Origin of the sequence: Aeromonas sp. QDB23 (assembly GCF_027707745.1) — a bacterium.
GTDB lineage: Bacteria > Pseudomonadota > Gammaproteobacteria > Enterobacterales > Aeromonadaceae > Aeromonas > Aeromonas allosaccharophila.
Genome location: NZ_JAPCJA010000021.1, coordinates 1 through 56,320 on the forward strand (window position 1 = coordinate 1; position 56,320 = coordinate 56,320).

Genomic DNA, 56,320 nt, shown 5'->3' on the forward strand with positions numbered 1-56,320 from the left:
GGGGCATGCAGTCGTGGCAAGCCCTCCGATGCCATATCGGCTCTTGAAGCTGGCTGAGGGTCATGGGTAATCAGGTTCCTTTATGTAGCAAAATTCACACTTTCCCAGTGCAATTAACCAAACAGGGGAATGAGCAGCTGCCCATTCCCCTGTTTGCGCGTGTTATCTCACATTTAATAGCTGTTTTAAATCAGCAAATCGTTAACCTTAACTATTAATAAGTTTGCTAAAAAGTAAAGATTCAAAGCGGTCTCGGCGATTTTTACCTCATCCCCCCATGACAACTGGCAAAAGATTGTGCTAGCTTGGCTGCACAAACGTACACACAGGGATGTAAAGATGCTGAAAGTTAACGAGTATTTCGACGGAAATGTAAAATCCATCGGTTTCGAACAAAAAGGCGAGAAATCGACCATCGGGGTGATGAACAGCGGTGACTACCAGTTTAACACCGCCGCCCCCGAGCGGATGACGGTGATCAAGGGCGCCCTCACCATCCAGCTGGCCGATGAAGATGAGTGGCACACCTACAATCAGGGTGAATCCTTCCTGGTCGCAGGTCACTCCTCCTTCAAGCTGGCAGTGAAAACCCCCACCGCCTATCTGTGCGAATTTCTCGACTGATCCGGCCGGTTGAAGGGGGGCTGCCCCTTCAACCTTCTTTGGCAACCGCCTGCCATTTATCTGTGTCCATGTCACAGCACCGCACATCCCCGCTTTCCATCCACGGCAAAAATCCTAGAATAAACAGACATAAACCATCACCGGATTGATGTCATGATCAGCGTGTTTGACCTGTTTTCCATCGGGATTGGCCCCTCCTCTTCCCATACTGTCGGCCCTATGCGTGCCTCCTATGCCTTCGTCCAGCAGCTCAAGCTGCAAGGCCATCTGCCGCACGTCATGCGGGTCGAAGTGGAGTGTTACGGTTCGCTCGGCCAGACCGGCAAAGGGCACGGCACCGGCAAGGCGATCATGCTGGGACTGTCTGGCTTTGAACCCGAATCGGTCGATATCGATGCCATTCCGGATCTGCTGGCCCAGATAGATCAGGCGCAGAGCTTGCTGCTGGCGGGCGAGCAACCAAGTCACTTCCCCCGCAGCGGTGCCATCATTTTCAACCGCCGCAAGACCCTGCCAGCCCATACCAATGGCATGACCCTGCGCGCCTTTGCCGCCGACAACGCCCTGCTGTTTAGTCAGACCTACTACTCCATCGGCGGGGGCTTCATCATCGAAGAGAGCCACTTTGCCACCGCCAAGGAGGAAGCCGCCAAATCGGATGCCGAACATCCGGTCCCCTACCCGTTCGACAGCGGCGCCCAGCTGCTGGCCCACTGTCAGGAGAGCGGCCTCTCCATCTCGGGGCTGATCCTCGCCAACGAGCGGGTCTTTCGCAGCGATGAGCAGATAAAAGCGGGGCTGCGCAAGATCTGGCAGGCGATGCAGGGCTGCGTCGAGCGGGGCTGCAAGAGCGAAGGGGTGCTGCCGGGCGGCCTGAAGGTGCGGCGCCGCGCCCCGGGGTTGTTCCGCCAACTCAGCTGCGAGACCAACTTCAACAAGGATCCACTGATGGTGATGGAGTGGGTCGACTTGTTTGCGCTGGCGGTCAACGAAGAGAACGCCGCCGGTGGCCGGGTGGTGACCGCCCCCACCAATGGCGCCGCGGGCATTATTCCGGCAGTGCTGCACTACTACGATCGCTTCGTTCACAAGGTGGATGATGAGACGCTGGTGCGCTACTTCCTCACCGCCGCCGCCATCGGCATCTTATATAAGAAGAACGCCTCCCTCTCCGGGGCCGAAGTGGGCTGTCAGGGAGAAGTGGGTGTCGCCTGCTCCATGGCCGCCGGGGCGCTGACCGAACTCTTGGGCGGTAGCCCGGCCATGGTGGAGAACGCCGCCGAAATAGGCATGGAGCACAACCTCGGGCTCACCTGCGATCCCATCGGCGGACTGGTGCAGGTACCCTGCATCGAGCGCAACGCCATGGGGGCGGTCAAGGCGATCAATGCCGCTCGCCTCGCCCTGCGGGGTACTGGCGAGCACAAGGTGTCGCTGGACAAGGTGATCAAGACCATGTGGGAGACCGGCAACGACATGAAGACCAAATACAAGGAGACGGCCCGTGGCGGCCTCGCCGTTAACATTACCGAATGTTAAAAAACGGCAAATGACTCCATTTGGTTCCGAAATGCCCGGCATCGCCGGGTATTTTTATGGGCAAACGCTTAACAAAATGGATAAGCACAAAAATAAATTTTATACTCGCGCCTCAGATTCAACAAAAATAGATCTATTTCAACTTTTTTTAGGTCTGGAGCCGTTACACTACGGTTATCTGGTTCTGTGACCTGCGCTGACAAGCGCGTCCCATGGATCTCCCCAATTTCTGTGAGTGGGCATGCCGCCCCCTTCTACCCTGAGGTAATAGTGACATGATCAGCGTTTTTGATATCTTCAAAATCGGTGTAGGCCCCTCTTCTTCCCACACTGTTGGCCCGATGAAAGCGGCCAAACAGTTTGTTGACGAGCTGCGCGCGGGCGGCAAGATCCGCGATGTAACCCGGATCAATGTCGATGTCTACGGCTCCCTCTCCTGGACTGGCAAAGGCCACCATACCGACACCGCCATCATCATGGGCCTGGCCGGCAACCTGCCGGAAAATGTCGATATCGATGCGATCCCCGAGTTTATCTCCCGTGTTGAACAGACCGAGCGCCTGCCGATCGGCCTGCACTGCCACACCGTCAGTTTCCCGCGCGATGCCATGGTATTCCATGACGAAGCCCTGCCGCTGCACGAAAACGGCATGAAGCTGAGCGCCCTGATCGAAGACGAAGTGGTTTACAGCAAGACCTACTACTCCATCGGTGGTGGCTTCATCGTTGACGAAGAGAACTTTGGCAAGGCTGACAGCGGCGACATGTCCGTGCGCTATCCGTTCAAGAGCGCGGCTGAACTGGTTGCTCACTGCAGCCAGACCGGTCTCTCCATCTCTGCCCTGATGCTGGAGAACGAGAAGTGCTTCAACACTCCGGAAGAGATCTACAAAAAGTTCGGCAAGATCTGGAACACCATGCGCGAAGGTATCGAGCGTGGCTGCCGCACCGAAGGCGTCTTGGCCGGCCCGCTGCGCGTACCCCGTCGTGCCGCCCCGCTCTACCGCCAGCTCAACACCAACGAGAACCTCTCCAACGACCCGATGAACATCGTTGACTGGGTCAACATGTTCGCCCTGGCGGTCAGTGAAGAGAACGCAGCCGGTGGCCGTGTGGTCACTGCACCGACCAACGGCGCTGCCGGTATCATCCCGGCCGTACTGGCCTACTACGACAAGTTCATCCAGCCGGTTGGCCGCGACGAGTACACCCGTTTCTATCTGGCCGCCGGTGCCGTCGGCATCCTCTACAAGATGAACGCCTCCATCTCCGGCGCCGAAGTGGGCTGTCAGGGTGAAGTGGGTGTCTCCTGCTCCATGGCCGCTGCCGGTCTGACCGAGCTGATGGGCGGTAGCCCGGAGCACGTCTGTGAAGCCGCCGAAATCGGCATGGAACACAACCTGGGTCTGACCTGTGATCCGGTTGCCGGTCAGGTACAGGTGCCTTGCATCGAGCGTAACGCTATCGCAGCCATGAAGGCGGTCAACGCCTCCCGTATGGCCCTGCGTCGTACCTCCCAGCCGCGCGTCTCCCTGGACAAGGTGATCGAGACCATGTACATCACCGGCAAGGACATGGACTCCAAGTACCGTGAAACCTCCCGTGGTGGCCTGGCCATCAAGGTGATGCAGGTTGCTTGCGAATAAATAAGAGTTGCGACCCTCATCTGAACAAAGGCGGGATATCCCGCCTTTTTTATTGCCCGAAATAGATGCCCGGGCACCTGATACCGGCCATTTCACGGCACGGCATCGCAGACACGACCCAGCTACGCCACCGCAATGCGGATTGCCTTGCCTGAATGCCTCTCTGATGGCATGCCTTGATTACCTCATTCCACTGCATTGAAAGCGGCGTTCTGCCCCTGCCAAAAACATTTACCCGCTATTTTCCCCCGGCCACCGTTTGCCAACTGACCCATATCGGGATGACCCCGCAACCCTATATCCGCCCCTTTGGCATCCCTTTGTTTGGCAAGATGTGGTTACCGCTCACGCTCGCGGATTATCCTCCGGCGCCCACTGCGCTGATTGCCAGTTGTGTAACGGATGCGGATTGGCCTTCTTAATAAGGGCAAACAATCAAGAGCACAAACAGGGGGTTAGCTCATCATTTTGGCCACAGCGCATCGCGAAAACCGAGTTCGGCGCAGTTATCTCCAACCTCTTTCCCTCCCATTTCATGGACAACTCATCGCGCAATAGAGGCCAAAAAGAGATCCCAAGGAAGGAGCTGAAAATAATCGATGAATGAGCCAATAGCCGTTGAAATTGCGGATATGAGTGCGCGCCACTCGCTATTTTTGTGAGCGCCAGCAAAGGTTGACGATATGGTGTTGAGGGTAGATTGACTTTCTATTTAAACAGCGAAAAGTGAATATCACCAAAGGGAGGGTTTAATTTCGCCAGATCCGGTCACGGGATTATCGCAAGCCACCTCCCCAGGGCAGGAATGCGTCATGCAGAGTCACAAAGAATTAGCCCCGCTAGGCAGTACGCACTACGGGGCTGGATATTCAGGATGGTTTTTTCAGGCTGGCCTTGTGCTGCTCCAGCAAATTCTCGGGGGGCGGCGGCACCTGCAGGTAGAAACCCTGGCTGGTCAGCGCGGCCATCACCTTGCCGACATCAGCCAGCCCCAAGGGCTTGGCCGGATCCAGCTTGGTCATCAGCACCAGCTCGGGACGCCCGAATGCGCTCAGCAATGGCTCGGGAACGCGGGAGAAATCCCCTCTTTTTTCAACAAAAAGGTAGGTCTCGGCTTTTTTGCGACTTTTATAGACTGCACACAACATGGAAATTGATATAATCCGACGAGTTTATTGCCTCTGATGGGGGCAAACTATAACATCAGGAATTGAATAACAATAACGGATTAGCATCTCTGCCTCGGGGAAGATTCATGGTTGAGCGCGATAACGAATTGAAAGGGACCACCTTCACTATTTCTGTGTTGCATATCAGCGATGGCGAGCCTGAGCGGATCCGTCAGTTGTTGGCCGAAAAAGTGGCCCAGGCACCCTACTTTTTTAATTGTGCGCCGCTGGTGATCAATGTTTCCCGACTGGAACATATTCCCGATTTCGAACAGCTCAAGGAGCTGGTGGAGTCCGAAGAGTTTGTGCTGGTCGGCATCACGGGTGCGCGCAGTGAAGAGATGAAGACAGCCGCCAAGGCGGTGGGACTGGCTGTGATGGCCTCGGGCAAGAGTCGCAAGAGCGAACCGGAACCCGAGCCAGCCCCCGCGCCAGCAGCCCCAGTGGTGGCACCCGAGCCAGAACCCGCCCCCTTGATCCCGAGCAAGGTACATGTGGGACCGGTTCGTTCCGGCCAGCAGATTTACGCCGCCGGCACCTCGCTGGTGGTGCTGGGGTCCGTCAGTCCGGGAGCCGAAGTGCTCGCCGACGACAGCATTCATATTTATGGCACCCTGCGTGGCAGAGCCATTGCCGGCGCCCGGGGCAACACCCAGGCCCGGATCTATTGCCAGCAATTACAGGCCGAGCTGCTCTCCATCGCGGGCACATTCCAGCTGAGCGATGCATTGCCGGCAGGCCTGATCCAGCAACCGGTACACGTCCGGCTGGACAACGAACAACTCCGAATAGACCGTATCAAATAGAGTTACAAGGAAGCGAGAATGGCGCGAATCATAGTCGTTACATCGGGTAAAGGTGGCGTTGGCAAGACCACAACCAGTGCGGCCCTGAGCACCGGCTTAGCCCAGCGTGGTCACAAGACAGTGGTCATTGACTTTGACATCGGTCTGAGAAATCTGGATCTCATCATGGGCTGCGAGCGGCGCGTGGTGTATGACTTCGTCAACGTCATCAACGGGGAAGCAAACCTCAATCAGGCGCTGATCAAGGACAAACGCTCGGAAAATCTGTTTATCCTGCCCGCCTCCCAGACCCGGGACAAAGATGCCCTCACCCGTGAGGGGGTCGAGAAGATCCTGGATCAGCTGGCGGAGATGAAGTTCGATTACATCGTCTGCGACTCCCCGGCGGGGATCGAGGCGGGCGCGCTGATGGCGCTCTATTTTGCCGACGAAGCGATCGTCACCACCAACCCGGAAGTCTCTTCCGTGCGTGACTCCGACCGCATCCTTGGCATCCTGGCCTCCAAGTCCCGCCGCGCCGAGCGTGGCGAAGACCCCATCAAGGAGCACCTGCTGCTGACCCGCTACTGCCCGACCCGCGTCAACCGTGGCGACATGCTGAGCGTGCAGGATGTGCAGGAGATCCTGGCCATCCCGCTACTCGGGGTGATCCCGGAGTCCCAGGCGGTGCTGCGCGCCTCCAACTCCGGCGAACCGGTTATTCTGGACAAGGAGTCCGATGCCGGTCAGGCCTACGAAGATGCAGTGTCCCGCCTGCTGGGCGATGCCAAGGAATTTCGTTTTCTGGAAGAAGAGAAGAAGGGCTTCTTTAGCCGACTGTTCGGGAGTTAAACATGTCATTATTGGATTATTTTCGTTCCAACAAGAAACAGAACACCGCACAACTGGCCAAAGAGCGGTTGCAGATCATTGTTGCTCACGAGCGTTCATCCAGAGGGGGGCCGGATTACCTGCCCCAGCTCAAGCAGGATATCCTCGATGTGATCCGCAAATACGTCAACATTGATCCGGAGAAGATAACCGTCCAACTGGATCAGAAGAGTGATGAGCTGTCGGTACTGGAGCTCAACATCACCTTCGCCGATGACAAGAAGGGATGAGCTGACGCCCTATGCGTGACCCCTTCCCCCAATGAAGACCGGATCCTGTCACTGGATCCGGTTTTTTATTGGCACAAAAACAGGTCACAGCGGCTCGCCTCATCTCGCCAAGGGGTCTGCCGCCCGCTAGAATAGCGCCGCCCCGCAGGCAGTGATCTGCGCGGCACCTTTTTCTCTTTTCTGGAACAGATCGCTTATGTCTATGAATGACGAAATGCACAGCGTCGAGGAACTGCTCGATACCGCCCTCGAACTCTTTATGGAGCTGGCCTCTGACAACCTGCCGGAGCAGGAGATCGCTCGCTTCAATCAGGAGTTCAACGACCGAGGCCTGCTGGCCGAAACCGACCCGGCCGATGACTGGGAAGCGGACGTGGGTTTTGCGGTGAGCGACACCGACTATGCCGAGATCTGGGTTGGCCTTGGCAACGAAGAACAAGAGTATGAGCACCTGTTTGCCCGCATGCTGCTCTCCCGCCGTGTTGACGAGAAGTTCTGCCACATCGAATGGCTGCCCCAATAATTCCGGATCCCGATGATCCCAGCCACTATCAGTGGGCGTCAGACCCTGACGCCGTGGCCCTCGAGCGCCCATCTGCATCGCTCGGACGCCGGTTGCTGAGGTGGGCAGGCAAGATCGCGCTGGCCGGGCTGCTCTGCTCGGTCGGCTCGGTCGCCTTGCTGCGTTTTATCGATCCGCCGATGTGGAGCTGGCGTATCGAGCGGGCCCTGTTTCCGCCCGCCAAGATCACCGAGGTGCGCCATGAGTGGGTGGATCTGGAGTCCATCTCCAAAGAGCTGCAACTGGCGGTGATCGCCGCAGAGGATCAGCGCTTTGCCGAGCACAACGGCTTTGACATGGATGCCATCAACGCCGCACTCAAGCACAACCAGCACAGCGAACGGGTGCGCGGCGCCAGCACCCTCAGCCAGCAGACCGCCAAGAACCTCTTTATGTGGAGTGATCGCAGCTTCCTGCGCAAGGGGCTGGAGGCCTGGTTTACCCTGCTGATGGAGCTGGGTTGGGACAAGGCCCGCATTCTCGAGGTCTATCTCAATATCGTGGAGTTCGGCCCCGGCATCTATGGCGCCGAAGCCGCCGCCCGCACCTATTTTGGCAAACCGGCCAGCCGCTTGACCCGCTACGAGTCATCCCTGCTGGCCGCCGCCCTGCCCAATCCGTGGCGCTATCGGGTCAAGCCCCCTTCACCCTATGTGCAGAAGCGCTCGGTCTGGATCCGCCGCCAGATGGGGCAACTGGGCCAGATCACCCTCAATCGTGTGCATCAGGCCGACTGATCCTCAGGGCTCATCGGGTTTCTCCGGTGGGCCCAGATGACCGCCCACCGTCTCGCGGTGGAGCGGCAGATAGTGCCACCACCAGGCCTCGCGCCGTCGCTTGATCTGTTGCCGCCGTCCCCGCTGTTTCATCCCCTCACTCCCTGCCAGATGATCCGCGCCTTAACCATACTCCCCCAATGGCAACTTGGACAGGTCAGGCACGCCCGGCGCACTGGTCTGGCCGCCACTGCCAATAATTGTTACAGTAGCGGACCTCGATGTATCTGGAGTGATTTCATGGAACAGCGTACCCCGGATCAGCTGGTCGAATGGGCCTATGATCAGTTTCTTGAGCAGGCCGCCGATATGCTGGCCCCCGAACAAATAGTCGACATCACCCTGGAGTTTGAGCAGCGTGGCGCCGTGGAGGCAACCCTGCCCAATGCCGACTGGTCGACCGAGCTGGGTGAGCCGGTCGATATGGAGCGCTGGGTCGAAGTGTGGGTCGGTTTGCTGGATCATCAGGATGAGTTTGAGGTGATCTTCGCCACCTTCCTGCTGCCCCGTCTGTTGACTGAAGATCAGGTGCATGTGCGCTGGCATCGCCAGCAGCAGGCATAAAAAAGGCGCCATCGGCGCCTTTCTTGTGTCTGTTCTTTCTTATTTCTGTTCTCTGCTAATCCTGCGCCGCGATGGCCTTGGCCAGACAGCGGCGGCACCAGCAGGCGCTGGCCTCCTGCATCGGCAATACTGGCAACTGGCTGCACCAGCACTGCGCAATGGTCTGACCGGCAGAGACGGCGCAATAGGCCGGTTCGCCACACCCCGGGCAGCGGTGGGTGCTTTTCGAGCCATCCAGCTCGGCCATCACCGCCAGCTGGGCCTTGCTCTCCATCACCGACCAGTGACCGATCTCGGTCAGGGTGCGGCCACAGCCAAGGCAAAGCCCATCCTTCGCCTGACAGAGGCCAACACAGGGGCTCGGCATCTTATTCGCTATCCTGCGCCTGTTCGCCTGCTTGTGCCTGCGCGGCACCGGCGTCGGTCAGGGTAATGGCGTTATCTTCGATGACGATCTTGCCCTGCTTGTAGAGGCCGCCGATCGCCTTCTTGAAGGTGCCCTTGCTCATACTGAACAACTTGTAGATGAGCTCGGGTTCGCTCTTGTCACCCACCGCCAGGCTGCCGCCCTGCTTTCTCATCCGGCTCAGAATGCGCTCACCGGCGTCATCGACCCGCGCCAGACCCGGCTTTTGCAGGGTCAGATCCAGCTTGCCATCTTCGCGCACCTGCTTGACCCAGGCGGTTTGCGGCCGACCGGTCATCACCCGGCCAAACACTTCATTCTTGAACAGCATGCCGGGATACTGGCCGTTGACGATCACCTTGATGCCAAGGGGCGAGTGTTCACCCGGCAGCGCGGTCACTTCGTCACCGACCTTGAAGTTGCTGCCGGCCGGAGTCAGGAAACGCTCGATGCGGCTGGTGCCGACCATGCGCCCTTCGTTATCCAGTTGCAGACGCACCAGATAGACGTGGCCCACCTGCATCGGCTTGTTCTGCTCGCGGCTGGGCACGAACAAGTCTTTTTTCATGCCCCAATCGAGGAAGGCACCAATCTTGTTGGCATTGACCACCTTCAGACCGGCAAATTCGTCCACCATGGCAAATGGCTTGTCGGTGGTGATCACCGGCTCGCAATCGGCATCCAGATAGAGGAAGACCTGCACGCTATCCCCCTCTTTCACCCCTTCCGGCAGTTGACGCTTGGGCAGCAGCAGTTCACCGTATTCATCGGCCGCAAGCCAGGCGCCACGGTCTTCGAGTTCAACGACGGTGAGGGTGTTCATCTTGCCAATCTGTATCATGGTGCTCTCTTTTTTCATTACCCGGATGGGCCAACTGATCCATGGCCCCTATGGGCGTGCATGTTACCTCAAGAGCGGTGATCTGGCCTAGTCCCCAAGCCACCAAGGGCCGCCCTTTCGCCGCTATCTTACCCGCCAATGGTGATTAAATCGCCAAACAGGCGGCCATTTACTGCAAATAACCCCACTTTTAGGTAGACTTCGCGGCTGTTCAAATCCAGAGGAACTGTCGATGAACCCATCCACTCGTACCCGCCTGCTCAATCAATGGATCCAGAGCCACAGCCAGCAAGACATGACCTACCCGGCCCTGCACGGTTTTCTCTGTGCCCGTCTGGTGGGGCCAGAGACTCCTGACTGGCAACGCCCGCTGGCTGGTTTGCTGGAACAGGATGCCGAACTGGATGAGAAGAGTGCAGAGGCCCTCAACCACCTGATCGCCGAGCTGGAAGCCCAGGCCGACGACGCCCAGTTGGCCCTGCCCAGCCAATGCCGCCTGCCCAGCGATAACCCGGAGCAGGTGTTCGAGCAGAGCCATCCCCTTGGTCAGTGGTGCTACGGTTTCAGCCAGGGCTTTGCCACCTGGCCCAAGCCGAAGGATTTGAACGACCCGACTACCCAGTACCGCTTCAGCCTGGCCGCCGAGCTGAGCCTGTTTCGCGACAAACAGATGGCCCAGATGCTCTATAGCGCCGCCGCCAGCGAACTCCCCTTTGTCGAGTTCTGCAAACGCCAGCGCCAGAACATGAAGACCGCCCTCAACCAGCTGCTCAACCTCGACCAGTATCAGGCCGCCCCCAGCGCCGATGTGGCCATCAATGGCGAGCAGGCCCAGCAGTGGCAGAGCTGGTTCGAGCTGGCCGACAGCTGCCGCGATCATCAGGCCCGCCTCGGCTGGTTCGAGAAGATCATCGCCGATGCCACTCCGCTGTTTGACGACGCCTTCTGGCAGCAAATCGCTGGCCACGGCTGGAGTGCTCCCGAGCTGCGCCCCCTGCTGGCCGCCAGAGCCGGTCGCGCCGACTGCCTGCTGCGCCTTGGCAAGCTGGGTGAGGCCAAAGCGGAGTATCTGGATCTGCTGACCATCTGCGTGGCCGACGAACCGGGTTGCCGCTACAACCTCTCTACCCTCTATGCACTGCAAGGGGATTGGCAGGCGCTGTCCGCCCTGCTGGTGCGCTTCGATGAAGCCTCCAGCTGGTTGCTCTACAACAAGGCGCTGATGATCTTTGCCACCGAGGGTGCCGAGGCAGCCAAGCCCCACCTGCTGGTCGCCATCGAGGCCAACCCGCACATTCCGGCCTGCCTGCTGGGTCAGCGCAAGCTGCCCAAGCAGGAGCCACAGAGCTGGCAAGCAGGCAGCCGCGACGAAGCCGCGCTCTACGCCCTGCACACCCGCGAGGCCTGGCTCAAGCAGAATGCCCTCATCTGGTTGCGTAAAGGCTGAACAGCGATGGCTTAAAATCCCGTCGGTCAGACCCGGTTTTTCCTTGAGGGCGTGCGCCACCGCACATTTCATCGCAACCGGGTCAGACAAATCAGCTTGAGTTTCGTATCATCAATGTCAAAGTATCAAAAGAAACTGCATCTGATGCAGCCGTCACAGCAGGGTGTAATATGTCAAAAATCATAGCGTTACTCGCTCACTACCCGCCCTATCAGTTGGTACATGCCGCCGAGATGCTACGGGATACCTTCGAACAGTTTTATGAACAGCGTTACCAGCTGACCGTGCCGCAGTGGCGCCTGATGATGGTGCTCGGCCCCAACTACCCCATCAGCCAGAAAGAGCTGGTCGAGGCGAGCGGCATGGACAAGGTGCGCATCTCCCGCGAGATCCGCCGTCTGGTCGAAAAAGGGATCATCTTCACCGAGAGCAGCGAGCAGGACAAACGCATCAGCCTGGTCTCCCTCACCAACGCCGGTCTCGCCCTCTTCCTGCAGCTCAAGAGCGAAGCTGGCAGCTGGCAACATACCCTGACCGACTATCTGCCGAGCGAATCCCGCGAGGCGATCCGCCAGCATCTGCACAGCGTCAGCGCCGCCATCGAGCAGTTGCAATCGCTGGATCGGGAGAAGTAATCATGGATATGAAAAAGTTCGCCACCATGGACGTCAACATGCTGCTGAGCTTGGTCAATATGCAGTTGCGTGATCGCTATGACGATCTGGATGATCTCTGCAAGGCGCAGGAGATCGATCAGGAAGCACTGAAGGCGCGGCTCGCCAGCGGCGATTTCCACTACCAGCCAGCACAGAAACAGTTCAGATAAAGACAGGTAGCGGGATCGGGATCACAGCGCCAGTGATGGCGCTGGCTCTGCGGTAAAAACCTGATATGGTCTGAACAGCCCCAACAGGGAGATGCACGGATACATCACCCTGTCACAAGAGGGCATTAACATCGTTTCAGGTGAGCAAACCAAGGATGACCCCATGATATTGATGACCCGACAGAGCCTGCTGATCACGCTCTGCACCCTGTTGATGATCAGCCTCTTCACGCCCCAATTGCCGCAAAGCACCGAACAGTGGCTGACCACCCTGCTGCTGGGTCTGCTGGTCGCTGTGGCGCTGCTGCTGGTGCGCGGTTGTCGCCGTTTTATGATGGAGTAGTGACTCCGCCAATCTCTTTTAGACGGTCTCGCTTGCCGCGATACTCTTTGTAGCAATACATCGAACCAAAAAACAAACGCAGCCTGATGGCTGCGTTGTGGTATCTGGCGGGAAACCTCTTGAAGAGAAAGCCCTTGCCTTGGTAGAGAGCCCTTAGATAGCCAGGGTTTCCAGCTGCGCCTTGGCCGCTTCCATCCCCTTGCTCTGGGCATCCGGGCCCATCCCCATCCCTTCGGCGTAGATGAAATCCACCTCTTTGATACCGATGAAACCGAGCAGGGTGCGCATGTAGGGGGTCACCAGATCGGTAGCGCTGCCGACGTGCATGCCGCCGCGGGGGCTGATCACCAGCGCACGAGTATTCTCAACCATGCCGACCGGGCCGGTCTCGGTGTAGCGGAAAGTGACACCGGCGCGCGCCACCAGATCGATCCAGTTTTTCAGCTGGGTCGGGATGTTGAAGTTGTACATGGGGGCCGCAATCACCACCAGATCGCTCGCTTTGAGTTCGGCGATCAGCTCGTCGGACTGGGCGATCACCTCCAGCTGACGTTTGCTCAGGTTATCACCACCGCGCAGGCCGGAAGCCAGCTCGCCATCCAGCACCGGCAGGTTGAGGGCGGCCAGATCACGCACGGTTACGGCATCATCCTGATGGTCAGCCAGGAAGCCGTCGATCAGGGCGTTGGATTGGGAATATTGACCCAGGATGCTGGATTTGAGTACGAGGATATTGGCCATGGTGAAACTCCATTTGGTTGTCGGTTGAACAGCGTTGCTGTCGATGGAGGTCACTCTAAACATTGTGCTTATTTGCTGATAGCGAAAATAGATGCTCAACTTGTTCAAAAAATTTGATGTAAGACCACTTCCTCGCCAGCCAGCCTTGCGGCCGCGCTTCAACCCTTGGCAGAACAAACGATTGCCGTTATGATCCGCCGCACTTTTTTCCAGCGACCCGGATCCCATGATACCCTCGCGCAGGCACTCTCCTCTGGCCGGTGCAGTCTGGATGATGGTGGCAGGACTCTGCTTCGCCGCCGTCAACAGCCTGAGCCAGTATGTCAGCTTCAAACTCGGCCTTGCCTCTACCCAGGTCGCCTTCCATCAATACCTGATCGCCCTGATCTGCCTGCTGCCCTGGCTGATTCGTCACGGCCTGCGCCAATCCCTGATGACCAATCAGTTCCGGCTGCACCTGTTGCGGGTGCTGCTGGCGGTGGTCGGCATCCAGCTCTGGCTGTGGGCACTGGCGTTCCCCGTCCCCATCTGGCAGGGGATCGCCCTGCTGATGACCTCGCCGCTGTTTGCCACCCTGGGCTCCGCCCTGCTGCTCAAGGAGCAGGTGAGCCGCGCCCGACTTCTGGCCACCCTGGCGGGTTTTGCTGGCGCCATGGTGATCCTCGCCCCCTGGACTGACGAATTCAACTGGGCCTCCCTGCTGCCGGTGGCCGCGGCGCTGTTCTGGGCCGGTTACTCCCTGATGGTGCGCTATCAGGCGGCCAACGAATCATCCCACACCATAGTGGTCTACCTGCTTATTTTCAGTACCCCGTTCAACGTCATGCTGGCGCTGCCGGAGTGGCAGTGGCCGAGCGAGAGCCAATGGCTGCTGGTAGCCGCCTCCGGCGTGCTGACGGCGTTGGCCCAGATGTCCATCGCTCGCGCTTACAGTGTGGCGGAGGCCTCCTTCGTGCAGCCTTTCGATTTTGCCAAGCTGCCGATGAACGTGCTGGCGGGCTGGCTGGTATTTGGCTGGGCCCCCCCCGGTCGTCTGTGGCTTGGCGCCGCCATCATCATTGGCGCCATTACCTTGCTGACCCATCTGGAGCAGCGCACTCACAAACCCGTTTCCTGAGGTACGCCATGCGTGCCTCTTTTTTTGCCCGCTATTCCCGCAATCACGTGTGCAATAGCGACCATCAACAGTGACCATCGACATCAGGAGAGATCGTATGTTTGGAACCGCAACCCGCCCCGGCGCCACCCGTGCCCTGCTGCTGGGCTCCGGCGAACTTGGCAAGGAGGTCGCCATCGAGTTGCAACGGTTCGGGATCGAAGTGATCGCCGCCGACCGCTACCCCAATGCCCCCGCCATGCAGGTGGCCCACGCTGCCCACGTGCTGGATATGCTCGATGGCAACGCACTACGTGCCCTGGTTGCCGAGGTCAAACCCGACCTCATCATCCCCGAGATTGAAGCGATCGCCACCGATACCCTAGCTGCCCTTGAGCTAGAAGGGGTCAAGGTAGTGCCCAACGCCCGCGCCACCCAGCTCACCATGAACCGGGAAGGGATCCGCCGCCTCGCCGCCGAGACCCTGGCTCTGCCCACCTCCCTCTACCGCTTTGCCCAGAGCAAGGAGGAGTTTGTCGCCGCCGTCGAGGCCATCGGCCTGCCCTGCGTGGTGAAACCTGTGATGAGCTCGTCCGGCAAGGGGCAGAGCGTGCTGCGCGATCTCGCCAAGATCGATGACAGCTGGACCTACGCCCAGGAGGGTGGTCGCGCCGGTCGAGGCAAGGTGATCGTCGAGGGCTTCGTTCCCTTCGAGTACGAGATCACCCTGCTCACGGTACGCGCCGTCGATGGCATTCACTTCTGCGAGCCGATCGGGCACCGGCAGGAAGATGGCGACTACCGCGAATCCTGGCAGCCGCAAGCCATGAGCGAACTGGCGCTGGCCCGCGCCAAAGAAGTCGCCGCCAAGGTGGTCGAGGCCCTTGGCGGTTACGGCCTGTTCGGGGTCGAGCTCTTTATCAGGGGCGATGAGGTGTGGTTCAGCGAAGTCTCGCCGCGCCCGCACGATACCGGCATGGTGACCCTGATCTCGCAAGATCTCTCCGAATTCGCCCTGCATGTGCGCGCAATTCTGGGGCTGCCGGTCGGCACCATCACCCAGTACGGGCCGAGCGCCTCCGCCGTGGTACTGCGCGAAGGGCACAGCCAAGATATCCGCTATCAGGGGATTGGTGAGGCATTGGCGCTGGTGCCAGGCGCCCAGCTGCGGCTGTTTGGCAAACCGGAGATCGCCGGTCGCCGCCGTCTTGGCGTGGCGCTGGCACGCGCAGCGGATTGCCAGGATGCGGTGGAAAACGCCAAAGCCGTGGCCGCCAAGGTCGAGGTGATGTTCTAAGGGCTTTTTTTGCCACAGCAAAACAAACGTTTGCCGATGTGATCGGGCGCAAGGGGCATGGTAATGCCCCTTTTGCATTTCCCCGTCAGGCTTATAATCCCCTCTTCAAATTTGTCAGGAGTACAAGATGTTAGCTGCCGTGATCTTCGATATGGATGGTGTTCTGATCGACTCGGAACCCTTTTGGCAACGGGCCCAGATCGCCGTTTTCTCCGAACTGGGTCACCCCCACACCGTCGAGGATTGTGAATCGACCATCGGCGTGCGCATCGATCAGCTGGTCGCCCACTGGTATCGCCTGCGCCCGTGGAGCGGCCCGACTCAGGAAGAGGTTGTGCAGCGCATTCTGGATCAGGTCAACGCCCTGATCCTCTCCGAAGGCCAAGCCAAAGCCGGTGTGCTGGAAGCGCTCGACCTTATCGAAGCGCGCGGGCTGAAAGTGGGTCTGGCCACCTCCTCCCCGTTTGCCATGGCAGAAGCTGTGCTCGGCAAACTCGGCATCCGTGATCGCTTTATGGCGGTTCACTCTGCTGAAATCGAGCGTTTCGGCAAACCGCACCCGGATGTCTATATCCACGCCGCCGAGAAGCTGGGGGTGGAACCGGTTCATTGTCTGGCCATCGAGGACAGCTTCACCGGCCTGCTGGCAGCCAAGGCGGCCTCCATGACCGCGCTGATCGTGCCGGATCCTGCTTTAGTCGGCGACCCACGCCTTGCCATCGCCAACTACCAGCTCCGCTCACTGGCCGAGCTGAATGCTGACACCCTGGCCAGCTGGGTCAAATAAGCCAGCGAGAGGCGCTGATCGTTCCATGTGCCCGGCGTTGGTCGGAGATCCGCGTCTTGCCATCGCCAACTATCAGCTCGGCTCACTGGCCGAACTCAATAGCGAGATGCTGGCCAGCTGGATCAAGTAACGCCTCCCGGCGCCTCGTGGCACACACATTCTCATGCTCGCAGGGGGCATCCAGCCCCCTGTTATTGCCAAACAACCGTTGGCAATCCCCTCTTTTCACCGGTCATTCGCCACCAGATTCCCCCTCTCGCACACGACCCGCCCAATCAGTCGCCACCGGTCATCTCTCTGGCTTGATCTCTGTCATAAACGTGCGTTTGCTCGCGGTTAACCCCCTTCAGCCCGACTAGAATCAGGGTAGATAGGCGGCCCCAGGGCCCGAGGAGGTTATCATGATCGAGTACACCAGCAAGCGCATCGTCTGCCCCCACTGCGGCCACCACACCATGGTCGAGCTGGATGCCAGCCAGGGTGATCAGGAGTTCTACGAAGATTGCATGGCCTGTTGCAATCCGATCCATCTGCGGCTCCATCGCGACGAAGCCCGCGACTGTTTGCAGTTGTTTGTGGATGCGGACGACGAACAGATGTTTTGAATCTATGTCCTGAACAATGGTCCTGAACAGTCGATGTCTGGGGCACAGGCAACCCAATGGGTAAAATGCCAGTCAGTCAAGTCTGGCTGGCATTGTTTTTATTAGCTTTTTAGCGCTGTGCTACCAGCGCTGCAGGTTGGTCCGAAGCGCCTCCCACCGCTCTTGCCGTATTCCTCCTGCCTTCTTGCTGCGCAGGTCAAGCCCCTGTCGGTTGCCAGCTGCGTTTCTCATCCTCACTGGTTGCTCGGGAGAACTGTCCATACAACTTGCCCAAAAACGGAGAGTGCCGAAGGGTATCGTCAGACCCATCAACGCAGCCTGCCAGCAAGCTGACCATGGCAAACATGATGAAGAGTATTTTGGAAACATATTCTTATTACAGATAACAACTTGCAGACAACAACCAAAACCAAATCTCAAATTGGTCACTCGTTGTCAATCTGACTATGGCGCGTTAACATTCCAAATCCCCTGTATGGCAGTCAGAGAGAAAGATGATGATTGAAGAAAACAGCACTCCTGCGCTGAATCGAGGCCCTGTTGATCACGATGTACGGGATCAGATTGTGGTTGCAGCCACCGAGCATTTCCGCCTCTACGGCTATGGCAAGACCACGGTATCTGACTTGGCAAAATCAATAGGATTTTCAAAGGCATATATTTACAAGTTCTTCGCGTCAAAACAGGCGATTGGCGAGAGTATTTGTGCAAACTGCCTCGATGAAATCCAGGAGGATGTTCGAAGAGCGATTGAACAGGTTGATCAGCCGCCCGAGAAGCTGCGCCGGATGTTTCAAGAGATCATCAAGGCAAGTTGTCGGTTGTTCTCCGCTGATCGAAATCTCTATGAAATAGCGGCTTCAGCCGCAGCAGAACGCTGGCAAGCCACCCTCGTCTATGAGCAGAACATCCAGACATTACTGCAAGATATCCTGCAGGAGGGGCGTAAAACCGGTGACTTTGAGCGAAAAACCCCGTTGGATGAAATAACCGCGGCAATTTATCTTGTTATGAGGCCCTATTTAAACCCCCTCATGCTGCAACACAACTTCGACTGCATTGACAAGGCACCGACCCAGTTGTCTAACCTGGTGCTGCGCAGCCTCGCACCATAACAATAGTGACCATTGACCAAATTGGTCACTTGAATTACATTGCCTCCTGAACCGTTTTCATGGAGGCTTGTGTATGTCTCGTCACCGCATACTTGCAATTATCACTGCGTTACCGCTGGCCCTGACGGCTTGTGGTGAGCAACAACCATCTGATCCACGTACGCAAGTACCGCTGGTGCGCACCGTCACGGTCCATGATGCTGAGGTTGAATCACGCTCTTTTACCGGGGTCGTCGCAGCTCGCGTTGAGAGTGACTTGGGATTTCGTGTCTCTGGCAAGGTGCAGCAACGCCTCGTAGACACAGGGCAAACCGTTAAACAGGGTCAACTGCTGATGCGTATTGACCCTGTCGATTTGAAACTCGCCGCACACGCACAACAGGCGTTCGTTGCGGCGGCCAGAGCAAGAGCGAAACAAACCGCGGAAGATGAAATCCGTTACCGAAATTTACGCGGTACGGGTGCGATCTCCGTTGCCACTTACGATCAGGCCAAGGCGGCGATGGAGACAGCCCAAGCCGAACTGCGAGCCGCTGAAGCACAAGCAGCAGTGGCCCGTAATTCCACCGGTTATACGGATCTGATCGCCGATGTTGATGGCACCGTAATCGCAACGCTGGTGGAGCCTGGGCAAGTCGTTAATGCCGGGCAAGCCGTTGTGCGCATTGCTCACGCAGGGGCGCGTGAAGCCGTCATTCAATTGCCAGAAACATTGCGCCCGCCATTGGGCTCCCGGGGTCAGGCAACACTCTTCGGAAGACGCGATGGCACAGCGGCGGCAACGTTAAGGCAGCTGTCGGACGCAGCAGACCCGGGCACTCGCACCTTTGAAGCACGATATGTGCTGACGGGTTCACTGCAAAATGCACCTTTGGGTTCCACCGTTACCCTCCATCTGACCGAGGATCCGGTTGCGGCAACAGCGGGCGTTCAGATCCCGGTCAGCGCCTTGTTCGATACCGGTAAAGGCCCTGGCGTGTGGCGTGTTCACGGCCAACCGACAAGGGTCTCATGGAGCCCTATTACGGTGTTGAACCTTGGCAGTGACGCTGCCCGCGTTGCAGGCCATATCAAGCAAGGCGATCTGGTGGTCGCCATGGGCGCGCACTTGCTTCATGAAGGGGAGTTGGTACGCACGCTCGCCCCCTCTGCCGATATGACAACAGAGGATGCACGCCCATGAGCGAACGCCGCTTCAATCTGTCGGCGCTTGCGGTACGCGAACGCGCCATCACGCTGTTTCTGATCCTGCTGATCTCGCTGGGCGGGGTCACGGCCTTCTTCAAACTGGGGCGGGCCGAGGATCCCTCATTCACCATCAAGGTCATGACCATCATCACCGCCTGGCCCGGAGCCACTGCGCAGGAGATGCAAGATCAAGTCGCCGAGAAGATCGAAAAGCGACTGCAGGAGCTGCGCTGGTATGACCGCAGCGAAACCTACACCCGTCCGGGGCTGGCCTTCACCACGCTGACCTTGCTGGATAGCACCCCGCCGTCGGCAGTGCAGGATGAGTTCTATCAAGCCCGTAAAAAGGTCGGCGACGAAGTGCGCAATCTGCCACCCGGCGTGATGGGGCCATTTCTCAACGATGAATATGCCGATGTGACCTTTGCCCTGTTCGCACTCAAGGCAAGGGGCGTACCACAGCGTGAGCTGGTCCGGGATGCGGAAATGCTACGCCAGCGCTTGCTGCATGTGCCCGGGGTGAAGAAGGTCAACATCGTTGGCGAGCAGTCCGAGCGTATCTATGTCGAGTTTTCCCATGAGCGCCTGGCTACGTTAGGCATCAGCCCGCAAGACGTCTTCGCGGCCCTGAACGGCCAGAATGCCTTGACGCCAGCCGGCGCCATCGAAACCAGGGGACCAGAGGTGTTCATTCGCCTGGACGGTGCCTTTGACGAGCTGCAAAAAATACGCGACACCCCCGTCGTGGCGCAGGGACGCACGCTGACGCTATCTGATATCGCGACGGTGAAACGGGGTTATGAAGATCCGGCGACCTTGATCATCCGCAATGGCGGCGAACCTGCGCTGCTGCTGGGGGTCGTGATGCACGACGGCTGGAACGGGCTCGATCTGGGCGAAGCCCTGGATAACGAAATCACCGCCATCAATGCCGAGCAACCGCTGGGCATGAGCTTGAGCAAGGTGACCGACCAGGCCATCAACATCAGTTCGGCGGTCGATGAGTTCATGATCAAGTTTTTCGCGGCGGTACTCGTGGTCATGCTGGTGAGTTTTGTCAGCATGGGCTGGCGTGTCGGTGTCGTGGTCGCCGCAGCCGTGCCATTGACGCTGGCTGTGGTCTTTGCCGTGATGCTCGCGACCGGCAAGAACTTCGACCGCATCACCCTGGGGTCGTTGATCCTGGCCCTGGGGTTGCTGGTGGATGACGCCATCATCGCCATCGAAATGATGGTGGTGAAAATGGAAGAGGGCTATGACCGTATCGCGGCGTCAGCTTACGCCTGGAGTCACACCGCAGCGCCCATGCTCTCGGGCACCTTGGTCACGGCCGTCGGATTCATGCCCAATGGCTTCGCGCGATCCTCGGCGGGTGAGTACACCAGCAACATGTTCTGGATCGTCGGCATCGCGCTGATTGCCTCCTGGGTAGTGGCCGTGGTGTTCACGCCATACCTCGGGGTCAAGCTGTTACCCGCTGTCAAGAAAGTCGCAGGCAGCCACCATGCTCTCTACAACACGCCGCGCTATCAGCGCTTTCGCAAACTGCTGGGCAACGTCATCGCCCGCAAGTGGCTCGTGGCAGGCTCGGTGAGCGCGCTGTTCGTGGCATCTGTGCTGGGTATGAGCATGGTGAAGAAGCAGTTCTTCCCGATCTCGGACCGCCCTGAAGTCCTGATAGAAGTACAGATGCCCTATGGCACCTCGATTACCCAGACCAGCTTGGCGGCAGGTAAGGTGGAAGCCTGGCTGGCCAGACAGGAGGAGGCCAGGATCGTCACCGCCTACGTCGGCCAGGGGGCTCCCCGTTTCTTTTTCTCGATGGGACCTGAACTGCCCGATCCGTCGTTTGCCAAGATAGTGGTACGGACGGACAACCAGAACGAACGCGAAGCGTTAAAACTAAGACTACGCCAAGCCATTGCCGAAGGACTGGCCCCCGAGGCACGGGTGCGCGTCACCCAACTGGTGTTCGGCCCCTACTCCCCCTTCCCCGTGGCCTACCGGGTGGCAGGACCGGATCCGGCTGTGCTGCGCAACATTGCGGCTGATGTGCAACAGATCATGCACGCCAGTCCACTGATGCGCACGGTCAACACCGACTGGGGAGCCCGCGTGCCGACGCTGCACTTCACTTTGCAGCAGGATCGACTGCAAGCGCTGGGGCTGAACTCAAGCTCGGTGGCACAGCAACTGCAATTCCTGCTCAGCGGCATACCGGTCACTGCCGTGCGGGAAGACATTCGTACGGTACAGGTCGTTGCGCGATCGGCGGGCAACAACCGGCTCGATCCGGCCAGGATTGGCGATTTCACACTGGTTGGAGCCAATGGACAGCGGATCCCGTTGTCGCAAGTGGGCAAGGTCGATGTCCGCATGGAAGAGCCGGTCATGCGCCGACGCGATCGGGTACCGACCATCACGGTACGGGGTGATATCGCCGAAAACTTGCAGCCGCCAGACGTATCGACGGCGATCACCCGGCAATTACAACCCCTCATCGCTGCGCTGCCAGCTGGTTACAGCATCGTAGAGGCCGGATCCATCGAAGAGTCAGGCAAGGCAATGGCGGCCATGTTGCCGATCTTCCCCATCATGCTGGCCATCACCTTGCTCATCATCATCCTGCAGGTGCGCTCGATTGCGGGCATGGTCATGGTCTTTCTGACCAGTCCGCTGGGTCTGATCGGCGTGGTGCCGACACTGTTGCTGTTCCAGCAGCCCTTCGGCATCAATGCGCTGGTTGGCCTGATTGCACTGTCGGGCATCCTGATGCGCAACACGCTGATATTGATCGGGCAGATCCGTGAAAACGAGCAGGCCGGGCTAGACCCTTTCCATGCGCTCGTTGAAGCGACCGTGCAGCGTGCTCGTCCGGTCATTCTGACTGCGTTGGCGGCGATCCTCGCCTTTATTCCGCTAACCCATTCGGTGTTTTGGGGAACGCTGGCTTACACGCTGATCGGCGGCACATTTGCGGGTACGATCCTGACGCTCGTGTTCCTGCCCGCCATGTATTCCATCTGGTCCAGGATCCAGCCTGGTTGAAACAGGGATCAGAAAAACCGTTGGAATGAGATAAGCCCCAACCTGGTGCTGAAGGTTATCGATGCCTCTTCGAGCAGGCAGAGACAAATAAGATGCGCGATCACCGCCCTGACACGGCACTGTGCCAGGGCGGTGATACCACTACTGGCGCGCCGCCAGCACCCGCTCCACGGTATCGACGATTGCCTGGGTCTGGGGATCGATCTCGATATTGGTCTGCCAGCCCGCCTTGACCCACCCCAGGTTGGTGCGGGCCAGTGTCTCGGGGATCAGGTGAACGCAAAACTCCCGCTCGCGCACCTCACCTATGGTCAGACTGATGCCATCAATGCCGATGTAGCCCTTGGTCAGCACATATTTCATCAGCTCGGGGGCGAGGCGATACCACACCTGACGGTTGTTGGGGGTGTCGATCACCGAGGTAACCTCTGCCATGCCGATGATATGGCCGGACATGGCATGACCGCCGATCTCGTCACCAAAGCGGGCCGCCCGCTCCACATTGACCTTGTCTCCCACCTGCAACAGACCGAGGTTGGTGAGACGCAGGGTCTCCTGCATCAGATCGAAGCTGACCAGCTCCCCCTCGACCCGGGTAACGGTCAAGCAGCAGCCGTTGTGGGCGACCGAGGCACCGAGGGCCAGCCCTTCCCCCCACGCCGGGCTTGGCATGCGGATCACATGGGTACGGAAGTTGGGTTGCTGCTCGATGGCCACCAGTTCGGCGGTCCCCTGCACTATGCCAGTGAACATCTCTCGTCTCCTGCGACGGCAAAAAGGGCAGGTTAACCTCGGGCAGAGAGTGAGACAAGGGTACAGGCTGACAAGCTTGCGCCCGATCGCTATAGTGACGCCGTTCACATCCGGGTAAACAAGGAAAAAAGAAATGCAGGTATATCAATGTTGTGAAGCTATTCGCATCGCCTATAACCAGATCGGCTCCGGCGAGCAGGGCTATGTGCCAAACGCCATTGCCGCCACCATCCGCGCCCTCAACGCGGTCGCCGCCGATGAGCGGGTACCCGCCGAACTGCGCGAGCAGGCAGCCTATGCCGCGGCCAACCTGCTGATCAGCGATCACGAAGACGCCTGATCCTGCCCCCCTGGGGCGGCAACTATTTCGTCCTGGATGAATTTCAGGCTAGAATGCCTCCCCCACCCTTTGCACTTTCGTCCGAAAGTGCAAAGGCTCTTCCCGATTTCCGCTCTTTTTTACTCTTATCTGATCCACTCGGAGGTGTCAGTGCAACGTTATTGGTCCGAGGCGAAGCAGCTCGTCCGTCTAGCCAGCCCCATTCTGGTCGCCCAGGTGGCCCAGGTCGCCATGAACTTCGTCGATACCGTGATGGCGGGACAGGTGAGCGCGGTCGATCTGGCGGCCGTGTCGGTGGCGTCCAGCTTCTGGCTACCGGTGATCCTGCTGGTGCAGGGGATCATCATGGCGCTCACCCCCATCGTCTCCCAGCTTAACGGTGCTCGCAAACGGGAAGAGGTGCGCCCGGCCGTTCATCAGGGCTTCTGGCTGACACTGATCGTCACCCCGCTGGCCATGATCGCGCTCTATTACAGCCCGCTGGCGTTGCAATTTATGGATGTGGAGCCGGTGATGGCCGCCAAGACCAGCGGCTATCTGCATGCCATTCTGTGGGGCCTGCCCGCTTTTGCGATGTTCCAGGTGCTGCGCAACTTCAGCGAGGGACTCTCCCACACCATGCCCACCATGGTGATCGGCTTTGTCGGGCTGGCGGTCAATATTCCCGCCAACTACATCTTCATTCACGGCCACTTCGGCATGCCGAAACTGGGCGGGGTGGGTTGTGGTGTCGCCACCGCCATCGTGCTGTGGGCCATGCTGCTGGCGATGATCCTCTATGTGAAGCTCTCCCGTCACTTCACCGAGATCCGTCTCTTCTCCCAGCTGGCTCGCCCCAACGGCAGCCAGATCTGGCGCCTGTTTCGCTTGGGGTTCCCCATCGCCATGGCGATCTTCTGCGAGGTGACCCTGTTTGCCGTGGTGGCGCTGATGCTGGCCCCCTTTGGCGCCGAAACGGTGGCGAGCCACCAGATTGCGCTCAACTTCTCCAGTCTGGTCTTTATGCTGCCACTCTCCATCGGGGTGGGTGTCACCATCCGGGTGGGCCACAGCATCGGTGAAGGCCAGCCCCATCACGCCCGAGTGGCCGCCCGCACCGGTCTTATGCTGGGCGTGAGTGTCGCTGCACTCACCGCTACGGTGACCGTGCTGCTACGGGAGCACATCGCCAGCATCTATACCGATGACCTGCAGGTGATCGCCCTGGCGGCCACCTTGCTGTTCTTCGCAGCCATCTACCAGCTCTCCGACTCGGTGCAGGTGGTCGCGGCCGCTGCGCTGCGCGGTTACAAGGATACCCAGGCGATCTTCTACGTCACCATCGTCGCCTACTGGGGACTGGGGCTGCCCACCGGCATGATCCTGGGTCTGACCGACTGGCTGGTACCGCGGATGGGGCCGCAGGGCTTCTGGATTGGCTTTATCGTCGGCCTCACCAGCGCTGCCCTGATGCTGGGGGCAAGATTGCGCTACATCTACGGCCGTTTTGCCACTCCAGAGGCCTGCACCACCCTGTCTCGGGCCCAGTAACAGGGCTTGGCAAGCGACAACTCGCCTGCAAAATCAACAGGCTGCGCAAGAACTGGGCAAACAGTCTCCTTTGTGCATATGGCCTGTTGACAGCCTTGGGGGGCATGGGTAGTATGCCGACCACGCCAGCACTGCTGGTGCAGTGAAGTGGGTTTGTTGCTCGGTTGGTCAGAGCATGACCTTGGCATGGTGAAGATTGTGTCGTTGGTTCGAATTCATTTCATCGAGTGGGTTTATAGCTCAGTTGGTTAGAGCACTACCTTGACATGGTAGGGGTCGTTGGTTCGAATCCAATTAAACCCACCACTTTTTCTGTGATGCGTCCTTAGCTCAGCTGGTTAGAGCACCACCTTGACATGGTGGGGGTCGGTGGTTCGAATCCACTAGGACGCACCATTACAGAACACTGATTATGCGTCCTTAGCTCAGCTGGTTAGAGCATCACCTTGACATGGTGGGGGTCGGTGGTTCGAATCCACTAGGACGCACCATTCAGTTTAAATGAAATGCAGATGTGGGTTTATAGCTCAGTTGGTTAGAGCACTACCTTGACATGGTAGGGGTCGTTGGTTCGAATCCAATTAAACCCACCACTTTCCTGCATAAAGAAGTCAAAAGTCGCATTGCGCACCCTGCGTCCTTAGCTCAGCTGGTTAGAGCATCACCTTGACATGGTGGGGGTCGGTGGTTCGAATCCACTAGGACGCACCAGATTAAAAAAGCCCGCTCATCGAGCGGGCTTTTTGCATTCTGTCCAGCCACGCCCCTTCCCGCCAATCCGTTCAGCACCGACCGGGCAATGGCGCAGAGCCTTGTTCCAATAAAAAGCCCGTGTCATCCGATAAACGACACGGGCCGGATAGACGCCGCCAGATCTTCAGCTCTGCACGGCAATCTCGTACTTCTTTATCTTGCGATAGAGGGTGGCAATCCCAATCCCCAGCGCCTGTGCGGCCAATTTCTTGTTGCCAAGCCGCAGCAGGGTCTCTTCAATCATCTGTTTTTCCATGCTCTCAAGGCCGCTCTCACCCGGGACAGAGTCAGGCAGCTTCTCCTGCATGGCAGCGAGCGGTGCGGCGGCAGGGACATTGAATGCCGCATCCAGGTTGGTCACCGGGATCGACTGGGCCGTCACGCGATGGGGCTCCTGATTGCGGATGATGTTGGGGGGCAGCAGGCTGGCGTCGATCACTTCGCCCGCCTGGCTGACGTTGACCAGATATTCGATGAGGTTGCTGAGCTCACGGACGTTGCCCGGCCAGCGATACCCCTTGAGCAGCGCCATCACCTCGGGTGCCAGACCGGGATAGACGATGCCAATACGGCTGGTGTGCAGGTTGAGGAAGTAGTGGGTCAGCAGCTCCACATCCCCTTCCCGCTCCCGCAGTGGCGGCAGGTTGAGGGGGATGACGTTGATGCGGTAGTAGAGATCCTCACGAAACTTCCCCTCGGCGATGTATTGATCGAGATGCTGGTGAGTGGCGGCGATGATGCGAATATCCACCGGCACCGGTCGGCTGGCCCCGATAGGGGTCACCTCCCGCAGCTCCAGCACCCGCAGCAGCTTGGCCTGCATGGTGAGCGGCATGTCGCCAATCTCGTCAAGGAACAGGGTGCCCTGATGGGCCGCCTGAATCAGGCCCTGCTTGCCGCCGCTGGAGGCGCCGGTAAAGGATCCCTTCACATAGCCAAACAGCTCGCTCTCCAGCAGTTGTTCGGGAATGGCGGCACAGTTGATGGCAATAAAAGGCTTGTCCTGACGGGGACTCAGGCGATGGACGGCGCGGGCCACCACCTCTTTACCGGTGCCGCTCTCGCCGCAGATCAGCACGCTGGAGGGACTCTGGGCGATGCGGTGCAGCAGCCGCTTGAGAGTGCGCATCGGCTTGCTCTCGCCGATGAGCTGATCGATCCGCACATCCGGATCCGGCTCCTGAACCTGACCGGAGTGGGACTGATGAAACGCCATCAGAAACAGCTGTTGGCCCTGCACATGGTGCAACTGGCCGATGATCAGCTCCTGACGTCCTTCGAAGGTGATGATGTGCTGGATATGGCCACTCAGCCCCTGCCGGGAGAAGGTGAGCGGACGGATCCCCACTTCGCGCCCCTGCAGTTGTTCCTGCTGGCAACCCAGATGATGGAGCGCCGCTTCGTTGGCGTAGAGCAGTTGACTCTTGTCATCGAGCAGCAGGCAGCCCTGATCCATGTTGGTCATCAGATTGAGGAACACCTTGTTGACCCCGTCCGACAGCCCGCGCGAATCGAGCAATTTGGCCACAAAGATGGTGGAGATGTGGCGCACATAATCACACACATCCTGCAGATTGTTGTTGAGGCGCGCCTGCTGCTCGTCGCTGAAGGCCACCAGACTGATCACCCCGATACAGCGCTCATCCACCATGATGGGCACCCCAAGGAAGGCGCGCTCACGGCAGCTCTCCTTGCAGGTACAACCGTCACACACCGGATCATCGCTGGTGTGGGTAACGATCTTCTCCCGCTGGTTATCAATCACATAGCGCAGCAGGCGGGAATCCCCCTCCAGCTGACGTCCGAAGAACTTGCCATAGGGCCCGGTGCCAGCCACCCGAACCATATCGGCATCCACAATCTCGACCTCAAGCTGCAGCACACTCGCCAGCATCTTGGCAAAGCGCAAGATGGTAGGCTGGATCTGCATCAACAGACATTGGTTGCTCACGGATCTCATCCATCATTCCTTTTTGTTCTTGTTATCCTCCCCCTAAAGGGAGTCATGCTGGCCAGATACTAAGGGATATCAGGAGCAACTACTTCGGGGGGGATCACGAAAAGGGAAAATGGGCGGTATTCTCAGAACCTTCTGATGTGCGGATAAAAACCAATAAAAACAGAAATATAGAAGATGGCTTCCGGCTTAGCCCGGCAGATGGAGCGCGAGCCAGACCGCCAGCGGGATCACCAGCACAGAGAGGGCATTGCCGCCGAGCACGATGCTGGCCACCTTGTCCGGCTGACAGTGATACTGCTCGCAAAGCATGTAATTCAACACCGCTGGCGGCAGCGAAACTGACAACATCAACAGCGGGATCCACTCCGTCTTGAGGGGCAACAACCAGATCGCCAGCAGCAGCGATAATCCCCCCGCCAGCAGATAGAGCAGGTTGCACTTGAGCGCGAGCCCCAGGTGATCGAGCTCCCCTTCCATCAGGCGAATGCCCAATGCAAAGAGCATCAGAGGTACCGAGATCTGACCGAGCAGCGAGGCCGTAGTGACCACATATTCCGGCAGCGTGATATGCAGGTTGGCCACCAGCAAACCGGCCAGCGCGGCCCACAACACAGGGCTGCGCAGCCACAGCCAGCGGGAGGTATTGGCCGAGAGGATAAACATGCCGACCGAGAAGTGCAGCAGGTTGGAGAGCACAAAGAGGATCACGATGGCCCCCAGTTGCTGCTCGCCAAACGCCAGCACCATCAAGGGGATACCGAGATTACCGGTATTGCGGAACATGGCGGGCAAGATCAGCGCCGCCCGCTCAATCCCTTTGAGTTTGAGCAGGGCGAGCAGCAGACCGGGTAGCAGAATAACCAATGCCCCCGCCGCAATCAGCGGCAGATGCTCCGCCAGCGCCAGCGGATACTTGACCAGCGCGGAGAAGACCAGCGCCGGGGTAAACAGCTCGATATTGGCCCGATTGACGTAACCGAGGGCAGCCCCCGGTCGCAATCGCCCATAGAGTGCGCCGAGCCCGACGACCCCGAACACCGGAATGACGATATTGAGCAGGGCGCTGAGCATGGGCGGCGTCCGTTACAGTTCGCGGGCCGGTTTGCCCATCAGCACCACCGGATCCAGCGTCACTTCCAGTGCGCCGTTGCTGACCCAGAGCTGACCATCGGAAATGGTGCAGGTAAGGTGCATGGTGCGCTCGACCATGGCGGTAAGCGGCAGGGTCTGGCTGTCGGAGAGCTCGATGATGCTGAGGTTGTCGTGCTGGCTCAGCTTGCCCTGGTTCTGCTTCCACCAGACGCTGGTGCCACGGCCACCGTAGAGATAGAGCACTACCTGACGGGCGCGGTTGCAGGCTTTTTTCAGCCGTTTTTCATCGGGCTGGCCCAGCTCGATCCAGAGCTCTATTTCGTCCGAGTAGTTTTTGCACCAGAGTTCGGGCTCGTCATCGGCGCTCAATCCCTTGGTGAACTCCAGTCGCTCGGCGGCGTGCCAGGCAAAAGCCGCCAGCCGGATCATCATCCGCTCATCGGTTTCGGAGGGGTGGCGGGCCAGCGTGAGGGAGAAGTCCTGATACAGATTGCGATCCATATCAGACAAACTGATCTGGGCCTTGAATACGGTTGCCTTGAGAGCCATAGAAAACCTTGAACACCTGGATAAGAGAAAGATGATTGAAAAATACGGGCGCCAGTGTAATCAAAATCGGCGGCGGGTTCGACCATCCTGACCAAACATTTCCCCTTCCCTGCCGGGATAAGTGCTTTAAAAGACACAAAAAACAAATGCCAGTCCGAAGACTGGCATTTGGCGGCATGAGAAGCGACTCACTTCTCGGCGGACTGTACTCCGAACGCGTTCAGCAGCATGCAACAGGTCACTGCCACCGCCACGAATCCGCTCAGAAAGATAAAGGGCATGGCCCCGTATCCCAGTACTGTCCAGATGGTGTGTTCAAGAAGACTCATTGTTGTGTCCTTCATCCGGTGAAAGGTGTGTTCCTTCTGGCGGATATTGGCTCCGCTCTTGATGCCTCCATTTGACCTCAATCAGCGGTTGGGTCCTATGCCACCAAAGTGATAAATGCAGGGTTCATTTGCGCTGGATCAAACTTTTTGGCCAAATATCCATGCAGTTCAAGCAATTACCACCGCCAATCAAGCATAGACACAAAACCGGAAGGATAAAAAAACGCGCCGGATGGCGCGTTTCTTGGACAGCACAGGCAAGGGATCAGTTGTCGCACAGATCGCTTGGCATGTCCTGACGCAGACGGGTCCACAGCTTGCCGGACTCGATACCGTACTGACGCACCGTCATGAACACGGCTTCGTGGTTCTTGGTCTCGGCCAGATTGAGCAGGGTCTTGTAATAGGCATCAGCCGTCTCGCGAGCCTGCTTGTCGGAGAAGTAGTAGCTGCCGACCCGGCTATACAACCCTTTGAAACCGTTCAGGATCAGGGCGTAGATCGGATTGCCGGAAGCAAACGCCAGCTGGTGGTGCAGGCGATAATCGAACTCGGCATAAGCCTGTGCGTTGTTCTCGACTCCATCGGCGCCACGCAGGATCTCGGCAGCCTGCTCCGGATTGTGACGGATCGCCCCGCGAATAAAGATGGTGCAGATGTGGGTACGGGCGGAGAGCAGCTGGGCCACCAGATCCGGCACCTTGTCCTGATCCAGACGGGCCAGTGTCTCCAGAATATTGAGGCCGGAGGTTTCCCAGAAATTGTTCACCTTGGTCGGCTTGCCATGCTGGATGGTCAACCAGCCATCACGGGCCAGTCGCTGCAGCACTTCGCGCAAGGTGGTCCGCGTCACCCCGATCAACTCGGATAATTCACGCTCGGCGGGCAGAATAGATCCGGGAGGAAAGCGATTGTTCCAGATGGACTCGATGATGTATTCCTCGGCAAACCCTGCTGGGCTCTGCGCTTTTATAACCATGAATTGACTCTGTTGTAATGCGTAAAAAGGCTGACGAATGATATCAAAGCGCTGATGGCTGGCAAGCATAAGGTCAGTCCTCTGCTCACATATGGCAAATATAGTGTTAGTAATATGTATTTAATCACCACAGGGGAGCCAGCCAACCCCGACAAGGTGGTTATAAAACAGGCACATGGGCAGAGATCCATCGGCTATCATTTATAATCGTCACGCTTTTTGATTAAAATCACGAGGAATCAGACAGATAAAGGCCAACATCCGGAGGCACAGGTCGAATCATCCTTGACTGCATAGAAGCAGATCCTAACAACAAAGTTGAGACCCATTATCATGCCAATAAGCCTAGGGCAGGCATTCGCCAAGAACTTCTTGGGCAATGCACCACAGTGGTACAAAAGCGCCATTTTGCTATTTCTGGTGATCAACCCGATCGCCTTCCACCTCGATCCTTTCATTGCGGGCTGGTTACTGGTCGTTGAGTTTATCTTCACCCTGGCCATGGCCCTCAAGTGCTACCCCCTGCAACCGGGCGGTCTGCTCGCTATCGAAGCCGTGTTGATCGGCATGACCTCCGCCGATCAGGTCAAGCACGAGCTGGTCGCCAATATCGAAGTGCTGCTGCTGCTGGTATTCATGGTGGCAGGCATCTATTTCATGAAGCAGCTGCTGCTCTATGTCTTCACCAAGCTGCTGATCGGGGTGCGATCCAAGATCCTGCTCTCCCTCTCCTTCTGTCTGGTGTCCGCCTTCCTGTCGGCCTTTCTCGACGCCCTGACCGTGATTGCGGTGGTGATCAGCGTCGCCACCGGCTTTTATGCCATTTATCACAAGGTCTCCTCCGGCAAGGAGTTCGGCCATCCCCACGACCATAGCCATGACGAGGAAGTCGCCGAGCGCAATCGCCAGGATCTCGACGATTTTCGCGCCTTCCTGCGCAGCCTGATGATGCATGCCGCCATCGGTACCGCGTTGGGCGGTGTCTGCACCTTGGTGGGCGAGCCGCAAAACCTCATCATCGGCGAGCAGGCTGGCTGGAACTTCGGCGAATTTGCCATTCGCATGTCCCCCGTGACCATCCCGGTCTTTATCTGCGGTCTGCTGACCTGCGTGTTGGTGGAACAGTTCCGCTGGTTTGGCTATGGTGCCCGCCTGCCGGACACGGTGCGATCCATCATGGAGGAGTACAACCGCTACGAAGAGGCAAAACGCAGCCAGCAAGACAAGGCCAAGCTGATCGTTCAGGCATTGATTGCGGTCTGGCTGATCGTCGGTCTGGCCATGCACCTGGCAGCCGTTGGCCTGATCGGCCTCTCGGTCATCGTGCTGGCCACCTCCCTGACCGGGATCACCGAGGAGCACTCACTGGGCAAGGCCTTCCAGGAGGCGCTCCCCTTCACCGCCCTGCTGGCCGTCTTCTTCAGCGTGGTCGCCGTCATCATCGATCAGCAGCTGTTCAAACCGGTGATCCAGCTGGTACTGGCAGCCAAACCGGAGAATCAGCTGGCCCTCTTCTATCTGGCCAACGGGGTGCTCTCCATGGTCAGTGACAACGTCTTCGTTGGCACCGTCTATATCAACGAGGTGAAGACTGCGCTGATCAATGGCGCCATCGACCGCGCCCAGTTCGATCTGCTGGCGGTGGCCATCAACACCGGTACCAACCTGCCATCGGTCGCCACCCCCAATGGTCAGGCCGCCTTCCTGTTCATGCTCACCTCGGCATTGGCGCCGCTGCTGCGCCTCTCTTATGGCCGCATGGTCTGGATGGCGCTGCCCTATACCATAGTGCTGGGACTGGTCGGCTTCTTCGCCGTGGAGTTGCTGCTCGCCCCGACCACCGAGTGGTTCTATCAGCACGGATGGCTGGTGATGGAGAGTGCGCTGCCGGCAGTGCAGCCAGCGCTTCATTAATCCGTGACTACGGATCCCGGGGGCCCTTCAGGGCCCTTTTCTTTTCTGCCCCGCTCTGCTCTAATTCAGCCACTGTTTTTTCTGAGAGATCAATGAGATGATCGAGTTTCTCCGCCGTATCGCCGCCCATCGGCTGGCCTGGGGTCTGCTGGCAGCATCAGCCCTGTTCCTCGAGTTGTGCGCCCTCTTCTTCCAGCATGTGCTGGGCCTCTCCCCGTGCGTAATGTGCGTTTACGAACGGTTGGCGACCCTGGGTGTGCTGGCCGCCGGTCTGCTCGGCATGGTGGCGCCGGATAAGTGGTATGTTCGCTGGAGCGCCATGTTGCTGTGGGGCTACAGTGCCTTCCGCGGCTTCCAGCTGGCCCTCCAGCATGTGGACTATCAGGTTAACCCCTCCCCGTTCAACGTCTGCAGCCCGTTTGCCGACTTCCCGAGTTGGGCCCCGCTCGATCAGTGGCTCCCCTGGCTCTTTATGCCGGAAGGGGATTGTGCCCAGATCACCTGGCAGTTCTTCGGTTACTCCATGCCCCAGTGGCTGGTCGTCATCTTCGCCGCCTATCTGCTGGTCTTCACCGTGGTGGCCATCGGCAATCTGGTGAAAGGACGCTGCTGCAACTGATCTGCATCTCTGCGTGGAACTAAAAAGGGGGAGCCATTGTGGCTCCCCCTTCTCGTTCTGTCTGACCGTGTTTTGTCTGACCGTTGATTACGCCTTGGCAGCACCCATCTTGGCCTTGACCGCGCCAATCACCATGGGCAACAGCGAGATGCCGATGATGCCGAAGATCAGCAGGGTAAAGTTCTGACGCACCACTGGCAGATTGCCGAAGAAGTGGCCAGCATAGACGAAGGAGAGTACCCACAGCAGACCGCCGACCAGATTGAACGCCAGGAAACGGGGATAGGTCATGGCCCCCATCCCTGCCACGAACGGCGCAAAGGTCCGCACGATGGGCAAGAAGCGGGTGATGATGATGGTCTTGCCGCCATGCTTGGCATAGAAGGCGTGAGTCTTGTCCAGATAGTCGCGACGGAAGATTTTGGAATCGGGATTGCGGAACAGTTGCTCACCGAAGAAGTGGCCGATGGTGTAGTTGACTACATTGCCCAGCACGGCCGCGATGATCAGTACCCCGGCCAGGGTGTGGACGTCCAGCACGCTGCCCACGGTGAGGGCACCGGCGGCAAACAGCAGGGAGTCACCCGGCAGGAACGGCGTCACTACCAGCCCGGTTTCACAGAAGATGATCAGAAACAGGATGGCGTAAACCCAGACGCCATAGTTCTCGAACAGCTCTTTCAAATGCACATCAACGTGCAGGATAAAGTCGATAGCAAAGAGGATCAGATCCATTTTTTCCATATCCATAAAGTGAACGGCGTGGAGTCTACGCCAATGCGATCCGGGTCACAATCTTCGGAACTGCCTCTTTTTTATCCCGCTGCGGCAGAGGTCAAATAAAACCGTTTTACCGCAGCTTGCCACGCGATGCATCAGGAGCAACCCGAAGAAGCGGACCTCCCTATGTATGAGGCGCCGACTCCAGATCGCTGCGCACGGCGGGGGGCAGGCAACGCTCCCAGCCCCACAACAACACCAGCAGCAGGGTCACATCATCGAACCAACCCAGCAAGGGCACCACGTCGGGAACAAGATCCACCGGACTGATGCCATAGAGCAGGATAAGGATCACCAGTCCCTTCGCCCACCAGGGGGTGGCAGGGTGGCGAAAACCCTGATAGAGACGACGCAATCGCTGCCAGATAAGCCAGCGTTTGCGGCTCATGACTCGATCAACTCGCTGCGCAGCCGCTGGATCTGATCCCGCAGTGCCGCCGCCTGTTCGAACTCCAGATCCCGGGCATGCTGGAACATCTGTTCCTCCATCCGTTTGATCTCTTTGGCAATCTCGCTGGCTGAGCGGGCGTGGTACTCCCCTTGCGGCTCGGCGGCCTTGCGACTCCCCTTGCCTGCTTTGCCTGCACTGCGGCTGCCCCCCATGTCCATCACGTCCCCCACCGACTTGTTGAGCCCCTTGGGGGTGATGCCGTGCTTGAGGTTGTGGGCATGTTGCAGGGCGCGGCGCCGCTCGGTCTCCTCGATCGCCACCTTCATCGAGTTGGTGATGGTATCGCCGTAGAGAATGACCTTGCCGTTGAGGTTGCGCGCCGCGCGGCCGATGGTCTGGATCAGCGAGCGGGTCGAGCGCAGGAAGCCCTCTTTATCCGCATCAAGAATCGCCACCAGCGACACCTCCGGCATGTCGAGACCTTCCCGCAACAGGTTGATGCCCACCAGCACATCTAACTTGCCAAGGCGCAGGTCGCGGATGATCTCCACCCGCTCGACCGTATCGATATCGGAGTGCAGGTAGCGCACCTTGACGTCGTGCTCCGCCAGATACTCGGTCAAGTCTTCCGCCATCCGTTTGGTCAGGGTGGTCACCAGCACCCGCTCCTCCACCGCGACCCGCTTGCGGATCTCGGAGAGCAGATCGTCCACCTGGGTGGTCACCGGACGCACCTCGATCTCCGGATCGAGCAGACCGGTGGGGCGCACCACCTGCTGCACCACATCGCCGCCCGACTTCTCCAGCTCGTAAGGGCCGGGGGTCGCCGAGACAAACACCGTCTGCGGCATCAGCGCTTCAAATTCGTCAAACTTGAGCGGCCGGTTGTCCAGCGCCGAGGGGAGCCGGAAGCCGTACTCCACCAGGGTCTCCTTGCGGGAGCGGTCCCCTTTGAACATGGCGCCGATCTGCGGCACCGTGACGTGGGATTCATCGATGATGAGCAGACCATCCCCCGGCAGGTAGTCAAACAGGGTGGGCGGTGGCTCCCCCGGTGCCCGGCCGGAGAGGTAGCGGCTGTAGTTCTCGATGCCGGAGCAGTAGCCCAGCTCCTGCATCATCTCCATGTCGAACTGGGTGCGCTGGCTGATGCGCTGCTCTTCCACGAGCTTGTTGAGGGACAACAGCTGCTCGCGGCGGCTGCGCAGCTCCTCCTTGATATGCTCGATGGCCCCCAGAATAGTCTCGCGCGGGGTGGCGTAGTGGGTCTTGGGGTAGATGGTGTAGCGCACTACCGTCTGCTCGATGGCGCCAGTCAAGGGATCGAACTGGGAGAGCCGCTCCACCTCCTCATCAAACAGCTCCACCCGCAGCGCCAGCTTGTCCGATTCCGCAGGGTAGATGTCGATCACTTCGCCGCGCACCCGAAAGGTGCCGCGCTGGAAGGCCATGTCGTTGCGGGTGTACTGCAGCTCGGCGAGGCGGCGCAGGATATCCCGCTGGTTGATCACATCCCCCAGTTTCAGGTGCAGCATCATGCTGAGATAGGCTTGGGGATCCCCCAGACCATAGATGGCCGACACCGAGGCGACGATCACCACATCACGCCGCTCCAGCAGCGCCTTGGTGGCCGACAATCGCATCTGCTCGATGTGATCGTTGATGGAGGCATCCTTCTCTATATAGGTGTCGGTGGTCGGCACATAGGCTTCGGGCTGGTAGTAGTCGTAGTAGGAGACGAAATACTCCACCGCATTGTCGGGGAAGAACTCCTTCATCTCGCCATAGAGCTGGGCGGCCAGGGTCTTGTTGGGCGCCAGGATCATGGTCGGGCGGTTCAGGGTGGCGATGACATTGGCCATGGTGAAGGTCTTGCCCGAACCGGTCACCCCGAGCAGGGTCTGGTGGGCCAGCCCCGACTCGATGCCATCCAGCAGTTGGGCAATCGCCGTGGGCTGATCCCCGGCGGGTTGAAACTGGCTGGCTAACTTGAACAATTTGCTCATGAACACTCCCGACACAAAACAGCAGAGGAGCAGTGTAACCGAGGGTTTAGCAGTGGTACACCCGCGCCATCACCCACGCGAATGGCTTGACCACCTTTGGCACCTTCTGTATAGTGCTCCTCCTTGCTCGATGTTCCCCCGTAGTTCAGTCGGTAGAACGGCGGACTGTTAATCCGTATGTCACTGGTTCAAGTCCAGTCGGGGGAGCCAATTCCTCACCATCTCGGTGCAAGTTATCCACTTTAGTGCCCTCTCCTGCCAATTTTAATGCACAAGATCCCTCTTGCTGCTGACGCTCCCTTTTGTTACCCGTTCCGGCCCGACAGAGTTTTCTCCTGTCGTTTCTAACTATTTGATTTTTATACAAACATTTTTCTTACGGTATTTTTTGAACAGCACTTGCACCCCAGTAGTGGCGCGGCTTTGCGGGCGATGAACAGGATTCATAAACAGGGTTATCCACAGATTCTGTGGGTAAGTGCAGCAAGCCCTGTCAGGACGCGGGATTGCCCGTGATGGCGCCCGGCGAGGAGCCATTTTGCTGGCAAACCTGATTTTATGCTGTTTTGCCGCGGCCGCTGTAACAGGCCGGCAACAGGCTCTATTGGCACTTTCCTGAGACATCTTTTTGCCAGCCCTTTCCCCGTGAGCAAGCGGATAAAATCAAGCGATATTTGCATGGTTAGCACGGCGGCTCACCTGTGGTTGAATATGCCGAAACTGCGCTCCGACGATCGGCTGGACAGCAGAATCTATAATATTGCCCACGACCGGGCCGCGTCGGTAGCGGGCAGCATTTTTCACTAATTGACATCCGCTGTGGCAGCAAAAACCTCCTGATTTCATCCGCTTGTCTCCCTATCCCGCCACCTGCTCCGCAAATAGCGTCCGATAACGTCCGATTAATCGTCCCGTTGCGCTTCTTTATTGGGGATAGATCCGGCACAATATCGACCCCACATTTTTCCTCGGTTTTTCCGGGCATGACCATAGATTTCGTGACACTGCTACATCAAAGCGACTCCCTGCTGCTGTTCGTGGTATTGGCCTTCGGCCTGCTGCTGGGCAAAGTTCGTCTTGGCAACTTCCAGATTGGCAACACCATCGGCGTGTTGTTCACCGCCCTGCTGTTCGGCCAGATGGGCTTCGAATTTGCAGCCACCACTGAAAATGTCGGCTTTATGCTGTTCATCTTCTGTGTGGGGATCGAAGCGGGCCCGCACTTCTTCAGCGTCTTCCTGCGCGACGGCATCCACTACATCACCCTGACCCTGGTGATCTTGCTGACAGCCCTGCTGCTGACGGTGGGGCTCGCCAAGTTCTTCAATCTGGGGCCGGGCATGGCGGCGGGGATCCTGGCAGGATCCCTCACCTCGACACCGGCGCTGGTGGGTGCCCAGGATGCCCTGCGCAGCGGTCTGCTCAACCTGCCCCATCAAACCGATATGCAGGCGGTGCTCGACAACATGGGTATCGGCTACGCCCTGACCTATCTGGTGGGCCTGGTGGGGCTGATGCTGGTGGTGCGCTACCTCCCCTCGCTGGCTCGCCTCGACCTCAATACCGAGGCGCAAAAAATCGCCCGCGAGCGGGGTCTCTCCGACAGCGAGAGTCGCAAGACCTATCTGCCCATCATCCGCGCCTACCGGGTCGGCCCCGAGCTGGCGGCCTGGATCGGTGGCCGTACCCTGCGCGAAACCGGCATCTATCCCCATACCGGCTGCTATGTGGAGCGGATCCGCCGCAACGGCATTCTGGCAAGCCCGGATGGTGACGCCGTCATTCAGGAAGGGGACGAGATCGCTCTGGTGGGCTATCCCGAGAGCCACGAGAAGCTGGACGTCAACTACCGCAACGGTAAAGAGGTGTTTGACCGCAACCTGCTCGACCTGCAGATCGTCACGGAAGAGATCGTGGTAAAGAACGACTCCGTGGTGGGCCGCCATCTGGTAGAGCTCAACCTCACCGAGAAAGGGTGCTTCCTCAACCGGGTGGTGCGCTCCCAGATCGAGATGCCGTTCGATCGCAACATCATGTTGCAAAAAGGCGACGTGTTGCAGATCAGTGGCGAGAAGCAGCGGGTCAAACTGCTGGCCAACAAGATCGGCTTTATCAGCATCCACAGCCAGACCACGGATCTGGTGGCCTTCACCACCTTCTTCGTACTCGGTCTGCTGATCGGCTCCGTCTCGCTGGTGTTCGGCCAGATCGAATTTGGCCTCGGCAACGCCGTCGGCCTGCTGCTGGCGGGGATCCTGATGGGTTACCTGCGGGCCAACCACCCGACGGTCGGCTATGTGCCACCCGGCGCGCTCAGATTGGCCAAAGATCTTGGTCTGGCGGTCTTTATGGTGAGCACGGGTCTGAAAGCCGGTGGCGGCATCCTCGACCACCTCAGCGAAGTCGGTATGGTGGTGCTCTTCTCCGGCATGCTGGTGACCACCTTGCCGGTGCTGGTGGGCTATCTGTTCGGGGTCTGGGTGCTCAAGATGAACCCCGCCCTGCTGCTCGGTGCCATCACCGGTGCCCGTACCTGCGCTCCGGCGATGGATGTAGTCAACGAGGCCGCCAACAGCTCCATTCCGGCGCTCGGTTACGCCGGTACCTATGCGGTGGCCAACGTGATGCTGACCCTGGCGGGCTCCTTTATCATCGGCTTCTGGTTCTAGTCAGCGGCCATCAAATTACCGCTAACAAAGAAGGGAGCCTGAGGCTCCCTTCTTGCTCTCAGCCTTGCTAGCGGGATGCCGAACACACTCATTGGTGTGACGTCACCTGACAGCAGCCATCTGCGCTGACCTCTGCCACAAACGCACTCCCCCTATCCCACGATAACTGATGCTCTGCTCTGCTCTGCTCTGCTCTGCTCTGCTCTGCTCTGCTCTGCTCTGCTCTGCTCTGCTCTGCTCTGCTCTGCTCTGCTCTGCTCTGCTCTGCTCTGCTCTGCTCTGCTCTGCTCTGCTCTGCTCTGCTCTGCTCTGCTCTGCTCTGCTCTGCAGCATTGATGACAGAGCCCGAAGACAAAAAAAGCGCCCTGAGGCGCTTTTTTCATATCAACCGGATGATCAGGCTTTGAACTTGCTGAACACCAGAGAGGCGTTGGTACCGCCAAAGCCGAAGCTGTTGGACATGACGGTGTTGAGCTCGGCCGCTTCGTACTCGCGTACGATGGGCAGACCCACGGCCTTCTCGTCCAGATTCTCGATGTTGATGCTGGGGGCGATAAAGCCGTGTTCCATCATCAGCAGGGAGTAGACAGCCTCATGCACACCGGCAGCGCCCAGCGCATGGCCAGTCATCGCCTTGGTCGCTGAGATCTTGGGTCCGTTGGTGCCAAACAGAGTCTGGATTGCTTCCAGCTCCTTGGTGTCACCGACCGGAGTGGAGGTACCGTGGGTGTTGATGTAATCAACCTTGCCCACACCCTGCATCGCCATCTTCATGCAACGCACGGCGCCTTCACCGCTCGGCGCAACCATGTCGTAACCATCGGAGGTGGCACCGTAACCGGTCAGCTCGGCATAGATATGAGCACCACGAGCCAGCGCATGCTCCAGCTCTTCGATCACCAGAATGCCGCCACCACCGGAGATAACGAAACCGTCGCGGTCCGCATCATAGGTACGGGACGCTTTTTCCGGCGTGTCGTTGTACTTGGTGGAGAGGGCGCCCATGGCGTCAAACTGGATGGTAGAGGACCAGTCCAGCTCTTCACCGCCGCCAGCGAACACCACATCCTGTTTGCCAAGCTGGATCAGCTCCATGGCGTGACCGATGCAGTGAGCAGAGGTGGCGCAGGCAGAACTGATGGAGTAGTTGACACCCTTGATTTTGAACGGGGTGGCCAGACAGGCAGAAGTGGTGGAGGACATGGTGCGCGGCACCATGTAAGGGCCCACTCGCTTGACCCCTTTCTCGCGAGCGATGTCGCAAGACTCGGAGGTGTTTTTGCCGGAGGCACCGCCTGAACCGACCACCAGGCCGGTACGCTCGTTGGAGACCTGATCTTCCGGCAGCCCGGCATCTTCAATGGCCTGCTGCATGGAGAGATAGGCATACGCCGCCGCATCACCCATGAAACGCATGACTTTACGGTCGATCAGTTCAGACGGATCGAGTTTGATGTTACCCCAGACACGGCTACGCAGGTTGTGCTGTTCGAACTGCTCGGAATAGGTGATGCCGGATTTACCTGCTTTCAGGGAGGCCAGCACTTCTTCCTTGTTGTTGCCGATACTGGAGATGACGCCGATACCGGTGATCACTGCTCTTCTCATTAATTCATCTCGTCTGGAAAAACTGGCGCCAAGTCTACCCGCTTTCGGCTGCCAAACTGGTCTGCTTTCACGTAGAATGCCCGCGATTTTGTGACGCGAGCCGAGGAAAACGTGAGTCAAACATCCTTACATCATGCCCGATTGGATTGGAATGAAGCGGGAACTCCTGTCTCCAGTGACTTCGGGGATGTGTACTTTTCCAATAATAACGGTCTAAGTGAAACCCGCTACGTCTTTTTGCAGCAAAACCGGCTACCTGCGCGATTTTCGCACCACGATAGTGACAGTTTCGTGATAGGTGAAACAGGTTTCGGCACAGGTCTTAACTTTCTGGCGACAATGCAAGCGTTCCTGGAACAGGCGCCCCAATCCGGCAACGGCTCCCGTCTGCACTTCATCAGTTTCGAGAAATATCCCCTGACTCAAGGCGATCTGCGCAAGGCGCTGGCCGCCTGGCCCGAGCTTGGCCACTTGAGCCAGGATCTCATCGCCCAGTGGCCGCTGCCGGTATCCGGCTGTCATCGCCTGCTCTTTGCGGGCGGCCGCATTCGCCTCGACCTCTGGTTTGGCGACATCAAGGATATGCTGCCGCTGGTACCGCACCGGGCAGAGGGCCTGGTCGATGCCTGGTATCTGGATGGTTTTGCCCCGGCCAAGAACCCCGAGATGTGGACGCAAGCGCTGTTTGATGGGCTGGCCCGTCTCGCGCGCGCGAACGCGACCATCTCTACCTTTACCTGCGCCGGATTTGTGCGCCGTGGGCTGATCGCATCCGGTTTTGCGATGAAAAAGACCAAGGGCCACGGCACCAAGTGGGCCATGTTGATCGGTGAGCGCTGTGACAAGGCTCCCGCGCAGACGATCGCCAACCATTATGCGCGTCCGGTAGGCCGGAATGGCGAGATTGTGATCATCGGCGGTGGCGTCGCCTCGGCCATGACCGCACTCTCCCTGGTGGAACGGGGTCGCAAGGTAACCCTGCTGTGCGAAGATGGCGAATCGGCCACCGGCGCCTCAGGTAACCGCCAGGGCGCGCTCTATCCACTGCTTAACGGCGAGCACGATGCGCTGTCGCGCTTCTATTCGCTCGCCTTTGGCTATGCCCGCCAACGGCTGCTGGCACTGGCCGAGCACCATCCCATCGCTTTCGAATTATGCGGTGTGGTACAGCTGGGCTATGACGACAAATCCCGCGCCAAGCTGACCAAGATGAGTCAGGGCCCCTTCCCGCCCGAGCTGATGCAACCCCTTTCCGCCGCAGAGGCAGAAGCGATATCTGGCCTGCCCAGTGGGCATGAAGGGGCCAGCTACCCGCTGGGGGGCTGGCTCTGTCCGGCCGATCTCACTCGCGCAGCGCTGAAAGAGGCGCAAGCCAGCGGCCTGCTGCAGGTGGAGTACCACACCAAAGTGGTCGCCATTGCCGAGCAGACCGATGGCTGGCACATAGAGAGCCAGGATGGCCGCCACTGGCAGACCCCCAATCTGGTGGTCGCCGCCGGTCACCAGTTGCCCGCTCTGCTCCCCTTTGCCGAACTGCCGCTCTATCCGGTGCGCGGTCAGGTGAGCCATGTGCCGACCACGGCCAGCTTGCGTCAGCTCAAGACCGTGCTCTGTTACGATGGCTACCTCACCCCGATGCACAACGAGCAGCACTGCATCGGCGCCAGTTATGGCCGCAACCAGAGCAGTCTCGAGTTTCGTGCCGAGGAGCAAACCCAGAATCAGGCGCGGTTGCAAGCCTGTTTGCCGGAGCAAGCCTGGCCCGCCGAAGTGGATGTGAGCGGCAATGAGGCCCGCGTCGGAGTGCGCTGCGCCAGTCGGGATCACCTGCCGGTAGTGGGGCCAATCGTCAGATTGCAGGGGCTGGCGGATCACTATGCCAATCTGCAGCGTGATCAGCATAATGCCCAACCGCTGCCTCTTCACCCCGGCCTCTATGTGCTGGGGGCGCTCGGCTCACGGGGTCTCTGCTCGGCGCCGCTCTGTGGTGAGCTGCTCGCCAGCGAGATCTGCGGCGATCCCCTGCCGCTGGCCGCCGATCTGCTGGAGGCGCTCCACCCTGCCCGTTACTGGGTACGCAAGCTGCTCAAGGGCAAAGCACTGGCCTGAACCGGACTCTGCAAGCAATCTGCAAACAAATAGAATGGCCGCCCATCGGGCGGCCATTCTATTTATCAAATCGTGCGATATTGAGGAGGGTTGGCAGGATATCGGGCCCTATGCCCTATATAGAATAGCGCTCACTTGGGCCAATGCACCCCGAGCTGTTCGCCGTAGCCGGTCTGACGCTGAAAATCATCGAGTCGCCCCTTGACCTTGCTCAGCTCGCCGCTGCCCGCCGCCCACGCGGCATAGCGCAGCGCCTGACAATCTGCATGGTCGGGTAGCGCCGCAATCGCCCCGCCCACCTGATTGGCCCCTTGCAGCACCATCTCCTTGAAGCGGGACTCGTAGTCAAACATGCTGGAGAGCAGCCGTCCCCAGCGCTGACGGGCAGGATCGTTACTGCTCGCGCTCTCACGCCAGCGGGGCAGCAACACGGTGGCGTTGGTCGTGACCGTTACCCGGTTGAGCTGGCAGCGTCCCGGCAACTGCTCGGTATCCAGCTGCCACTCCATCTGATAACTCGCCTTGCCGAGCACAGGCTTGCCATTTACCTTGGGGGCACTCTGGGCAATCGCACGGGCAAGCTGGTCCGGGCTGGTTGCATGGACCTCATAAAAACGGACATTGATGCGGGACTCTGGCACCACTTGCGGCCGGCTCGGCTGAGCCTGACTCATCAGGGGCAACAGCAACAACCCGACCCCCACTACTCCATAAACCTTGCTGACCATGCCAGACTACCTTCCTTGATTGCACGGGCGGAGTACCAACCTTGGTGAACCCCACCGCCACACAGATGACGGGTATAGCCTATGTGTGACGACGAAGCGGCGCAATACAATGATGGGCCCAGAAATCAGAGCACGCTCACAGGTTGCGTGAGCAGAGTATGGCACAAGGCCAAAACTGTATTTTTATTGAGCATGGCGGCTGATCCGCTGCCAGTCGAGGTGGTAATTTTTCACATTGATGTCATGACCATCTATCTGAATAAAATGATCATTTTTAAGACGGTTGGCAAAAAAGTTCTGATCTGCCCCCTCGTTGAGCCACAGCTCGCAAAGACCCCGTTTTCCCTCTTTGCCATAAAATCGCGGGGTGGCCAGCAGCGCGACCCCATCCACCCGGATGGCGTGACGAGCCAGGCAGTTTGCTTCGGTGGTTTTGGATGCCAGCGCGGCAAAACGGGGTCTGTTCCCCTCGGCGACCACCAGTACGCCGTAAGAGTGGGGTGCCATGAGACGCCGCATGGCGACCGCCTGATGGGGGCCGGTTTGATGAAAACCGTCATTGGTCACCGCAAACACGCAAGTAGGTGAAAATAGCAGCGAAAGCAGGAAAAGACAGCGTTTAACGCCTATAAAATCACCCATCACCATATAAAAGCCTCAAAAGATACCCAAAGCTGGCAAGGGTAGGTAGCCAAACCCGCTGGGTAAAGTGCCTTTACCTTTCTTTAATTCTGTTCACGGGGTTAAACGTTGATTTAGCTCACACAACATCCGGTTTCCGGTCGCCAGTCTACCCCTATCGGAATAGACTCCCTCCACTCTCATCCAATCAGAAGGCAACATATGCTGGAACTCATTATTGGCACCCTGGTCACCCTGGTGGTGGGCCGTGCCATTTTCAAAGGATACTCCGCGACCGGGGTGCTGCTGAGCGGCGGCTTGCTGCTGCTGGTCGTCACCGCCATGATGGGCAAGCCGGTACTGCCGAGCAAAGTCGTCAGCACCGGTTACATTGCGACCGATATCTTCGAATACATCCGCTTCCTGCTCAACGATCGTGGCGGTGGACTGGGGATGCTGATCATGGTGCTGTGTGGCTTCGCCGGCTACATGAGCCATATCGGCGCCAATACCATTCTGGTCAAGCTGGCCAGCAAACCGCTCGGCATCATCAAGTCCCCCTACATCCTGCTGGTGGCCGCCTATCTGGTTGCCTGTGCCATGTCGCTGGCGGTGAGCTCCGCCACTGGCCTCGGCGTGCTGTTGATGGCGACCCTGTTCCCGCTGATGGTCAACATGGGGATCTCCCGTGGTGCGGCAGCCGCCGTGTGCGCCTCGCCTGCCGCCATCATTCTGGCACCGACCTCCGGTGACGTGGTGATGGCCGCCCAGGCCGCCAACATGCCGCTGCTGGATTTTGCCTTCAAGCTGACCCTGCCCATCTCGCTGGTGGCGATCGCCTGTATGGCGGTGACCCACTTCTTCTGGCAGCGCTACCTTGACCAGAAATCCGGCGAGCACAACGAGCCGGTTGCACCGGGCGATCTGGTGACGACGGCGCCTGCCTTTTACGCCATCCTGCCGTTCACCCCCATCATCGGGGTGCTGATATTTGACGGCAAATGGGGCCCGCAGCTGGATATCGTCACCATCATCGTCATGTGCATGGTGCTGGCCAGCCTGCTGGAACTCGTGCGTATCCGCAATGGCAAGGAGCTGCTGGACGGTCTGCAGGTCTGCTGGCGCAATATGGCTGACGCCTTTGCCGGTGTGGTCATGCTGCTGGTCGGTGCCGGTGTCTTTGCTCAGGGTCTGATGACCATCGGCTTTATCGACACCCTGCTGACCCACGCCCAGGATCTCGGCTCGGGCGGCATGATCATGATGCTGTCACTGGTGGTGATCACCACCCTGGCCGCCTTCACCACTGGCTCGGGCAACGCCCCCTTCTACGCCTTCGTGGAGCTGATCCCCAACCTGGCCAGCAGCCTGGGCATCAACCCGGCCTATCTGGTGATCCCGATGCTGCAAGCCTCCAACCTGGGTCGTACCATTTCGCCGGTCTCCGGTGTGGTGGTCGCCTGTGCGGGGATGGGCAAACTCTCGCCGTTCGAGGTAGTCAAGCGTACCTCCCTGCCGGTGGGCGTCGGCCTGCTGGTGGTGATCATCGCCACCCAGATCATGGTGCCCGCCTGATCGCTGACCAGCCCGGCACCCTGCCGGGCTGGTATCCTCCCCCCCCTTTGCAGTAGACTCGGTGCTCATTTTCCCCTAAGGAGGACCGAGATGAGTATTACGGTTCAACTTGCCCATTTCAGTGATTGCCACTCCCACTTCGATGGCGCGCCCATGAGCTTCTCCCCTGTCGGTGAAGGCCAGTGGCGCACCCAGTGCGGCGGTTATGCCCGGATCCTGACCCGATTGACCCAACTGCGTGCCAAAGCCGCAGCAGCCGGCCAGCGTTTTCTGTTTCTGCACGGTGGCGACTCCTTTCAGGGCTCGCTCTATTTCAACCGCTTCAAAGGGCGCGCCAACGCCGACCTGCTCGCCATGCTGGCCCCCGATGCCATGGTGCTCGGCAACCACGAGTTCGATCTGGGCAACGGCCCGCTGGTGGAGTTTTTGCGCCAGCTCGATTTTCCGGTGCTGGCCGCCAATCTGGACAACAGCCAGGAGCCTGCCGACACAACCCTCGGGTTGTGGGATATCCCCCACCTCTACGACGCCCATCAGCCCTGGCATCGCCGGGTGATCGACGGGGTTCCCTTTGCGCTGCTGGGGATCACTCTCGCCCAGATGGCCGCCATCGCCAACCCGGATCCCCACACCCGTTTCCACGCAGTGGCTGACACCCTCACCAAGGTGCTGCGGGAGATCAAGGGTGAAGGGATCCACCATATCATCCTGCTAAGCCACCTCGGGCTGGATCAGGACAAGCTGCTGGCCGAGCGCTTCCCCGAGCTCAGCCTGATCATCGGCGGCCACACCCACAGCCTGCTCGGCGATCTCGCGCCGCTGGGTCTGCCAAGTGAAGGCAGCTATCCGCTGATGAACAACGGGGTCGCCATTCTGCACGCTGGCCACAGCGCCCTCTGCCTCGGCGTGTGCGAGCTCACCTTCGATAAGGCGGGTCGTGTCTTGCAAAGTGAGGGACAGCTGGAGTGGCTCCCCTGGCAGCCCTGGCCATTCGCCTCCACCCCACCCGCCGGGCTCACCTTCTGCGAGCCGGATCCACAGCTTGAACAACAACTGGCCAAACGCTACCGGCCGGAGATTGAAACCATGAGCCAGCGCATCGTCACCCGGCTGGCGGCGCCACTGCCCCATCAACGGCTGCCGGATACCACCCTGCCCCACGGCAGCCAGCTCGCCCCGCTGGTGGCCCGTGCCATGCTGACGGCCGCCCGTGAACAGGTGGGTGAAGTGGACTTTGCCCTGCACAACGCCGGTGGCGTGCGCTGCTCGCTGGAGCCTGGCCCCTTGAGCGAAGCGGATATCGCCGGTCGCCTGCTGCCGTTTGCCATTCCCCTCACCCTCTATCGGGTGCACGGTCACGAGTTGGCGGAAGCGCTGGAAAATGCCATCGACAACGCCACCAACAACGGTGTGGTCGGCAATGGCAACGGCAGCTTCCCCTACACCGCGGGAATACGATTCACCTATCAGGCCAATCTGCCCAAGGGCCAGCGCATCACCCGACTGGAGTGGGAAGCCGCCCCCGGCCAGTGGCAAGCAGTGGAAAACGAGCAGATCTATCGCGGGGTATCGAGTGCTTATACCGCCTCCGGCAAAGAGGGCTACACCGCGCTGACTCGTACCCTGACCCAACACAATCAGGAGCTCGGCATCACCCTGGCCGACGCCTTTATCCGCTGGGCTCGCCACCTGCCAGCGCTGGCAGCGCAGCCGCCTCTGGTTGAGTACATCAGATGATGCAGAGGGGAAATGGCTTTGCCACATCCCCCTGACGGCCAATATTGCCGCAGCCAGCGCCCGGTTCCCTCCAGGAACCGGGCTTTTTCGAGAATATTTGTCCCACACGGGCCCGCCCCATTGCATCGTACTCACTAGCTCGGCAAGATAGGCCCGCTTTCAAGACCAGCTGCAGGAACAGGCGACTTCATGAATCACTCCATCCGTTTCACCCCTCCTCGCGTCAACCCGGGCATCAAGCCAGCCATCGTGCTGCTGACCGCCCTGCTGGCGTTGCTCTTCTGTCTGCGCAACCCGCTTGTTCACGCCATGGCGCCGGGCTTTGATGCCTCGCTGTTCGCTGTGATGGGCAAGATGTGGAGCGAAGGGGGTGTGCTCTATCGCGACATGATCGACATCAAGGGGCCGATGATCTTCGCCCTCGATGCGCTGGGCTATGGGCTGGGGGGATTTGTCGGGATCTGGGCGCTGGAGTGGGTGCTCTGCTGGCTCGGACTGCTGGCCAGCTGGCAGGCCTTTGCCCAGCTTGGTCTCTCGTTCAAGGCGCGTCTCGGTGCCATGCTGGCGGTGTTGGCCCTCTACGGTACCCGTTACTACTACGGCAACATGACCGAAGACTGGACCTTCCACCTCGCCCTCATCGCCCAGTGGGCCTTTATCACCCTGCTGCTGGACAAGGGATTTCGCTGGTGGCCCGCGCTGGTGGCCGCCCTCACCTTCGCCATCGTCGCCTGGATGCGCACCAACAACGGCGCCTTCTGGGGCGCCTGGTATCTGGTGCTGTTCTGCCACTGGTGCCTGCACGAGAAGTGGCGCGATGCCATCCTGCTGCTGATCTCCAGCCTGCTCGGTCTGGCGCTGATTGGCGGCCCGCTTTACGCCTACTTCCAGCAGCATGATCTGTTGGCAGCCTTCAAATACTACGCCTTCGACATCTTCTTCGAGGGGAGCTACGGCAACGGCTTCTCCCCCATGGTCGGCGCCGTCGGCCTGCTGCGCACCGGCCTGGTCATGCTGCTGCCCGCCTTCATCATTCTGATGCTGAGCCGCCGTCAGGAGTGGTATCTGCCCGCCCTGCTGGCGACCCTGTTTGGCGTGCTGTTTACCCTGATCGCCAACTCGGTCTCTGGCCATGTATTCGATCACTACGACGTGCTCTATCTGCAACTGGCGGTACTGCCGCTGGCGGTATTGCTGGATCGCAGCGAACAGCAGGCCGATGCCATCGGCCTGCTCTGCATCTCGCTGGTGGTGCTCACCGCCAGCTGGCTGCTGGCCCAGCAGCTGGTCTTCGGCTGGAGTACCAAGGAGTGGTCCCTCGAACGAGTCAACGAGGTGCTCGGCACCAGCCTGCTGTGGGCACTGCCGGTGCTGATCCTCATCCCCCTCTGGCGTGCCTGGGATGTGCGCCGTGCCACCCCTTGGCTGGCCACACTGGCCATGCTGCTGCTGATGCTCAACAACGCCTGGGAAGGGACCCTCAAGGGCCGCCCCTTCAATCCTGCCGCCCAGGTGCGGGTCGATCGCATCAAGGCCGAGACAGTCCCGAGCGACAAGATCTGGGTCGATGGCATCCAGCCGCAATATTATCTCTGGACCGATCGCCAGCCGGCTTCCGCCTATCTCTTCTTTGCCAACGTCAATCCGCCCTATGACGTGCGCGAGCGGGTGCTGGCCGATATCCAGCGCCAGAGCCCGAAGTTCATCATCGCCAAGCCGGATCGGGTGAGCGGGGAGCTGAAAAAACCCAGCTCGCCTTCCCATCTCGCCTTCTATCAATACCTGACCAGCCACTACGAAGAGGTGGATCCGGGTCTCTATCGCCGACGCTGATCACCCATCACGCCCCGCAGGGCGGCCATTGTTGCAATGGCCGCCCTTTTTATTGCGCCAGAGCGCCTGGCAGCCGCGGTCCGCAGTAGGCAAGCCCGCCCGAGATAACTACAATGACGCTCTTTTTGATGTGACGAGTGACACCATGGCGGAACTGACTTATCTGGGCGGCTATCCCGACCCTCTCAAGGCACAGGTACAGCAGCTGATTGCGGCAGGCAAGCTGGGAGAGATGCTGGCCAAACGCTATCCGGAAAGCCACCCGATCCAGAGCGACAAAGCGCTGCTTGCCTACACCATGGAGCTGAAGAACCGCTACCTCAAGAGCTCGGCGCCCCTGTCAAAGGTGGTGTTCGATGGCAAGATCAACGTGATCAAGGATGCCCTCGGCCTGCACACCTACGTCAGCCGGGTACAGGGCAGCAAGCTCAAGGCCAAGAACGAGATCCGCATCGCCGCCCTGTTCAAGGAGGCGCCGCCCCCGTTCCTGAAAATGATCGTGGTGCACGAGCTGGCCCATATCAAAGAGAAGGATCACAACAAGAGCTTCTACCAGCTCTGCCAGCATATGGAGCCGGACTATCATCAACTGGAGTTTGATCTCAGGCTCTGGCTCACCTGGCGCGATATCGACAAGGCCAGCCGCTAGGCTGACAACCGTTTCAGGGAGGAAACATGCCATTTACCGCCATCTCCTTTTGTGCCACCCGCTTTATTGCCACTTTGGTAATGACCAGCTTGGGCCGCGCTGACTATCCCCGCCGCGCGTCACGTGGGCTGCTGGCCCTGCTGCTTCTGCTCGCGGGCCAGAGCGCCCGTGCCGATGCGCGCTGGCAGAGCGACAGCTATCTCACCGAGAGCTTTATGGCCATCGCCATGGAGCGGGAGTATGGCGAAGCCAGGCAGACCCGTTTTGCCCGCTGGCAGCAGCCGATCCGGCTGCAACTTATCAACGAATCGGGTGACAAGCCGCTGCAGGCCGACGTGGTGAAGGTACAGGCGGCCCATCTGGCTCGCATCACCGGCCACTCCATCAGCATGGTGGCCGCAAAGCCCAACCTCACTCTGATCATGACCGACTACAGCAAGATGAAGAGCTGGGCCAACCGCACCATGGGGGGCGATCCGTCGGTCGGGATGGCACTCAAGGAGGGGCTCTGCCTGGCCAACTTCGCAACCAATGCGAAACACGAGATCAGCCGTGCCACCATCATCATTCCGGTGGACTACAGCCGGGCCAAAGGGCGTTTTCTTGACTGCGTGGTGGAGGAGTTCACCCAGGTGATGGGGCTGCCCAACGACTCGGACAAGGTGTTTCCCTCCATCTTCAATGACAACAGCATCGACAGTTTCCTGACCGGGCTGGACTATGTACTGCTCAAGCTCGCCTATCACCCGGCCCTCAAAGCCGGGATGAGCAGTGACGAGATCCGCGCCGCCCTGCCGCTCGCAATCAAGGAGCTGCGCGCCAAAGGGGAGATCAGCGAGGCCAACCGCCGGGTGCAGCAGCAGAGCTTGAAAAGCTGGGCGGGGCTATAACGGACCTGGCTCAATCCAGAGCCAGAAACCACCGCTCGCCACTGGCCACCAACAAAAAACGCAGCCACCTGGCTGCGTTTTTTGTTGTCCGGGGATCAACGGTGCGTTAGCGGGCATGCCCGTTTATCCGCCGCCCATGTATCCAACGCCCGAGTTATCCACTGACAGTGCGGGATCAGGAGGCGACGTTCTCTTCCGGCATCCAGCTCTCGGCGTTCTCCCACACCTCCTGCACCATGGCTTCGGCCAGCTCTTTGTCTTCCTTGCTGGCACGGCTGACAGTCAGAGCCATGGCACTGCCCGGCGCGACCCGCACATGGATGTCGGGGAATTTTTCGCCAAGCTGCTTGAGCAGCTCCTGACGCAGCGCCTCCATGGTCGAGGTCGGGATCTGATGTTTTCTGTCGATGATGATTTCAAGACGCATAGGAAACTTCTCCATGATTTATAACTGTATTTTTATCCAGTATTCATGGGAAGTAAAGTGCCAACTTGCACCAATCAGAAAAGATCCAGCTGCTGACCGCAGATCCGGTCGAACGACTCGCCTATAAAGGGCAGGATGGCGTCGGCAATGGGCCGCAACTGCTTGTCGATATAGTGCTCGTAATCAATGGCGCTGCGCCGGTACTCCAGCGGCTCGGGGCCATTGAGGGTCATCAGATAGGCGATGGTGCCCCGATGCTGATAGCGCTGGGGCAGCCCGCGGCGCAAGTTCTCCTCATCGGCCAGCCGCGCCGCCCGCACATGGGGCGGCACATTCTTCTGATACTCTTCAAGCTTCTGGCGCAGCCGTTTGCGGTAGATCAGCAGATCGTCGTGGCGACCGGCCCGGGTCTCATCCACCATGGTGCGCACATAACCGCTGGGATCTTGGTCGTGAAACACCAGCTCATAGAGGCGGGTCTGGAACTGCTTGGCCAGCATGGTCCAGTCGGTACGCACCGATTCGAGCCCCTTGAACACCAGCTGTTCACTCCCCTCGCTGGCCTTGCCAACCAGCCCCGCATAGCGCTTCTTGCTCCCCTTCTCCAGCCCGCGAATGGTGGGCATCAGAAAACGGCGGTAGTGGGTCTCGTACTGGATCTCGAGATAACTCGGCAGATCGAATTCGCGCCTGATCAGTGCAGCCCAGTTATCGTTAATCATTTGCGCCAGTCGCTGGCCGATCTCGTCCGCCTCATCGGGGCTGGTCTCGCGCCCCAGATGGACAAAGGTGGAATCGGTGTCGCCATAGATCACCTCGAACCCCTTCGCCTCAATCCACTCGCGGGTCTGCTGCATGATGCTGTGGCCACGCAGGGTGATTGATGAGGCTAGGCGCGGATCATAGAAACGGCAGCCCCCCGACCCCAACACGCCGTAGAAAGAGTTCATGATGATCTTGATGGCCTGGGAGAGCGCCTTGTTGCTGGCAGCCTTGGCTCTGTCCCTCGCCGCCCAGAGGGTGGCGATGAGATCCGGCAAGAAGTGGCGGGTTCGGGAGAACATGGCGCCGCGAAAGCCCGGAATGGCGAGCTCGGGATGCTGCAGCCCCTCGATGAGCCCCATGGGATCGATGCAAAAAGTGCGGATGATGCTGGGATAGAGGCTCTTGAAATCGAGCACCAGCACATGGCGATAGAGACCGGGCTTGGAGTCCATCACATAGCCGCCGGGACTCGCCAGCCCGCCGTCGGCAGGCAGATTGGGCGCCACGTAGCCGCCACGATGGAGCCGCGGCAGATAGAGGTTGGTAAAAGCCGCCACCGAGCCCCCCACCCTGTCCAGCTCAAGGCCGGTGAGGGAAGCACGCTCGATGGCAAAGGGGATGAGGTGGCAGTAGTCGAAGATCTCCCACACCAGCTTGCAATCTTCCAGGTTGTAGCGGGCGAGCGCCTCCTTGTCGGAGTGGAACAGCTCGGTGATCTTCTCCCCCCGATTGGCCACATCCTCGATATCCTTGCCGCGGCCGAGCAGTTCGCTCGCCACCGCATCTAGGCTGTAGCTGGCAAACTGCCAGGTGGCGCTTTTGAGGGTGTCGATGCCATCGAGCACCATGCGCCCGGGGATGATGACGTTGCCGGTCTGGGGATCATTGCGGGATGAGCGCCAGAAGCAGAGCTCGCGCCCCCGTCCGAGCCGCAGACGCCGCTTGTTAAGCTCGGCGCGGCGTAGCAGCAGGCGAAAATCAAAATTAACCACGTTCCAGCCGATGACCAGATCGGGGTCATGCAGGCTGAACCAGCTCTCCAGCGCACTCAGCAGGGCGCTCTCGTCCTCTACCCACTGGACCTGAGTGCCCCAGCTCTCGGCATCCGATTCCGGGGTGCCGATCATGATGACCCGCGCATCCTGTTCGCTGTAAAGACCGACCGAGAAGAGGGCCCCGTCCATGGCGCACTCCACGTCGAGGGACACCCAGGAGAGGGTTGGCGTTACCGCCTGCGGTGCGCAGCGTGCCTCGTTCACCTCCCAGTATCCCTGCTTGCCGCCCTTCTTCACCGCCCGGCCATCGAAGCGCACGCCAGCGGTGATGAAACGTTCCATCAGGAAGCGCTCCGGCAGCCGGATATCCGCCTCGAAGTGCTCCAGCCCGCGAATGAGCAACAGCTCGATGGCGCGGTGAAAGGCGCTCAGGGTGGCGAAATAGCAACCCACCACGGGGCGACCGTCGAAGGTGTGCATCGGCAGGCGGCGAAACCGCCCCCTCACCCCGGCGCCTTTGAACAGCTCGGCGGCTTCCGCCATGTGGCTCTGCGGCAGGAAAAAAACCGGCTCCTGTCCCGGCACCACCACCCGCACCGGCCCCTGCGCGCTCCAGAGCCACATCACGATTTCGGTGCTAGCTGCGTGCCCGTTGCGGCCGCGCACGTCCCGACCGTGGCGGGTCAGGATAAAACCGTCGAGCGGCGGGGTGGCGGGTACGGTGGGCTGGGTTGCAGTCATGAAGGTAAAGGGGCTGTCCGAGAATGGGACTATTGTACGTTCATACAGTGCCAGCTCGCAATCGTCACGCAGGCTGCGAGGCGGGAGTCAAACTGGTAAGCTCGATCCGGTCGTTATTCCCGCCCATCCGGTTCTGACCACTCTTCGCCGACGAAAGGAGTCTCTGTGGCAATCTATTCCCTGCTGGATCAGCTGGCCATCCGCTACCAGCGTTTTGATCATCCCCCCGTGTTTACCTGTGAGGAGGCGAGCAGGCTGCTGCCCGACCTGCCCGCCGCCAAGACCAAAAACCTCTTTTTGCGCGATCCGAAAAGCGAGCGGCTGTTTCTGGTGGTGAGTCCGGAGGAGCGCCGGGTCGATCTCAAGGCGCTGGCAGTCATGCTCGGGGTCAAGCGGCTGAGCTTTGGCTCCCCCGAGCGGCTCGATGCGGTGCTCGGTCTCACCCCGGGCTCGGTGACCCTGCTCGCCATGGTGCGCGATAGCGAACAGGCCGTAGAGCTGGTGGTGGACGAAGCCATCTGGCAAGCCGAACAGGTGCAGTGCCATCCGCTGGTCAACACCGCTACCCTGATCATCCGCCTCGACGACGTGCGCCGTCTGCTGACCCATCTGGGCCGGAAGGCCACCGTGATGCGCTTGCCAGCTGCAATCTGCGATTAACACGAGGGCTGGCGGTGGGGGCAACATTGTCGCCAACACGGCCATATTTCTCGCAGCACAATTGACTGACAAGACAATAAAATGGCGCCATACCACCCGATAAATCGAGTCAGCAGTCGCTATCGTGCATGAAGTCGGGAGCAAGCACATCAGGCCATTTAACCAATTGATAATAGGTTGAATTCATGTTGTGATCGGCCACTGCCAGCAGGCGATACCCCATCGCCCGTTCGTTCACAGGTGACCGTTCCAGAGAGCCCTCGATGCCAAGTCTGTTTTCCTCGGCCCAGTTGTTGAGTCTGGTGCTGTTCGTCACGCTGTCACATATGGGGGTCGCTACCATTTTCGCCGCCATGTGGTACAGCCATCGCCAGATCAGGGCGCTGCTCTACTGGGCGGGGAGCGAGCTGGCCATCGCCGGTGCCTTCAGCTGTCTGCTGCTGCGCCCCCTTGAGGGCGAAGCCTCGCTCGCCAATATTCTGCTGACCAACCTGCTGCTGATGGCGACCCCTCTGCTCTATGAACGGGGGATGCGCCACTTCTTTCGGCGTGAAGCCGACCCGTTCGGCTGGCTGCTGCCCGCCGTCACCGTCGGCGGTTTCGCCATGTTTGCCCTGACGACCTTGCAGCAGCCCCTCACTGATGTACACAGCCGGATCATCGTGCTCTCCGGCGTACTCTCGCTGCAGATTGCGCTGCTTATCTGGCAGCTCTGGCGCTACCAGCGGCTGGCCCCTGTCTATCGGGTCCTGCGCTTTGCCATCCTGCTGCTCGCCCTGCAACTGCTGTTGCAACTGCTGCGGATCGCCAAACACCTCTGGCAGCCGGAGCTGGCGGCCAACTCCTTCACCGATCCGCTGCTCGGGCCGGTGATCCTGCTCAGCCTGCTCTTTACCATCGCCCGCAGTTATCTCTTGCTGAGTCTGGTTCACACCCGCCAGCAGCAGGCCATGCTGGCTACCCAACGCAAGCTGGAGCGGCGTGCCAATCAGGATGAGCTGACCGGCCTGTTCAGCCGCCACTATTTTGAACGCCAGGTGACCCTGCGCGCCCGCGAGATGGCGAACCCCGGCCAGCTGCTGCTGATCGATCTGGACAACTTCAAGCAGATCAACGACCGCCACGGCCACCCCGCCGGTGATGCCATGTTGCGGGCCGTGGGCCATGTAATCGCCAATACCCTGCCCGCCGAGGGGATGGCCGGTCGGCTCGGTGGCGATGAGCTGGCCCTGCTGCGGATGGCAGACCCGCAGACCCTGCCCACCTACTGCCACGCCCTGCAGCAGCAGATCGCCGAGGCAACCGGAGCGCTGGCGGGAGGGCCTATCAGCCTCAGCATCGGCCTCACCTCGCTGCATCCTGGCGAGGGGTTTGCAGCGGCCTACCTGCGGGCGGATCGGGCACTCTATGCCGCCAAGCAGGCTGGAAGGCAACGGGCCTGCGTGCTGGAGCACCACCACAGCGAACCGCAACCGCTGCAGCCCAGCGTGCTCCTGTCATGAGATCGGTTCCCGCTCTGCAGTGCCGCCCGGCCAGGCTGGCAGATGCGCCGGCCTACCGCCGCTATGTCACCGAATGTGCCGAAGCGGGACTGCCGCTCTATCAGGTGGCGCAATTTGATCCGGACGGCTGGCTACAGAGCCTGCTGGACCACGCCGAAGGGCGCAACCTGCCCGACGGATATCTGCCTGCCACCACCTATTTTGCCCTCGATGGCGGGGAGATCATCGCCACCCTGCGCCTGCGTCACGGCGACAATGAGGCAACCCGCCAGTGGCTGGGTCATATCGGT

The 56,320-nt window shown here is 59.4% G+C and carries 53 protein-coding genes, 6 tRNA genes and 1 pseudogene (1 of these 60 cut by a window edge); 41 read left to right on the top strand and 19 right to left on the bottom strand.

The window, feature by feature from the left end; genetic code table 11:
* Positions 1 to 339 precede the first annotated feature (339 nt).
* The 3 genes from ppnP to PG888_RS10895 all read left to right on the top strand — a co-directional run bounded on the left by ppnP (position 340) and on the right by PG888_RS10895 (position 3,809).
* Positions 340 to 624: a pyrimidine/purine nucleoside phosphorylase gene (gene ppnP / locus PG888_RS10885; RefSeq protein WP_042062660.1), complete on the top strand. Its 285-nt coding sequence runs from the start codon at positions 340 to 342 to the stop codon at positions 622 to 624.
* Positions 625 to 777: 153 nt separating this feature from the next.
* A complete protein-coding gene (locus PG888_RS10890; protein ID WP_042062662.1) occupies positions 778 to 2,163 on the top strand; it encodes an L-serine ammonia-lyase in 1,386 nt (461 codons plus the stop codon).
* A gap of 275 nt (positions 2,164 to 2,438) precedes the next feature.
* Entirely contained in the window at positions 2,439 to 3,809 is a 1,371-nt protein-coding gene (locus tag PG888_RS10895) for an L-serine ammonia-lyase (protein WP_042062664.1), read from the top strand.
* Between the two features lie 869 nt (positions 3,810 to 4,678).
* Here PG888_RS10895 and PG888_RS10900 read toward each other — a convergent pair.
* Positions 4,679 to 4,957: a YcgL domain-containing protein gene (locus PG888_RS10900; RefSeq protein WP_182939618.1), complete on the bottom strand. Its 279-nt coding sequence runs from the start codon at positions 4,955 to 4,957 to the stop codon at positions 4,679 to 4,681.
* A 107-nt stretch (positions 4,958 to 5,064) separates the two neighbouring features.
* Between PG888_RS10900 and minC the strand changes: the two genes are divergently transcribed.
* From minC to mtgA, 5 genes are all read left to right on the top strand, one after another.
* Positions 5,065 to 5,784 carry a septum site-determining protein MinC gene (minC, locus tag PG888_RS10905; protein ID WP_139407871.1) on the top strand — a complete coding sequence of 240 codons (720 nt, stop codon included), beginning with the start codon at positions 5,065 to 5,067 and terminating at the stop codon, positions 5,782 to 5,784.
* An 18-nt stretch (positions 5,785 to 5,802) separates the two neighbouring features.
* Complete coding sequence (gene minD, locus PG888_RS10910) at positions 5,803 to 6,615, top strand: septum site-determining protein MinD (RefSeq protein WP_005336847.1); 813 nt, start codon at positions 5,803 to 5,805, stop codon at positions 6,613 to 6,615.
* Between the two features lie 2 nt (positions 6,616 to 6,617).
* Positions 6,618 to 6,884, top strand: a complete 267-nt coding sequence (minE, locus tag PG888_RS10915) for a cell division topological specificity factor MinE (protein ID WP_005336848.1) — start codon at positions 6,618 to 6,620, stop codon at positions 6,882 to 6,884.
* Between the two features lie 196 nt (positions 6,885 to 7,080).
* Positions 7,081 to 7,407: an HI1450 family dsDNA-mimic protein gene (locus PG888_RS10920; RefSeq protein ID WP_005352317.1), complete on the top strand. Its 327-nt coding sequence runs from the start codon at positions 7,081 to 7,083 to the stop codon at positions 7,405 to 7,407.
* Positions 7,392 to 8,183 carry a monofunctional biosynthetic peptidoglycan transglycosylase gene (gene mtgA / locus PG888_RS10925; RefSeq protein WP_182939617.1) on the top strand — a complete coding sequence of 264 codons (792 nt, stop codon included), beginning with the start codon at positions 7,392 to 7,394 and terminating at the stop codon, positions 8,181 to 8,183. Before PG888_RS10920 ends, mtgA begins: the two co-directional genes overlap by 16 nt.
* 3 nt (positions 8,184 to 8,186) lie before the next feature.
* Here mtgA and PG888_RS10930 read toward each other — a convergent pair whose 3' ends face one another.
* Positions 8,187 to 8,315, bottom strand: a complete 129-nt coding sequence (locus PG888_RS10930; protein ID WP_019445852.1) for a hypothetical protein — start codon at positions 8,313 to 8,315, stop codon at positions 8,187 to 8,189.
* Positions 8,316 to 8,462: 147 nt separating this feature from the next.
* On the opposite strand from PG888_RS10930, the gene PG888_RS10935 reads away from it, so the two are divergent.
* Positions 8,463 to 8,786, top strand: coding sequence for an HI1450 family dsDNA-mimic protein (locus PG888_RS10935; protein ID WP_005336851.1), 324 nt, complete (start codon positions 8,463 to 8,465; stop codon positions 8,784 to 8,786).
* 55 nt (positions 8,787 to 8,841) lie between these two features.
* On the opposite strand, the gene PG888_RS10940 is transcribed toward PG888_RS10935, so the two are convergent.
* Both PG888_RS10940 and PG888_RS10945 read right to left on the bottom strand, forming a co-directional pair.
* Entirely contained in the window at positions 8,842 to 9,153 is a 312-nt protein-coding gene (locus PG888_RS10940) for a DUF1289 domain-containing protein (RefSeq protein ID WP_182939616.1), read from the bottom strand.
* A gap of 1 nt (position 9,154) precedes the next feature.
* A complete protein-coding gene (locus PG888_RS10945; RefSeq protein ID WP_231554908.1) occupies positions 9,155 to 10,033 on the bottom strand; it encodes a CvfB family protein in 879 nt (292 codons plus the stop codon).
* A gap of 232 nt (positions 10,034 to 10,265) precedes the next feature.
* Between PG888_RS10945 and PG888_RS10950 the strand changes: the two genes are divergently transcribed.
* The 4 genes from PG888_RS10950 (at position 10,266) to PG888_RS10965 (ending at position 12,649) form a co-directional block, all read left to right on the top strand.
* Positions 10,266 to 11,480 carry a YecA/YgfB family protein gene (locus tag PG888_RS10950; protein WP_182939615.1) on the top strand — a complete coding sequence of 405 codons (1,215 nt, stop codon included), beginning with the start codon at positions 10,266 to 10,268 and terminating at the stop codon, positions 11,478 to 11,480.
* 170 nt (positions 11,481 to 11,650) lie between these two features.
* Positions 11,651 to 12,115 carry a MarR family winged helix-turn-helix transcriptional regulator gene (locus tag PG888_RS10955; RefSeq protein WP_005336856.1) on the top strand — a complete coding sequence of 155 codons (465 nt, stop codon included), beginning with the start codon at positions 11,651 to 11,653 and terminating at the stop codon, positions 12,113 to 12,115.
* Positions 12,116 to 12,117: 2 nt separating this feature from the next.
* The gene (locus PG888_RS10960) at positions 12,118 to 12,306 is read left to right on the top strand and encodes a DUF4250 domain-containing protein (protein ID WP_182939614.1); all 189 of its coding nucleotides are present in this window, start codon (positions 12,118 to 12,120) and stop codon (positions 12,304 to 12,306) included.
* 163 nt (positions 12,307 to 12,469) lie between these two features.
* Positions 12,470 to 12,649 carry a hypothetical protein gene (locus PG888_RS10965; protein WP_042062679.1) on the top strand — a complete coding sequence of 60 codons (180 nt, stop codon included), beginning with the start codon at positions 12,470 to 12,472 and terminating at the stop codon, positions 12,647 to 12,649.
* A 153-nt stretch (positions 12,650 to 12,802) separates the two neighbouring features.
* Here the strand turns inward: PG888_RS10965 and PG888_RS10970 are convergent, their stop codons facing one another.
* Entirely contained in the window at positions 12,803 to 13,390 is a 588-nt protein-coding gene (locus PG888_RS10970) for an FMN-dependent NADH-azoreductase (RefSeq protein ID WP_182939613.1), read from the bottom strand.
* Positions 13,391 to 13,664: 274 nt separating this feature from the next.
* Here PG888_RS10970 and PG888_RS10975 point away from each other — a divergent pair, with 274 nt between their 5' ends.
* The 8 genes and pseudogenes from PG888_RS10975 (at position 13,665) to PG888_RS11005 (ending at position 22,526) form a co-directional block, all read left to right on the top strand.
* On the top strand, positions 13,665 to 14,507 hold the full coding sequence (locus tag PG888_RS10975) for a DMT family transporter (protein WP_232093658.1): 843 nt from the start codon (positions 13,665 to 13,667) through the stop codon (positions 14,505 to 14,507).
* A gap of 97 nt (positions 14,508 to 14,604) precedes the next feature.
* Complete coding sequence (gene purT, locus PG888_RS10980; protein ID WP_182939611.1) at positions 14,605 to 15,783, top strand: formate-dependent phosphoribosylglycinamide formyltransferase; 1,179 nt, start codon at positions 14,605 to 14,607, stop codon at positions 15,781 to 15,783.
* A gap of 127 nt (positions 15,784 to 15,910) precedes the next feature.
* Complete coding sequence (gene hxpB / locus PG888_RS10985; protein WP_182939610.1) at positions 15,911 to 16,570, top strand: hexitol phosphatase HxpB; 660 nt, start codon at positions 15,911 to 15,913, stop codon at positions 16,568 to 16,570.
* Between the two features lie 31 nt (positions 16,571 to 16,601).
* A pseudogene (locus tag PG888_RS23165) lies at positions 16,602 to 16,700 on the top strand (hexitol phosphatase HxpB); the annotation flags it as partial.
* A 271-nt stretch (positions 16,701 to 16,971) separates the two neighbouring features.
* The gene (locus PG888_RS10990) at positions 16,972 to 17,175 is read left to right on the top strand and encodes a CPXCG motif-containing cysteine-rich protein (protein WP_042059056.1); all 204 of its coding nucleotides are present in this window, start codon (positions 16,972 to 16,974) and stop codon (positions 17,173 to 17,175) included.
* Between the two features lie 494 nt (positions 17,176 to 17,669).
* Positions 17,670 to 18,290, top strand: a complete 621-nt coding sequence (locus PG888_RS10995) for a TetR/AcrR family transcriptional regulator (protein ID WP_197970797.1) — start codon at positions 17,670 to 17,672, stop codon at positions 18,288 to 18,290.
* Positions 18,291 to 18,363: 73 nt separating this feature from the next.
* Positions 18,364 to 19,473, top strand: coding sequence for an efflux RND transporter periplasmic adaptor subunit (locus PG888_RS11000; RefSeq protein ID WP_182939609.1), 1,110 nt, complete (start codon positions 18,364 to 18,366; stop codon positions 19,471 to 19,473).
* The gene (locus PG888_RS11005; protein ID WP_182939608.1) at positions 19,470 to 22,526 is read left to right on the top strand and encodes an efflux RND transporter permease subunit; all 3,057 of its coding nucleotides are present in this window, start codon (positions 19,470 to 19,472) and stop codon (positions 22,524 to 22,526) included. The genes PG888_RS11000 and PG888_RS11005 overlap by 4 nt, the downstream gene beginning before the upstream one ends.
* A 141-nt stretch (positions 22,527 to 22,667) precedes the next feature.
* Here PG888_RS11005 and PG888_RS11010 read toward each other — a convergent pair whose 3' ends face one another.
* Positions 22,668 to 23,279 carry a riboflavin synthase subunit alpha gene (locus PG888_RS11010; protein WP_182939607.1) on the bottom strand — a complete coding sequence of 204 codons (612 nt, stop codon included), beginning with the start codon at positions 23,277 to 23,279 and terminating at the stop codon, positions 22,668 to 22,670.
* 133 nt (positions 23,280 to 23,412) lie between these two features.
* On the opposite strand from PG888_RS11010, the gene PG888_RS11015 reads away from it, so the two are divergent.
* The 7 genes from PG888_RS11015 (at position 23,413) to PG888_RS11045 (ending at position 25,860) form a co-directional block, all read left to right on the top strand.
* Positions 23,413 to 23,619, top strand: a complete 207-nt coding sequence (locus PG888_RS11015; protein WP_005345813.1) for a YaeP family protein — start codon at positions 23,413 to 23,415, stop codon at positions 23,617 to 23,619.
* Between the two features lie 150 nt (positions 23,620 to 23,769).
* Positions 23,770 to 25,149 (top strand): MATE family efflux transporter, encoded by a 1,380-nt coding sequence (locus tag PG888_RS11020; RefSeq protein ID WP_139407851.1) that lies wholly within the window; start codon positions 23,770 to 23,772, stop codon positions 25,147 to 25,149.
* 229 nt (positions 25,150 to 25,378) lie between these two features.
* A tRNA-Val gene (locus tag PG888_RS11025) sits at positions 25,379 to 25,455 on the top strand.
* A gap of 13 nt (positions 25,456 to 25,468) precedes the next feature.
* Positions 25,469 to 25,545 (top strand) — tRNA-Val (locus PG888_RS11030).
* Between the two features lie 18 nt (positions 25,546 to 25,563).
* Positions 25,564 to 25,640: transfer RNA gene (locus PG888_RS11035), tRNA-Val, on the top strand.
* A gap of 25 nt (positions 25,641 to 25,665) precedes the next feature.
* Positions 25,666 to 25,742 (top strand) — tRNA-Val (locus PG888_RS11040).
* A gap of 41 nt (positions 25,743 to 25,783) precedes the next feature.
* A tRNA-Val gene (locus PG888_RS11045) sits at positions 25,784 to 25,860 on the top strand.
* A gap of 166 nt (positions 25,861 to 26,026) precedes the next feature.
* Here the strand turns inward: PG888_RS11045 and PG888_RS11050 are convergent.
* The 5 genes from PG888_RS11050 to fadR form a co-directional block, all read right to left on the bottom strand.
* On the bottom strand, positions 26,027 to 27,862 hold the full coding sequence (locus tag PG888_RS11050) for a sigma 54-interacting transcriptional regulator (protein WP_182939606.1): 1,836 nt from the start codon (positions 27,860 to 27,862) through the stop codon (positions 26,027 to 26,029).
* Between the two features lie 186 nt (positions 27,863 to 28,048).
* The gene (locus PG888_RS11055) at positions 28,049 to 28,933 is read right to left on the bottom strand and encodes an AEC family transporter (RefSeq protein WP_058051547.1); all 885 of its coding nucleotides are present in this window, start codon (positions 28,931 to 28,933) and stop codon (positions 28,049 to 28,051) included.
* Between the two features lie 12 nt (positions 28,934 to 28,945).
* Entirely contained in the window at positions 28,946 to 29,503 is a 558-nt protein-coding gene (locus tag PG888_RS11060) for a YaeQ family protein (RefSeq protein ID WP_058051548.1), read from the bottom strand.
* Between the two features lie 188 nt (positions 29,504 to 29,691).
* Entirely contained in the window at positions 29,692 to 29,832 is a 141-nt protein-coding gene (locus PG888_RS11065) for a TIGR02808 family protein (protein ID WP_005345965.1), read from the bottom strand.
* A gap of 265 nt (positions 29,833 to 30,097) precedes the next feature.
* Positions 30,098 to 30,811, bottom strand: coding sequence for a fatty acid metabolism transcriptional regulator FadR (fadR, locus tag PG888_RS11070; RefSeq protein ID WP_042059071.1), 714 nt, complete (start codon positions 30,809 to 30,811; stop codon positions 30,098 to 30,100).
* Positions 30,812 to 31,144: 333 nt separating this feature from the next.
* On the opposite strand from fadR, the gene nhaB reads away from it, so the two are divergent.
* Both nhaB and dsbB read left to right on the top strand, forming a co-directional pair.
* Positions 31,145 to 32,725, top strand: a complete 1,581-nt coding sequence (gene nhaB, locus PG888_RS11075; protein WP_182939605.1) for a Na(+)/H(+) antiporter NhaB — start codon at positions 31,145 to 31,147, stop codon at positions 32,723 to 32,725.
* Positions 32,726 to 32,822: 97 nt separating this feature from the next.
* A complete protein-coding gene (gene dsbB / locus PG888_RS11080) occupies positions 32,823 to 33,344 on the top strand; it encodes a disulfide bond formation protein DsbB (protein WP_058051550.1) in 522 nt (173 codons plus the stop codon).
* A gap of 87 nt (positions 33,345 to 33,431) precedes the next feature.
* Here the strand turns inward: dsbB and PG888_RS11085 are convergent, their stop codons facing one another.
* The 3 genes from PG888_RS11085 to uvrB form a co-directional block, all read right to left on the bottom strand.
* Positions 33,432 to 34,079: a DedA family protein gene (locus PG888_RS11085; protein WP_042657456.1), complete on the bottom strand. Its 648-nt coding sequence runs from the start codon at positions 34,077 to 34,079 to the stop codon at positions 33,432 to 33,434.
* 169 nt (positions 34,080 to 34,248) lie between these two features.
* The gene (locus tag PG888_RS11090; RefSeq protein WP_182939604.1) at positions 34,249 to 34,512 is read right to left on the bottom strand and encodes a YkvA family protein; all 264 of its coding nucleotides are present in this window, start codon (positions 34,510 to 34,512) and stop codon (positions 34,249 to 34,251) included.
* Positions 34,509 to 36,521: an excinuclease ABC subunit UvrB gene (gene uvrB / locus PG888_RS11095; RefSeq protein ID WP_182939603.1), complete on the bottom strand. Its 2,013-nt coding sequence runs from the start codon at positions 36,519 to 36,521 to the stop codon at positions 34,509 to 34,511. Before uvrB ends, PG888_RS11090 begins: the two co-directional genes overlap by 4 nt.
* Positions 36,522 to 36,655: 134 nt before the next feature.
* Here uvrB and PG888_RS11100 point away from each other — a divergent pair.
* Both PG888_RS11100 and PG888_RS11105 read left to right on the top strand, forming a co-directional pair.
* Positions 36,656 to 36,731: transfer RNA gene (locus PG888_RS11100), tRNA-Asn, on the top strand.
* Positions 36,732 to 37,504: 773 nt separating this feature from the next.
* Positions 37,505 to 39,190 carry an aspartate:alanine antiporter gene (locus PG888_RS11105; RefSeq protein ID WP_042059020.1) on the top strand — a complete coding sequence of 562 codons (1,686 nt, stop codon included), beginning with the start codon at positions 37,505 to 37,507 and terminating at the stop codon, positions 39,188 to 39,190.
* 396 nt (positions 39,191 to 39,586) lie between these two features.
* Here PG888_RS11105 and fabB read toward each other — a convergent pair whose 3' ends face one another.
* Entirely contained in the window at positions 39,587 to 40,798 is a 1,212-nt protein-coding gene (fabB, locus tag PG888_RS11110; protein WP_075112161.1) for a beta-ketoacyl-ACP synthase I, read from the bottom strand.
* A 90-nt stretch (positions 40,799 to 40,888) separates the two neighbouring features.
* On the opposite strand from fabB, the gene mnmC reads away from it, so the two are divergent.
* Positions 40,889 to 42,907, top strand: coding sequence for a bifunctional tRNA (5-methylaminomethyl-2-thiouridine)(34)-methyltransferase MnmD/FAD-dependent 5-carboxymethylaminomethyl-2-thiouridine(34) oxidoreductase MnmC (mnmC, locus tag PG888_RS11115; RefSeq protein WP_182939602.1), 2,019 nt, complete (start codon positions 40,889 to 40,891; stop codon positions 42,905 to 42,907).
* Positions 42,908 to 43,038: 131 nt separating this feature from the next.
* Here mnmC and PG888_RS11120 read toward each other — a convergent pair whose 3' ends face one another.
* Positions 43,039 to 43,635, bottom strand: a complete 597-nt coding sequence (locus tag PG888_RS11120) for a DUF922 domain-containing protein (protein WP_182939601.1) — start codon at positions 43,633 to 43,635, stop codon at positions 43,039 to 43,041.
* A gap of 183 nt (positions 43,636 to 43,818) precedes the next feature.
* A complete protein-coding gene (locus tag PG888_RS11125) occupies positions 43,819 to 44,283 on the bottom strand; it encodes a hypothetical protein (protein ID WP_182939600.1) in 465 nt (154 codons plus the stop codon).
* A 195-nt stretch (positions 44,284 to 44,478) separates the two neighbouring features.
* Between PG888_RS11125 and dcuC the strand changes: the two genes are divergently transcribed.
* The 5 genes from dcuC (at position 44,479) to PG888_RS11150 (ending at position 50,940) form a co-directional block, all read left to right on the top strand.
* Entirely contained in the window at positions 44,479 to 45,831 is a 1,353-nt protein-coding gene (dcuC, locus tag PG888_RS11130; protein WP_058051558.1) for an anaerobic C4-dicarboxylate transporter DcuC, read from the top strand.
* 90 nt (positions 45,832 to 45,921) lie between these two features.
* Entirely contained in the window at positions 45,922 to 47,568 is a 1,647-nt protein-coding gene (locus PG888_RS11135) for a bifunctional metallophosphatase/5'-nucleotidase (protein ID WP_182939599.1), read from the top strand.
* Between the two features lie 189 nt (positions 47,569 to 47,757).
* Entirely contained in the window at positions 47,758 to 49,401 is a 1,644-nt protein-coding gene (locus PG888_RS11140; protein ID WP_182939598.1) for a hypothetical protein, read from the top strand.
* Positions 49,402 to 49,546: 145 nt separating this feature from the next.
* Positions 49,547 to 50,050, top strand: coding sequence for a M48 family metallopeptidase (locus tag PG888_RS11145; RefSeq protein WP_075112155.1), 504 nt, complete (start codon positions 49,547 to 49,549; stop codon positions 50,048 to 50,050).
* A gap of 26 nt (positions 50,051 to 50,076) precedes the next feature.
* A complete protein-coding gene (locus PG888_RS11150) occupies positions 50,077 to 50,940 on the top strand; it encodes a DUF2927 domain-containing protein (RefSeq protein WP_083617026.1) in 864 nt (287 codons plus the stop codon).
* Positions 50,941 to 51,115: 175 nt separating this feature from the next.
* Here PG888_RS11150 and PG888_RS11155 read toward each other — a convergent pair whose 3' ends face one another.
* Both PG888_RS11155 and PG888_RS11160 read right to left on the bottom strand, forming a co-directional pair.
* The gene (locus PG888_RS11155) at positions 51,116 to 51,367 is read right to left on the bottom strand and encodes a DinI family protein (protein ID WP_005333426.1); all 252 of its coding nucleotides are present in this window, start codon (positions 51,365 to 51,367) and stop codon (positions 51,116 to 51,118) included.
* 74 nt (positions 51,368 to 51,441) lie between these two features.
* Positions 51,442 to 53,868, bottom strand: a complete 2,427-nt coding sequence (locus tag PG888_RS11160; RefSeq protein WP_075112154.1) for a DNA polymerase II — start codon at positions 53,866 to 53,868, stop codon at positions 51,442 to 51,444.
* A gap of 165 nt (positions 53,869 to 54,033) precedes the next feature.
* Between PG888_RS11160 and PG888_RS11165 the strand changes: the two genes are divergently transcribed.
* From PG888_RS11165 to PG888_RS11175, 3 genes are all read left to right on the top strand, one after another.
* Positions 54,034 to 54,528 (top strand): prolyl-tRNA synthetase associated domain-containing protein, encoded by a 495-nt coding sequence (locus PG888_RS11165; RefSeq protein WP_075112153.1) that lies wholly within the window; start codon positions 54,034 to 54,036, stop codon positions 54,526 to 54,528.
* A gap of 263 nt (positions 54,529 to 54,791) precedes the next feature.
* Positions 54,792 to 56,030 (top strand): GGDEF domain-containing protein, encoded by a 1,239-nt coding sequence (locus PG888_RS11170; protein ID WP_075112152.1) that lies wholly within the window; start codon positions 54,792 to 54,794, stop codon positions 56,028 to 56,030.
* A protein-coding gene (locus tag PG888_RS11175; protein WP_075112151.1) for a GNAT family N-acetyltransferase crosses the window boundary here: on the top strand, positions 56,027 to 56,320 show its 5' portion. It continues 237 nt past the right edge of the window; the window shows 294 of its 531 coding nt (coding positions 1-294); it begins with the start codon at positions 56,027 to 56,029; its stop codon lies beyond the right edge, outside the window. The genes PG888_RS11170 and PG888_RS11175 overlap by 4 nt, the downstream gene beginning before the upstream one ends.

Coding starts and splice junctions, on each gene's coding strand:
- PG888_RS10975 (WP_232093658.1), top strand. CDS start 13,665: ATGGTGGCAGGACTCTGCTTCGCCGCCGTCAACAGCCTGAGCCAGTAT.
- PG888_RS10955 (WP_005336856.1), top strand. CDS start 11,651: ATGTCAAAAATCATAGCGTTACTCGCTCACTACCCGCCCTATCAGTTG.
- PG888_RS11060 (WP_058051548.1), bottom strand. CDS start 29,503: ATGGCTCTCAAGGCAACCGTATTCAAGGCCCAGATCAGTTTGTCTGAT.
- PG888_RS11125 (WP_182939600.1), bottom strand. CDS start 44,283: ATGGTGATGGGTGATTTTATAGGCGTTAAACGCTGTCTTTTCCTGCTT.
- PG888_RS10940 (WP_182939616.1), bottom strand. CDS start 9,153: ATGCCGAGCCCCTGTGTTGGCCTCTGTCAGGCGAAGGATGGGCTTTGC.
- minD (WP_005336847.1), top strand. CDS start 5,803: ATGGCGCGAATCATAGTCGTTACATCGGGTAAAGGTGGCGTTGGCAAG.
- PG888_RS11005 (WP_182939608.1), top strand. CDS start 19,470: ATGAGCGAACGCCGCTTCAATCTGTCGGCGCTTGCGGTACGCGAACGC.
- purT (WP_182939611.1), top strand. CDS start 14,605: ATGTTTGGAACCGCAACCCGCCCCGGCGCCACCCGTGCCCTGCTGCTG.
- PG888_RS11150 (WP_083617026.1), top strand. CDS start 50,077: ATGCCATTTACCGCCATCTCCTTTTGTGCCACCCGCTTTATTGCCACT.
- PG888_RS11015 (WP_005345813.1), top strand. CDS start 23,413: ATGCAGGTATATCAATGTTGTGAAGCTATTCGCATCGCCTATAACCAG.
- PG888_RS10970 (WP_182939613.1), bottom strand. CDS start 13,390: ATGGCCAATATCCTCGTACTCAAATCCAGCATCCTGGGTCAATATTCC.
- PG888_RS11055 (WP_058051547.1), bottom strand. CDS start 28,933: ATGCTCAGCGCCCTGCTCAATATCGTCATTCCGGTGTTCGGGGTCGTC.
- ppnP (WP_042062660.1), top strand. CDS start 340: ATGCTGAAAGTTAACGAGTATTTCGACGGAAATGTAAAATCCATCGGT.
- PG888_RS11010 (WP_182939607.1), bottom strand. CDS start 23,279: ATGTTCACTGGCATAGTGCAGGGGACCGCCGAACTGGTGGCCATCGAG.
- PG888_RS10900 (WP_182939618.1), bottom strand. CDS start 4,957: ATGTTGTGTGCAGTCTATAAAAGTCGCAAAAAAGCCGAGACCTACCTT.
- PG888_RS11135 (WP_182939599.1), top strand. CDS start 45,922: ATGAGTATTACGGTTCAACTTGCCCATTTCAGTGATTGCCACTCCCAC.
- PG888_RS10930 (WP_019445852.1), bottom strand. CDS start 8,315: ATGAAACAGCGGGGACGGCGGCAACAGATCAAGCGACGGCGCGAGGCC.
- PG888_RS11120 (WP_182939601.1), bottom strand. CDS start 43,635: ATGGTCAGCAAGGTTTATGGAGTAGTGGGGGTCGGGTTGTTGCTGTTG.
- PG888_RS10960 (WP_182939614.1), top strand. CDS start 12,118: ATGGATATGAAAAAGTTCGCCACCATGGACGTCAACATGCTGCTGAGC.
- PG888_RS11065 (WP_005345965.1), bottom strand. CDS start 29,832: ATGAGTCTTCTTGAACACACCATCTGGACAGTACTGGGATACGGGGCC.
- hxpB (WP_182939610.1), top strand. CDS start 15,911: ATGTTAGCTGCCGTGATCTTCGATATGGATGGTGTTCTGATCGACTCG.
- PG888_RS10895 (WP_042062664.1), top strand. CDS start 2,439: ATGATCAGCGTTTTTGATATCTTCAAAATCGGTGTAGGCCCCTCTTCT.
- PG888_RS11105 (WP_042059020.1), top strand. CDS start 37,505: ATGACCATAGATTTCGTGACACTGCTACATCAAAGCGACTCCCTGCTG.
- minE (WP_005336848.1), top strand. CDS start 6,618: ATGTCATTATTGGATTATTTTCGTTCCAACAAGAAACAGAACACCGCA.
- uvrB (WP_182939603.1), bottom strand. CDS start 36,521: ATGAGCAAATTGTTCAAGTTAGCCAGCCAGTTTCAACCCGCCGGGGAT.
- nhaB (WP_182939605.1), top strand. CDS start 31,145: ATGCCAATAAGCCTAGGGCAGGCATTCGCCAAGAACTTCTTGGGCAAT.
- dcuC (WP_058051558.1), top strand. CDS start 44,479: ATGCTGGAACTCATTATTGGCACCCTGGTCACCCTGGTGGTGGGCCGT.
- PG888_RS10995 (WP_197970797.1), top strand. CDS start 17,670: ATGATGATTGAAGAAAACAGCACTCCTGCGCTGAATCGAGGCCCTGTT.
- dsbB (WP_058051550.1), top strand. CDS start 32,823: ATGATCGAGTTTCTCCGCCGTATCGCCGCCCATCGGCTGGCCTGGGGT.
- PG888_RS10945 (WP_231554908.1), bottom strand. CDS start 10,033: ATGATACAGATTGGCAAGATGAACACCCTCACCGTCGTTGAACTCGAA.
- PG888_RS11160 (WP_075112154.1), bottom strand. CDS start 53,868: ATGACTGCAACCCAGCCCACCGTACCCGCCACCCCGCCGCTCGACGGT.
- PG888_RS11140 (WP_182939598.1), top strand. CDS start 47,758: ATGAATCACTCCATCCGTTTCACCCCTCCTCGCGTCAACCCGGGCATC.
- PG888_RS11145 (WP_075112155.1), top strand. CDS start 49,547: ATGGCGGAACTGACTTATCTGGGCGGCTATCCCGACCCTCTCAAGGCA.
- PG888_RS11155 (WP_005333426.1), bottom strand. CDS start 51,367: ATGCGTCTTGAAATCATCATCGACAGAAAACATCAGATCCCGACCTCG.
- PG888_RS11085 (WP_042657456.1), bottom strand. CDS start 34,079: ATGGATCTGATCCTCTTTGCTATCGACTTTATCCTGCACGTTGATGTG.
- minC (WP_139407871.1), top strand. CDS start 5,065: ATGGTTGAGCGCGATAACGAATTGAAAGGGACCACCTTCACTATTTCT.
- mtgA (WP_182939617.1), top strand. CDS start 7,392: ATGGCTGCCCCAATAATTCCGGATCCCGATGATCCCAGCCACTATCAG.
- PG888_RS10965 (WP_042062679.1), top strand. CDS start 12,470: ATGATATTGATGACCCGACAGAGCCTGCTGATCACGCTCTGCACCCTG.
- PG888_RS11170 (WP_075112152.1), top strand. CDS start 54,792: ATGCCAAGTCTGTTTTCCTCGGCCCAGTTGTTGAGTCTGGTGCTGTTC.
- PG888_RS11050 (WP_182939606.1), bottom strand. CDS start 27,862: ATGAGATCCGTGAGCAACCAATGTCTGTTGATGCAGATCCAGCCTACC.
- PG888_RS10935 (WP_005336851.1), top strand. CDS start 8,463: ATGGAACAGCGTACCCCGGATCAGCTGGTCGAATGGGCCTATGATCAG.
- PG888_RS10950 (WP_182939615.1), top strand. CDS start 10,266: ATGAACCCATCCACTCGTACCCGCCTGCTCAATCAATGGATCCAGAGC.
- PG888_RS11000 (WP_182939609.1), top strand. CDS start 18,364: ATGTCTCGTCACCGCATACTTGCAATTATCACTGCGTTACCGCTGGCC.
- PG888_RS11090 (WP_182939604.1), bottom strand. CDS start 34,512: ATGAGCCGCAAACGCTGGCTTATCTGGCAGCGATTGCGTCGTCTCTAT.
- fabB (WP_075112161.1), bottom strand. CDS start 40,798: ATGAGAAGAGCAGTGATCACCGGTATCGGCGTCATCTCCAGTATCGGC.
- PG888_RS10920 (WP_005352317.1), top strand. CDS start 7,081: ATGTCTATGAATGACGAAATGCACAGCGTCGAGGAACTGCTCGATACC.
- fadR (WP_042059071.1), bottom strand. CDS start 30,811: ATGGTTATAAAAGCGCAGAGCCCAGCAGGGTTTGCCGAGGAATACATC.
- PG888_RS10890 (WP_042062662.1), top strand. CDS start 778: ATGATCAGCGTGTTTGACCTGTTTTCCATCGGGATTGGCCCCTCCTCT.
- PG888_RS10990 (WP_042059056.1), top strand. CDS start 16,972: ATGATCGAGTACACCAGCAAGCGCATCGTCTGCCCCCACTGCGGCCAC.